This is a genomic window from Flavisolibacter ginsengiterrae DSM 18136, assembly GCF_059568575.1.
Window position 1 is genome coordinate 346,029 of the sequence record NZ_JCANTR010000001.1, and the last position, 57,671, is coordinate 403,699.

Annotated in this window: 56 protein-coding genes, 1 tRNA gene and 1 other RNA gene (1 of these 58 only partly in view); 14 read left to right on the forward strand and 44 right to left on the reverse strand. The window is 42.0% G+C overall.

Translation table 11 applies throughout. From position 1 onward, the window contains the following. Positions 1-187: 187 nt before the first annotated feature. Positions 188-2,443, forward strand: coding sequence for a sodium-translocating pyrophosphatase (locus tag BP74_RS01550; protein ID WP_496370364.1), 2,256 nt, complete (start codon positions 188-190; stop codon positions 2,441-2,443). Between the two features lie 185 nt (positions 2,444-2,628). On the opposite strand, the gene BP74_RS01555 is transcribed toward BP74_RS01550, so the two are convergent. Continuing rightward, positions 2,629-3,570, reverse strand: coding sequence for a 1-phosphofructokinase family hexose kinase (locus BP74_RS01555; RefSeq protein WP_496370366.1), 942 nt, complete (start codon positions 3,568-3,570; stop codon positions 2,629-2,631). A 313-nt stretch (positions 3,571-3,883) separates the two neighbouring features. On the opposite strand from BP74_RS01555, the gene BP74_RS01560 reads away from it, so the two are divergent. Both BP74_RS01560 and BP74_RS01565 read left to right on the forward strand, forming a co-directional pair. Then, positions 3,884-4,270, forward strand: a complete 387-nt coding sequence (locus tag BP74_RS01560; protein WP_496370368.1) for a BlaI/MecI/CopY family transcriptional regulator — start codon at positions 3,884-3,886, stop codon at positions 4,268-4,270. 3 nt (positions 4,271-4,273) lie between these two features. Further along, a complete protein-coding gene (locus BP74_RS01565) occupies positions 4,274-5,974 on the forward strand; it encodes a M56 family metallopeptidase (protein WP_496370370.1) in 1,701 nt (566 codons plus the stop codon). Positions 5,975-6,021: 47 nt separating this feature from the next. On the opposite strand, the gene BP74_RS01570 is transcribed toward BP74_RS01565, so the two are convergent. From BP74_RS01570 to BP74_RS01580, 3 genes are all read right to left on the reverse strand, one after another. Beyond that, positions 6,022-7,038 carry a PorP/SprF family type IX secretion system membrane protein gene (locus tag BP74_RS01570; RefSeq protein ID WP_496370372.1) on the reverse strand — a complete coding sequence of 339 codons (1,017 nt, stop codon included), beginning with the start codon at positions 7,036-7,038 and terminating at the stop codon, positions 6,022-6,024. 4 nt (positions 7,039-7,042) lie between these two features. Next, positions 7,043-9,190, reverse strand: coding sequence for a PKD domain-containing protein (locus BP74_RS01575; RefSeq protein ID WP_496370374.1), 2,148 nt, complete (start codon positions 9,188-9,190; stop codon positions 7,043-7,045). A 74-nt stretch (positions 9,191-9,264) separates the two neighbouring features. After that, the gene (locus BP74_RS01580; RefSeq protein ID WP_496370376.1) at positions 9,265-11,367 is read right to left on the reverse strand and encodes a PKD domain-containing protein; all 2,103 of its coding nucleotides are present in this window, start codon (positions 11,365-11,367) and stop codon (positions 9,265-9,267) included. 664 nt (positions 11,368-12,031) lie between these two features. Between BP74_RS01580 and BP74_RS01585 the strand changes: the two genes are divergently transcribed. Continuing rightward, positions 12,032-12,508, forward strand: coding sequence for an LEA type 2 family protein (locus BP74_RS01585; protein ID WP_496370378.1), 477 nt, complete (start codon positions 12,032-12,034; stop codon positions 12,506-12,508). 32 nt (positions 12,509-12,540) lie between these two features. On the opposite strand, the gene BP74_RS01590 is transcribed toward BP74_RS01585, so the two are convergent. Then, on the reverse strand, positions 12,541-12,903 hold the full coding sequence (locus BP74_RS01590; RefSeq protein ID WP_496370380.1) for a heavy-metal-associated domain-containing protein: 363 nt from the start codon (positions 12,901-12,903) through the stop codon (positions 12,541-12,543). Between the two features lie 22 nt (positions 12,904-12,925). Further along, positions 12,926-13,561: an orotate phosphoribosyltransferase gene (pyrE, locus tag BP74_RS01595; protein ID WP_496370382.1), complete on the reverse strand. Its 636-nt coding sequence runs from the start codon at positions 13,559-13,561 to the stop codon at positions 12,926-12,928. 108 nt (positions 13,562-13,669) lie between these two features. Between pyrE and BP74_RS01600 the strand changes: the two genes are divergently transcribed. Then, complete coding sequence (locus BP74_RS01600) at positions 13,670-14,317, forward strand: NUDIX hydrolase (RefSeq protein ID WP_496370384.1); 648 nt, start codon at positions 13,670-13,672, stop codon at positions 14,315-14,317. Here the strand turns inward: BP74_RS01600 and coaD are convergent. The 11 genes from coaD to BP74_RS01655 all read right to left on the reverse strand — a co-directional run bounded on the left by coaD (position 14,314) and on the right by BP74_RS01655 (position 24,755). After that, positions 14,314-14,805 carry a pantetheine-phosphate adenylyltransferase gene (gene coaD / locus BP74_RS01605; protein ID WP_496370386.1) on the reverse strand — a complete coding sequence of 164 codons (492 nt, stop codon included), beginning with the start codon at positions 14,803-14,805 and terminating at the stop codon, positions 14,314-14,316. The two genes, BP74_RS01600 and coaD, sit on opposite strands and share 4 nt — an antisense overlap. 20 nt (positions 14,806-14,825) lie before the next feature. Further along, complete coding sequence (locus BP74_RS01610) at positions 14,826-15,758, reverse strand: aspartate carbamoyltransferase catalytic subunit (RefSeq protein WP_496370388.1); 933 nt, start codon at positions 15,756-15,758, stop codon at positions 14,826-14,828. 96 nt (positions 15,759-15,854) lie between these two features. Next, complete coding sequence (pyrR, locus tag BP74_RS01615; protein WP_496370390.1) at positions 15,855-16,379, reverse strand: bifunctional pyr operon transcriptional regulator/uracil phosphoribosyltransferase PyrR; 525 nt, start codon at positions 16,377-16,379, stop codon at positions 15,855-15,857. 156 nt (positions 16,380-16,535) lie between these two features. Then, positions 16,536-17,228 carry a porin family protein gene (locus BP74_RS01620; RefSeq protein WP_496370392.1) on the reverse strand — a complete coding sequence of 231 codons (693 nt, stop codon included), beginning with the start codon at positions 17,226-17,228 and terminating at the stop codon, positions 16,536-16,538. 81 nt (positions 17,229-17,309) lie between these two features. Beyond that, complete coding sequence (locus BP74_RS01625) at positions 17,310-17,909, reverse strand: porin family protein (protein WP_496370394.1); 600 nt, start codon at positions 17,907-17,909, stop codon at positions 17,310-17,312. A gap of 79 nt (positions 17,910-17,988) precedes the next feature. Then, entirely contained in the window at positions 17,989-18,690 is a 702-nt protein-coding gene (locus BP74_RS01630) for a porin family protein (protein ID WP_496370396.1), read from the reverse strand. Between the two features lie 211 nt (positions 18,691-18,901). Then, complete coding sequence (locus BP74_RS01635; protein WP_496370398.1) at positions 18,902-19,444, reverse strand: outer membrane beta-barrel protein; 543 nt, start codon at positions 19,442-19,444, stop codon at positions 18,902-18,904. Positions 19,445-19,743: 299 nt separating this feature from the next. Next, positions 19,744-20,286 carry an outer membrane beta-barrel protein gene (locus BP74_RS01640; RefSeq protein WP_496370400.1) on the reverse strand — a complete coding sequence of 181 codons (543 nt, stop codon included), beginning with the start codon at positions 20,284-20,286 and terminating at the stop codon, positions 19,744-19,746. A gap of 276 nt (positions 20,287-20,562) precedes the next feature. After that, complete coding sequence (gene pruA, locus BP74_RS01645; RefSeq protein WP_496370402.1) at positions 20,563-22,206, reverse strand: L-glutamate gamma-semialdehyde dehydrogenase; 1,644 nt, start codon at positions 22,204-22,206, stop codon at positions 20,563-20,565. 82 nt (positions 22,207-22,288) lie between these two features. Then, positions 22,289-23,381, reverse strand: a protein-coding gene (gene prfB / locus BP74_RS01650; RefSeq protein ID WP_496370404.1) for a peptide chain release factor 2 whose coding sequence is annotated in 2 segments (ribosomal slippage) — positions 22,289-23,320 and positions 23,322-23,381 — 1,092 coding nt in all. Because the reading frame shifts where the segments join, the coding sequence is not laid out codon by codon here. A gap of 102 nt (positions 23,382-23,483) precedes the next feature. After that, the gene (locus tag BP74_RS01655) at positions 23,484-24,755 is read right to left on the reverse strand and encodes an alpha-amylase family glycosyl hydrolase (protein ID WP_496370406.1); all 1,272 of its coding nucleotides are present in this window, start codon (positions 24,753-24,755) and stop codon (positions 23,484-23,486) included. A gap of 137 nt (positions 24,756-24,892) precedes the next feature. Here BP74_RS01655 and BP74_RS01660 point away from each other — a divergent pair, with 137 nt between their 5' ends. After that, positions 24,893-26,128, forward strand: a complete 1,236-nt coding sequence (locus BP74_RS01660; RefSeq protein WP_496370407.1) for a 4-hydroxy-3-methylbut-2-enyl diphosphate reductase — start codon at positions 24,893-24,895, stop codon at positions 26,126-26,128. Positions 26,129-26,148: 20 nt separating this feature from the next. Here the strand turns inward: BP74_RS01660 and glgP are convergent, their stop codons facing one another. Together glgP and BP74_RS01670 are read right to left on the reverse strand one after the other, a co-directional pair. Next, complete coding sequence (gene glgP / locus BP74_RS01665; RefSeq protein WP_496370408.1) at positions 26,149-27,855, reverse strand: alpha-glucan family phosphorylase; 1,707 nt, start codon at positions 27,853-27,855, stop codon at positions 26,149-26,151. A 69-nt stretch (positions 27,856-27,924) separates the two neighbouring features. Continuing rightward, positions 27,925-28,893 (reverse strand): hypothetical protein, encoded by a 969-nt coding sequence (locus BP74_RS01670; protein ID WP_496370409.1) that lies wholly within the window; start codon positions 28,891-28,893, stop codon positions 27,925-27,927. 100 nt (positions 28,894-28,993) lie between these two features. On the opposite strand from BP74_RS01670, the gene BP74_RS01675 reads away from it, so the two are divergent. Both BP74_RS01675 and BP74_RS01680 read left to right on the forward strand, forming a co-directional pair. Continuing rightward, positions 28,994-29,659 carry a metal-dependent transcriptional regulator gene (locus BP74_RS01675; protein ID WP_496370410.1) on the forward strand — a complete coding sequence of 222 codons (666 nt, stop codon included), beginning with the start codon at positions 28,994-28,996 and terminating at the stop codon, positions 29,657-29,659. Next, positions 29,643-31,529 carry an Nramp family divalent metal transporter gene (locus tag BP74_RS01680; protein ID WP_496370411.1) on the forward strand — a complete coding sequence of 629 codons (1,887 nt, stop codon included), beginning with the start codon at positions 29,643-29,645 and terminating at the stop codon, positions 31,527-31,529. Before BP74_RS01675 ends, BP74_RS01680 begins: the two co-directional genes overlap by 17 nt. Here BP74_RS01680 and fcl read toward each other — a convergent pair whose 3' ends face one another. Together fcl and gmd are read right to left on the reverse strand one after the other, a co-directional pair. After that, positions 31,530-32,468, reverse strand: coding sequence for a GDP-L-fucose synthase (fcl, locus tag BP74_RS01685; RefSeq protein WP_496370413.1), 939 nt, complete (start codon positions 32,466-32,468; stop codon positions 31,530-31,532). It lies immediately after the preceding gene. Between the two features lie 2 nt (positions 32,469-32,470). After that, positions 32,471-33,580 carry a GDP-mannose 4,6-dehydratase gene (gmd, locus tag BP74_RS01690; RefSeq protein ID WP_496370415.1) on the reverse strand — a complete coding sequence of 370 codons (1,110 nt, stop codon included), beginning with the start codon at positions 33,578-33,580 and terminating at the stop codon, positions 32,471-32,473. Between the two features lie 219 nt (positions 33,581-33,799). Between gmd and BP74_RS01695 the strand changes: the two genes are divergently transcribed. Beyond that, positions 33,800-34,909: a DUF2911 domain-containing protein gene (locus tag BP74_RS01695; protein ID WP_496370417.1), complete on the forward strand. Its 1,110-nt coding sequence runs from the start codon at positions 33,800-33,802 to the stop codon at positions 34,907-34,909. A 511-nt stretch (positions 34,910-35,420) separates the two neighbouring features. Here the strand turns inward: BP74_RS01695 and BP74_RS01700 are convergent. From BP74_RS01700 to hisH, 5 genes are all read right to left on the reverse strand, one after another. After that, complete coding sequence (locus BP74_RS01700) at positions 35,421-36,500, reverse strand: redoxin domain-containing protein (protein WP_496370419.1); 1,080 nt, start codon at positions 36,498-36,500, stop codon at positions 35,421-35,423. Between the two features lie 2 nt (positions 36,501-36,502). After that, positions 36,503-37,102 carry a bifunctional phosphoribosyl-AMP cyclohydrolase/phosphoribosyl-ATP diphosphatase HisIE gene (gene hisIE / locus BP74_RS01705; RefSeq protein ID WP_496370421.1) on the reverse strand — a complete coding sequence of 200 codons (600 nt, stop codon included), beginning with the start codon at positions 37,100-37,102 and terminating at the stop codon, positions 36,503-36,505. Positions 37,103-37,195: 93 nt separating this feature from the next. Next, positions 37,196-37,954, reverse strand: coding sequence for an imidazole glycerol phosphate synthase subunit HisF (gene hisF, locus BP74_RS01710; RefSeq protein ID WP_496370423.1), 759 nt, complete (start codon positions 37,952-37,954; stop codon positions 37,196-37,198). A 2-nt stretch (positions 37,955-37,956) separates the two neighbouring features. Beyond that, on the reverse strand, positions 37,957-38,676 hold the full coding sequence (gene hisA, locus BP74_RS01715; protein ID WP_496370425.1) for a 1-(5-phosphoribosyl)-5-[(5-phosphoribosylamino)methylideneamino]imidazole-4-carboxamide isomerase: 720 nt from the start codon (positions 38,674-38,676) through the stop codon (positions 37,957-37,959). Then, on the reverse strand, positions 38,676-39,263 hold the full coding sequence (hisH, locus tag BP74_RS01720; RefSeq protein ID WP_496370427.1) for an imidazole glycerol phosphate synthase subunit HisH: 588 nt from the start codon (positions 39,261-39,263) through the stop codon (positions 38,676-38,678). The genes hisA and hisH overlap by 1 nt, the downstream gene beginning before the upstream one ends. A 23-nt stretch (positions 39,264-39,286) precedes the next feature. On the opposite strand from hisH, the gene BP74_RS01725 reads away from it, so the two are divergent. Further along, a tRNA-Gly gene (locus BP74_RS01725) sits at positions 39,287-39,359 on the forward strand. On the opposite strand, the gene trpA is transcribed toward BP74_RS01725, so the two are convergent. The 9 genes from trpA to BP74_RS01770 form a co-directional block, all read right to left on the reverse strand. Next, positions 39,359-40,129, reverse strand: coding sequence for a tryptophan synthase subunit alpha (trpA, locus tag BP74_RS01730; RefSeq protein WP_496370429.1), 771 nt, complete (start codon positions 40,127-40,129; stop codon positions 39,359-39,361). The genes BP74_RS01725 and trpA overlap by 1 nt on opposite strands. Continuing rightward, the gene (locus BP74_RS01735) at positions 40,126-40,548 is read right to left on the reverse strand and encodes a DUF695 domain-containing protein (protein ID WP_496370431.1); all 423 of its coding nucleotides are present in this window, start codon (positions 40,546-40,548) and stop codon (positions 40,126-40,128) included. The genes trpA and BP74_RS01735 overlap by 4 nt, the downstream gene beginning before the upstream one ends. A gap of 39 nt (positions 40,549-40,587) precedes the next feature. Beyond that, positions 40,588-41,793, reverse strand: a complete 1,206-nt coding sequence (gene trpB, locus BP74_RS01740) for a tryptophan synthase subunit beta (protein WP_496370433.1) — start codon at positions 41,791-41,793, stop codon at positions 40,588-40,590. Between the two features lie 34 nt (positions 41,794-41,827). Further along, on the reverse strand, positions 41,828-42,187 hold the full coding sequence (locus BP74_RS01745; RefSeq protein ID WP_496370435.1) for a cupin domain-containing protein: 360 nt from the start codon (positions 42,185-42,187) through the stop codon (positions 41,828-41,830). 2 nt (positions 42,188-42,189) lie between these two features. Continuing rightward, on the reverse strand, positions 42,190-42,858 hold the full coding sequence (locus BP74_RS01750) for a phosphoribosylanthranilate isomerase (RefSeq protein WP_496370437.1): 669 nt from the start codon (positions 42,856-42,858) through the stop codon (positions 42,190-42,192). A 95-nt stretch (positions 42,859-42,953) separates the two neighbouring features. Further along, complete coding sequence (trpC, locus tag BP74_RS01755; RefSeq protein ID WP_496370439.1) at positions 42,954-43,730, reverse strand: indole-3-glycerol phosphate synthase TrpC; 777 nt, start codon at positions 43,728-43,730, stop codon at positions 42,954-42,956. Continuing rightward, positions 43,730-44,722, reverse strand: a complete 993-nt coding sequence (gene trpD / locus BP74_RS01760) for an anthranilate phosphoribosyltransferase (RefSeq protein WP_496370441.1) — start codon at positions 44,720-44,722, stop codon at positions 43,730-43,732. The genes trpC and trpD overlap by 1 nt, the downstream gene beginning before the upstream one ends. A gap of 38 nt (positions 44,723-44,760) precedes the next feature. Continuing rightward, positions 44,761-45,339: an anthranilate synthase component II gene (locus tag BP74_RS01765; protein WP_496370443.1), complete on the reverse strand. Its 579-nt coding sequence runs from the start codon at positions 45,337-45,339 to the stop codon at positions 44,761-44,763. Positions 45,340-45,344: 5 nt separating this feature from the next. Then, positions 45,345-46,802, reverse strand: a complete 1,458-nt coding sequence (locus BP74_RS01770) for an anthranilate synthase component I family protein (protein ID WP_496370444.1) — start codon at positions 46,800-46,802, stop codon at positions 45,345-45,347. 221 nt (positions 46,803-47,023) lie between these two features. Here BP74_RS01770 and BP74_RS01775 point away from each other — a divergent pair, with 221 nt between their 5' ends. From BP74_RS01775 to BP74_RS01785, 3 genes are all read left to right on the forward strand, one after another. After that, on the forward strand, positions 47,024-47,320 hold the full coding sequence (locus tag BP74_RS01775; RefSeq protein ID WP_496370446.1) for a GNAT family N-acetyltransferase: 297 nt from the start codon (positions 47,024-47,026) through the stop codon (positions 47,318-47,320). Positions 47,321-47,470: 150 nt separating this feature from the next. Next, positions 47,471-47,902 carry a DUF2147 domain-containing protein gene (locus tag BP74_RS01780; protein WP_496370448.1) on the forward strand — a complete coding sequence of 144 codons (432 nt, stop codon included), beginning with the start codon at positions 47,471-47,473 and terminating at the stop codon, positions 47,900-47,902. An 85-nt stretch (positions 47,903-47,987) separates the two neighbouring features. Further along, positions 47,988-49,244, forward strand: coding sequence for a metal-dependent hydrolase family protein (locus tag BP74_RS01785; RefSeq protein ID WP_496370450.1), 1,257 nt, complete (start codon positions 47,988-47,990; stop codon positions 49,242-49,244). Here the strand turns inward: BP74_RS01785 and BP74_RS01790 are convergent. The 5 genes from BP74_RS01790 to hisG form a co-directional block, all read right to left on the reverse strand. After that, positions 49,241-49,630, reverse strand: coding sequence for a hypothetical protein (locus BP74_RS01790; RefSeq protein WP_496370452.1), 390 nt, complete (start codon positions 49,628-49,630; stop codon positions 49,241-49,243). The two genes, BP74_RS01785 and BP74_RS01790, sit on opposite strands and share 4 nt — an antisense overlap. 110 nt (positions 49,631-49,740) lie before the next feature. Continuing rightward, positions 49,741-50,907, reverse strand: coding sequence for a bifunctional histidinol-phosphatase/imidazoleglycerol-phosphate dehydratase HisB (gene hisB / locus BP74_RS01795; protein WP_496370454.1), 1,167 nt, complete (start codon positions 50,905-50,907; stop codon positions 49,741-49,743). 1 nt (position 50,908) lies between these two features. After that, positions 50,909-51,964, reverse strand: coding sequence for a histidinol-phosphate transaminase (hisC, locus tag BP74_RS01800; protein WP_496370456.1), 1,056 nt, complete (start codon positions 51,962-51,964; stop codon positions 50,909-50,911). A 56-nt stretch (positions 51,965-52,020) separates the two neighbouring features. Next, on the reverse strand, positions 52,021-53,301 hold the full coding sequence (hisD, locus tag BP74_RS01805; protein ID WP_496370458.1) for a histidinol dehydrogenase: 1,281 nt from the start codon (positions 53,299-53,301) through the stop codon (positions 52,021-52,023). Between the two features lie 10 nt (positions 53,302-53,311). Then, positions 53,312-54,166, reverse strand: coding sequence for an ATP phosphoribosyltransferase (hisG, locus tag BP74_RS01810; protein ID WP_496370460.1), 855 nt, complete (start codon positions 54,164-54,166; stop codon positions 53,312-53,314). A 385-nt stretch (positions 54,167-54,551) separates the two neighbouring features. Between hisG and BP74_RS01815 the strand changes: the two genes are divergently transcribed. After that, positions 54,552-54,950, forward strand: a complete 399-nt coding sequence (locus tag BP74_RS01815) for a hypothetical protein (protein ID WP_496370462.1) — start codon at positions 54,552-54,554, stop codon at positions 54,948-54,950. Between the two features lie 12 nt (positions 54,951-54,962). On the opposite strand, the gene fsa is transcribed toward BP74_RS01815, so the two are convergent. From fsa to BP74_RS01835, 4 genes are all read right to left on the reverse strand, one after another. Continuing rightward, positions 54,963-55,613, reverse strand: coding sequence for a fructose-6-phosphate aldolase (gene fsa, locus BP74_RS01820; protein WP_496370464.1), 651 nt, complete (start codon positions 55,611-55,613; stop codon positions 54,963-54,965). A 43-nt stretch (positions 55,614-55,656) separates the two neighbouring features. Beyond that, on the reverse strand, positions 55,657-56,025 hold the full coding sequence (locus tag BP74_RS01825; RefSeq protein ID WP_496370466.1) for a four helix bundle protein: 369 nt from the start codon (positions 56,023-56,025) through the stop codon (positions 55,657-55,659). Between the two features lie 149 nt (positions 56,026-56,174). Further along, positions 56,175-56,274, reverse strand: an RNA gene (gene ffs, locus BP74_RS01830) — signal recognition particle sRNA small type. Positions 56,275-56,428: 154 nt separating this feature from the next. After that, positions 56,429-57,671 carry the 3' portion of a type IX secretion system plug protein gene (locus BP74_RS01835; protein ID WP_496370468.1) on the reverse strand. Its footprint extends 38 nt past the window's final position, so 1,243 of the gene's 1,281 nt are visible here — the last part of the coding sequence; its start codon lies off the right edge, out of view; the stop codon is at positions 56,429-56,431.

Genomic DNA, 57,671 nt, shown 5'->3' on the forward strand with positions numbered 1-57,671 from the left:
ATACATTCACCATCTGCCTTTCTGAATAATTCAGCCTCACCGGGTCATAAAGGATAGGAGAATCCTCAATTTCTATCCATTTCAAAAAATGGCCATAAAATATGGTTCAGACATTTCAACCCCTATCTTTGCCGTCCTCAAATCCGAATCCTTCGGGAGGGGTAAAAAAATAACTTAAGACTGCAATATGAATTCTTACGTTTATCTGGTTCCCATTATGGGATTAATTGGTTTGCTCTACACCTTGTGGAAATTTGCATGGGTAAGTAAACAGGAAGCTGGTACTGACCGCATGAAAGAGATCGCAAATTACATTGCCGAAGGTGCCATGGCATTTCTCAGGGCCGAGTGGAAGATCCTTACTTATTTCGGAATTATTGTGGCCTTATTATTAGGCTATATGGGAAGCAGGAATGCGGAATCACATTGGTTCATCGCTGTAGCTTTCCTTATTGGTGCGTTCTTTAGTGCCCTTGCCGGTTATATTGGTATGCGCGCTGCCACTAAGGCTAATGTAAGAACAGCACATGCTGCCCGCACTTCTTTATCCAAGGCACTAAAGGTATCCTTTACCGGCGGCGCCGTAATGGGTATGGGTGTTGCAGGACTGGCCGTACTGGGGCTGGGTGGATTATTCATTGTATTGATCAAATGGTTTGCTCCTGATGCCTTGTCTACAGGCCATGAAGTAACCCGCGCTATAGAAGTGCTGACAGGATTTTCACTGGGTGCAGAAAGCATTGCCCTTTTTGCCCGCGTGGGTGGAGGTATCTATACAAAGGCTGCCGATGTGGGTGCAGACCTTGTAGGTAAAGTGGAAGCCGGCATACCGGAGGACGATCCCCGCAACCCTGCTACCATTGCAGATAATGTTGGAGATAACGTGGGTGATGTTGCCGGTATGGGTGCTGACCTTTTTGGATCTTATGTGGCTACTGTATTGGCAACAATAGTTTTGGGACACGAGGTGACTGACAATGCCGGTACATCCCTGAATGATACTTTTAATGGATACTCACCTATATTATTGCCAATGCTGATTGCAGGCGTAGGTATTATCTTCTCTATCATCGGAACATTCTTTGTTCGCATATCTGATAAGTCAGGCATTAGCACGGGTGTGGTTCAGAAAGCCCTGAATATGGGTAACTGGGGTTCCATCGTATTATCAGCCATTGCAGCATTTTTCCTGGTAAGTTTCATATTACCTGATGGTGATATGTACCTGCGTGGTTTTGCTTTTACCAAAATGAATGTTTTTGGATCCATTGCAGTTGGCCTTGTTGTAGGTACTTTAATGAGTATCATCACTGAATATTACACAGCTATGGGCAAACGCCCCGTGAACAGTATTGTTAGACAGTCAGGTACGGGTCATGCTACTAACGTTATTGGCGGCCTGGCTATGGGTATGGAATCTACCTTCCTTCCTATCCTGGTATTAGCGGGGGGTATATATGGTTCTTACGCCTTTGCTGGCTTATATGGAGTGGCCATAGCAGCAGCCGGGATGATGTCAACAACTGCTATGCAGTTAGCTATCGATGCCTTTGGACCCATTGCTGACAATGCCGGTGGTATCGCTGAAATGAGTGAGCTGCCTAAAGATGTTCGTGAAAAAACAGATACCCTTGATGCAGTTGGTAACACTACCGCAGCTACCGGGAAAGGATTCGCCATCGCTTCGGCAGCTTTAACTGCACTGGCATTATTTGCGGCCTATGTGGGAGTTATTAATACCAACGGTTTTAAAATGGATGGTATTAATATTTACAATGCGAAAGTACTGGCCAGCCTTTTTGTAGGTGGTATGATACCGTTCATTTTCTCGTCCCTTGCCATCCGTGCCGTTGGAGAAGCTGCCATGGCAATGGTGGAAGAAGTTCGCCGCCAGTTCCGGGATATTCCCGGTATCATGGAAGGAAAGGGCAAACCTGAATATGATAAATGCGTAGCCATTTCTACCCAGGCATCTATTAAGAAAATGATGCTGCCTGGAGCAATTGCCATCGTATCACCACTGATCATTGGATTCCTGCTTGGACCTGAAGCCTTAGGTGGATTCCTGGCAGGGGCAACCGTATGCGGCGTTTTGATGGGTATGTTCCAGAACAATGCCGGTGGCGCATGGGACAATGCCAAGAAAAGCTTTGAAAAAGGCGTAGATATCAATGGCCAGATGTATTATAAAGGTTCTGACCCACATAAAGCTTCAGTGACCGGCGATACAGTAGGAGACCCATTTAAGGACACATCAGGCCCTTCCATGAATATCCTTATTAAGCTGATGTCCATAGTTTCCCTGGTGATAGCACCTACCCTGGCTTCTGTTTTTAAAGAAAAAAATAATTCTGAGACCGGTGCAGCGAATTCAAAGACTGAACAGTCTATACAAGTAACTGCCTCAAAATCAGTATCAGCAAATACAATTCATTTAAGATAGTTCTGCTTTGTGAGAGACAAAAAAAGTTCCCCCGGTCTGCTTCGGGGGGCTTTTATTTTTAGCCCTTCCCTATGGAAAGGGCTTTATTTTTTTATTCCTGGTGCCCTTTTAAGGCCAATTTCCAGGCTTGACCTGCCTTTATAAGAAAATACCATCCATTATAAGCTCAGGCCTGGTGTATAAGCTCAGGCCTGGTGAGTTACGGTAGTACTTATTAATTTATACAGTTTCTCCACATCCTCCAGCTTGCAAAGCTCTGTTCCGGGATTCAGTGTGGCTGCCGTGCCACAGGCTACACCATATTTCATGGCTTCCTTCAGATCCATGCCCCTGGATAAACTTAATATAACGCCAGCCACCATACTGTCACCTGCCCCCACGGTACTCAGCCGTTTCACCACGGGAGGAATTACCTGGATCACTTCATCTTTAGTGATCAACCTTGCCCCCGCGGATCCAAGGGAAACAATAATGGCCTGGCAACAATTCCTGCTAATGATGTCTTTGGCAATCTCATCCACCGATTCGTGGGATACTTCTTCCTTGCCTACGAGTGAACTCAGTTCCCCAAGGTTAGGCTTTAATAGAAATACACCCTTGTCTACAGCCTTTTTAAGGGCTTCGCCGGAAGTATCAACTATTAATTTAGCCTGTATCTTACGGGCTATTTCTGCTATCCATCCAAAAATATCGTCTGGCATTCCCGGTGGCAGGCTACCACTGGCAATGATATATTCAGCTCCCGAATTTTCAATATCTGTCAAAAGCTGGCGCCATTCTTCTTCCAACACCTCAGAACCAGGCATACCAAAGCGGTATTGCAGGCTGGTAGACCTGTCAAACACGATCAGGTTCTCACGGGTATGTGACCTGGTCGGAACAGCATGAACGGTAACTCCTTCCCTGGCCATCAAATCATTTAAAAACCGGCCTGAGTAGCCGCCGGCCGGATAAACTGCTAAAGCTTCACCACCCAGTTTTTTTATGGCCCTTGCCACGTTAATTCCACCACCACCAGGTTCAAACCGGGGAGCAGAGCATTGAAGTTTTTTTTCAGGCATAAGGGCCGCTATTGAGGTGCTCTTATCAATGGTTGGGTTGAAAGTGACCGTAATGATCTTTGGCATTCCTCAAAGCTACCCTACCCCTTTGAGAAAGCAATGAACAGATCTGTTAGTTCGAGTGATAAGTTTTATTCCCGGGTAATCAGTCACAAGATGCATTTTATTCCTACCCTAAAGCTGGCCAAAGCCAACCATTTCCTAAACATATCCTATGGATCAGCCATATGCCTCGGCGACTCACCAGAGGAATAATTGATACCTCCTGCCCTAGGCGTCTTACCGTTCATCCTTAAAAACTGTTAATAAATATTAAATATGATTACCCTATTTCCACTATACGAAAATGGTCGTATATTCGTCAGGTAAATGCTTTTTTATGGCGGCGAAATACATTAAACCTACAGAAAGTGAATTAGAGATCCTGAATATCCTTTGGCATAAGGATATCGCTACTGTGCGTGAAGTACATGAGGAACTGGCTAAATCAAAGGATGTAGGCTATACCACTACGCTTAAGCTCATGCAGATCATGCATGAAAAAGGGCTGGTAAAGAGGGATGAGTCCATGAGAACGCACGTCTATCAACCTGCCGTAAACAGGGAGAAGACCCAAAAACACCTTTTAAATAAAATGATTGATTCCCTTTTTGGAGGATCATCGACTCAATTAGTTTTGCAGGCACTGGGTAGCGGTGAACAAAAAGTTTCCGCTGAGGAGTTGGATAAAATTCAGACTCTCATTGACAACCTGAAAAAACAGTAAACCATGGCCAATTGGAGCCAGTCCCATTTCCTGCAATCGCTGGGATGGGCCACCCTTAATAGTTTTTGGCAAATGGCATTGCTCTGGTGCCTGTTCCTCGGGGCAAGTAATTTATTCCAACTCAGTTCCCACAAAAAATACCAGTTTTCCGTTCTTGCCATCATTGCCGGTTTTATATGGTTCATAGCAAGCTTTGTAATGTTCTATACCAGTAAGCCAGTGTCAACCATAGTATTCTTTAATCAAAGCATTCCTGAGGCAGACGGGATATTAAATATCTTCCTCCTCTCCGCTTCTGTAGCCTACCTCAGCCTGTTGGCCTTTCCCACATGGCGACTTTATAAAAATTACCGCTTCGTTCAACATATTAAGCAAGAAGGACTGCAAAAGGCTGACCTTACCTATCGCCTTTTTGTACAAAAAATCTCTTCTCATTTAAGCATAGGCAAAAAAGTGAAGGTGTATGTTTCCAGCATTGCCCGCTCCCCACTTACCGTTGGATACATTAAACCTATCATTCTATTACCGGTTGCCAGCTTGAATAATCTATCAGTTCAGCAGGTTGAGGCTGTATTGCTTCACGAACTTTCGCATATTAAACGTTATGACTACCTGGTAAACCTTATCATCAGTATTATCCATACGATACTTTATTTTAATCCTTTTGTAAAGCAGTTCATGAAGACCATCGAAGCTGAAAGAGAGACTTGCTGCGATGAACTGGTGTTGCAATTCGGTTATGACAAAGTAAGCTATGCATCAGCGTTGCTTACACTGGAAAAAGTTGCATCTTCCTCAACGCATATATTAGCCATAGGTGCCACAGGCAAGAATTCCTTATTGAACAGAATAGAAAAAATTGTAGGTATGGAAAAGAAAAAAAGATTTCAGTTCAGGCAACTGGCCGGCGTACTGGCAGCCCTGTTCTGTATTATTGCTTTGAATTCCGTACTTATTATTAAGGAGAAGAAAAGGCAGGGTAACTATGCTTTTGCCTACAACACCATGGCCAATCCTTTTGCCTTATTTAGCGCGGAAGATGAAACTGCGTCGGCTGCTGAATCCATATCACCTGTGCCGGTGGTTCATTCCAAAGCAACCGTGGCCATTCACACTCCTAAAAATGAAAAATACATTTACCATAGCCAAATAACATCGGACCAAACTCAAGAACTTTTAAAGGATCGCCAGGCAACCGGATATATACAGGTAGCCCAGGACGATGTTGATGCATCGCTGACACAGGAGCAAAAACAACAGGTTGCCAAAACTGTTGATGCTACCAAAAAGGTTATGAAAACATTGCAATGGAAAGAGGTGGAAACGCAAATTGCAGATGCCATGACCATGAAAGAAAAAGCCGTGGCACAACAGCAATACAACAAGGAACTGGAAAAGATCAACTGGCAGAATATTGAGCAGAACTTAAAAGCACAATACGAAAAAATTGACTGGTCCAGGATCAATACGAATTTGTCCAATGCGCTAACAGAAATTGAACTGGATAGTATGCAGACGAATTGTGACCAGGTACTCTCTCAACTGGAAAAAGTAGAATCACAAATGTCACAGGCACAAATTACTACCTGCAACCCAATACCTGATGGTAGCCTGTCAGCAATCAGAGATGCCAAAATCAGCCTGAAGATCAAGTTGGAAAAGATCAAAGCTTTGAAGTCTGATAAAAAAGTGATCCGCCTGTAATCAGCACCTGTTTTAAGAAACAAGGTTTACTCTGTTTTTCAAAGAATTTACCAGACATTCCTGGGGCAGGTATCACCATACCGGTTGCCAATCAAGAAACCAATGATGATCTCATGCGTGCCCCTGCTTACCGTGTTAAGTGCAGTTCTTGTAAAATCGTAGGCATACCCCATATTAAATGAGTTGGCTACGTTCAATCCCAACATTGCGGCATAACCATCGTTCAACCTATAGCTACCACCCACCCAGAAAAGATCCTGGTATTGCAATTTCAGGTTTACATCAAGCTGCGGATCTAATGGTGAAACATATTTAACCATGACTGATGGAATAGCATTGACATCTTCACTGAGCAGGAACCTGATGCCACCCGTGGCAAACAAATGGGGAACAATCTTAAAGCCCAATGTATCATCAGTAAAGGAAACTTTTTGAGGGATCACCTGCTGTGCACTAAGACCAACAAAATAATCTGCACCATTTATCCAGATGCCTGCTGAAAGATCTGGCCTGACCCGGTAAATATCAGAAGTATTACCCTGTGCCGGATCGGTAGGATCATTGTTGTTGAACGTTGATTTGGTGCCATCGCGGTTGATACTTTGGATGCCTGCAGCAAATCCTGCGGCAATATTGGTCCGGGCAGATAAGCCCAGATGGTAGGCATAAGAAACATTGGCAGAAAAGCGGTTATACAACCCTGTTCTATCATTCATAACAGAAAAGCCGATGCCATGGTGCGGCTCTGAGGCGGTATAGTTAGACCAGTAATTGGTACCCCTGGGGTTTTCCCCGGGAACCGAATATGAGGTTGCAGAAGTTTTATAATCCTTTTTACCGATAGGCATATGTACAGTAAGATACATAGTCCGTGGTGCGCCATCCAATCCCACCCACTGGTCCCTCCCGCTGATCTTTACATCGGTATAGTTCTCTATTCCGGTTAAAGCAGGATTCAGAATATAATTGTTCAGGATATACTGTGTATAATGAGGTCGCTGTTGGGCTTTACCCTGCAAGGAGCCGGTGATGAGTAATGATAATATGAACAGTAATCGACTCATGTTATTAACGGATGATATCTACAAATCCCGACATTGGCTGCCTCCCATTCTTAGGGTCAATAATATAATAATAGGTTCCTGCCGGCAATGGACTTCCTTTAAAGGTGCCATCCCATGGTTTGTTGTAACCAATGGTTTTAAATACCGGTTGTCCATACCGGTTAAATATCTCCACGGTAGCTCCCGGGTAACTATCCAGGTACCGTATCTCCCACCTGTCATGTATTCCATCTCCATTGGGTGAAAATGTATTGGGTATGGTTGGCTTTTTCAACACTTTCACCAATACTTTATCTGAATCGCTGCAAAGTTCTGCTGAAGTTCCTACCAGTGTATATTCCAGGTCTATGGCCGTAGTAGTGGTAGGTTGTGAAAGTGAAGGGTCATTCAATCCCTGCACCGGCGACCAGGAATAACTGATGTTATTGCCAGAGCCAGTCCCCAATAATACCACGCTGCCTCCCTCCAATAGCACCCGGTCAGGCCCGGCATTAATGATGGGAAGGGATGATACCTTAACAGACTGCTCTACATGATTTTCACAACCATTGTCAGCTGAAAAGGTATAGCTTATAATATGCTCTCCTACACCTGCCAGGGAAGGATCAAACAAACCTGCAGGCGTAATTCCCTTTCCTGAAAATGTACCTGAACCCTGTGTCCCATTCAATGCCTGTGCTTCCGAAATGGTAAAGGGTTTTAAATTGGCACAAACAGGGGGTATGGGATCAAAACTTAACTGAGGTGAAGCCTTCAACAGGATGGTTTGGGCATATACATTACTGCAATTTTCTCCTGACCAGGCTACTACCCTTATCTCAGCGGGTTTTGAAGCCGGGCTGAAAAATTCAGGGTATGTATGAGTAAATTTCGCTCCTGCAAGCGGATAGGTAATGGTATCGGCTGCAGCCGGATCATTCTTATAATCCCATTGAATGATAAGCTGAATTAACCTTCCTACATCCACACCTGAATTATTCGTAATAGTCACCACCTTATTGCTACATGCCTCAGTGCCATTATCAATTGTAATGGAAGCCTTAGGCACGGAGCCATTTATAAAAAACGGTTGTGCAATGGCAGCCGTACACCCATCTGCGGATGTCACCATTAACGAAACATCATAAGAACCTACACTTGTATATTTATGTTGCGGATCTTTTACAACCGATGTATTGGCGTTGGCGGGACTGGCATTAGCATCACCAAAATTCCAGGAATAGCTAAATGATCTTTGTGAGCCATCAGTTATAGAACTGCTGTCACGGAATTGGGAATAAGGATCGGCCAGGCAGTTGCCTGGCATGTTGAATGCGACCAGCGGTAATGGGTGCACTGTGATCTCCCGGGTAAACACCGAAGAAGTACATCCCCTATCGGTTTTTACCTGCAGGCTCACCTGGTATTTTTTTTCTGCACCGAATGTATGGGTGATTGTTTCGTTGGTGTTTTTATTGAGTATCGTTCCATCTCCAAGATCCCATTTCCAATCTGTTATAGTGCCTGCATTGGCCTTTGAAGCATCTGCCAAGCTTACTTCTTTGCCCACACAGGCAGGTGAAATAATGTTATAGGCAGCAGTGGGTAAAGGATTCACAACAATATTTTTTATTGCTGTATCGGATTGACAGCCAACAGCAGAAGTGACCACCATTGAAACTTTATAGGTTCCGGCAACTGTGTATACGTGCACAGGCTTTTGTTGTGTAGCAACCGATCCATCACCAAAGTCCCAATTCCACTTCAAAACAGAGCTTCCTGAAGCTGTAGATGCATCCTGTGGGTTAACAGAATCCCCAAGGCAGATTGCAGCAGGAAGGAAAAAGGTCGCTTTAGGCTGGGTATAAATCGTGTTGACTGATTTGGTGATGCTATCCCTGCAACCTGCATTGGAGACCACTTTCAATTCAACAGCAAATGGACCGACAGAACTATAAGAATGAGCTGGTGATGGTTGAATGGCCTTTGTTCCATCACCAAAATTCCATGCATAGCTTAGCGCTGCCTGGGAGCCATCAGTGATAGCGGAATTATTAGTGAATGACATGGTACCGGATGGAAGGCATGCATTACTAAAATCGAATGCCGCAACCGGCCGGGGTGTAACGGATATTGATCTTGTAAATACAGTACTCTGGCAGCCACCTGCCATTTCTACTTTTAAGGATATAGTATAGGCACCTCCGGTAGAGAAACTATGTAATTGAGCCGCATTGGAAGAGGCAATTAATTAGGACTTCCATCACCAAAATTCCAATACCATTTGACAATGGGGGAAGAACTGGTTGTAGAAGAGTCAAGGAAACGAATGGGTTGTCCAATACAATACGGGCTTTCAATACCAAACTTTGCCACTGGCGGATTGGAAAGGATTATTTTATTACTGGTGGTATCAGAAATGCACCCGATATCTGTAATGATGGAATAGTTGACATTATAAGAACCCGGAGAAGTATACAAATGTGCAGGGTTACGAATGCCAGAAACATTCCCGTCGTTAAAATCCCAAAGCCATTTAACCACTGCACGGCCATTGCCGTTGGAAAGATCTGTAAACCGAACGCTGTCTGATAAACAACCATTGGTGTTGAAATTAAAAGAAGCTGAAGGCCGGTCATACACCTGTAGATCGTAATTGATCTCCTGTTCCCCACTGCAACCGTCAGGCGTTGGATTTTGGGCCAATACCTTAATAGGAAAGGTACCGGTTCCCGGAAGGTTGAAAGCTGCAGGCAGCTGGTAACGGAACAATTGCTTTCCATTGATGCTCCAGGTAGAATCATATACCGGCGCATTAATGGTTACGTCAGGTATTATACCATTGAAAACCCATTTGATCTGGGTTGGCTGGTAAGGAAAGGTCATTGCCAGGTAAAAGGGTGAATTCTTACAGGTCCCGGGAAAATTGACAGTACCGAATACATTTTTGATAGTGACAAACTGGTAAAGGTCTTTAACATTAGCCCCCGCAGAATACCCATAGCTTTCTGCATTGGCATAGCCATAGGCTAAAGCATTGAAGCCCGAATCTGAAGAAATACGATGATATCCCTGGTTAACATTACTTAGGTACAGGTACGAATAGGTTGGATCTGAGGGATGGATTGTCCATAAAGAAGGTGATACACTGGCTCCATCCAACTGGAAGGATGAAATGCCGCTTCCTCCATTCTTCATGATCACATGAATATGGTGTTGGTGGGGATATTGGGAAGTGGATGGAGCAAAAAGATTGGAGTTGACAAGCGTAACATTATTGATATTTTGCTCTACCGGGTTTAAAACGATCATGTCCGGATCGTAAGGAACCGTATTACTATTACCATCGCATCCCTGCGTAGTGAAATATTGAGCTACGGAAACCGGCTGGTCAGAAACGATCTCGTTGGGCCTGTTATTAAAAAACTGGTAATAGGTATTATTAATAAAGGACGAAGCCGGGACCAGGCTGCCATTTACATATACCGAAGCGGAAGGGTTATTTTTAATGACCCTGTAATAATTATTGGGATTATTCTTACTGGGAACGGTAAGGTATTTTTTGCCCCAGGTACCTGTAGGATATAGTTGCTGATAAAGATTGTCTGAACTATTTATGTTGCAACCCGTGGCCGGGATGCGGATCTTCCCGCTGCCGGAAAATACAGCTATCCTTTTACACCCTCCTGTACCACTTGCCACAGATCTTATTCTTGACCCGGTCAGGTCAACACCCGAGGCATCAGGTGTAAGCCCCAGCACCTGGTAAATCTGGCCTTTATTTAAATTGACCGAATAAGTAGTATTGGCCTTCCATCCATTTTTTGTATCCGCGGCAGGAGTTATCTCTACGGTTGTATTGTCCTCTACGGCAATGATCGTAAAGTAGGAATTTGATTGTAATTCATTGGACTCCTGGGTAAAATTGAGGGAATAATATTCTTTGCCCAAAACATTAGTGGGGAGGCAAAGTGTTGCGCCGCTGGCCGCACTCCTGGTTATGTAAGAATACACCACGAAGGATTTATCACCTGTTACCCGGACAGCCCGGTTATTAAAAAGACCCTCATCATCAATAAAATAAAAGTTGGGAATGGTTACGCTCACTACTGCACCTGCCTGGATGGTCCCGGTTTGAATCACCGATCCACCATAAACTTCTACTGTAAAGTTGGTGATCACGTCAGAGGTCAGGTAAATGGTCATGGTGGGGCTACCACCCCCATTCATTCCCACATGGTAGGAATAGGATAACCAGAATTCTTTTCCCTTGTTAGAAAAATCCTGTCCCGGTGATATAAACGGAAATACTAATAGGAAAATAAATGAGGTAAATAATTTATATCTCATCAGTTAGTCTTCGGGGAGTAAATAAGAGAGGTAATGCAATGTACGAAAAGACCGGTTTGGTTTCATTGACCAAATTCAGGTACACCTCAGTTTATTTTTTACAACTGCAATTATGTCACCTGTCCTACAACTTCTTTAAAAGGTTACTTAAAAGTTTTCTGACTCCATTTTATGAACCAGGCAAAAATTGAATGTATTGAATTAAGCGCTTGTTTTTGATCTTGGGGCGTATTGCAATGCCGTGGATGATAACCCTTCATTTATTTAAAACAGGCTCTTAAAAGCCAAATTTCACTTTAGCATGATGATGTTAATAGTTATAATACTAGTACTTTATTTAATGTATGTTTCTATACAATATTTTAATCTCATTTTAGTTCATAATAAACTATTTATCAAGTACTTAATAGATTAACCATTTTAATGTATAATTGATGAGCTAATGCACTATGTTCGAATATAAATTTTAAAATAAATTATATTATTTAATGTTACTTAAACATTGTAAAACATTTGTTTTAAGTTGTTTATGTCTTTTTAAACTACTAATATTATTAGACAAGCTACCACTATCTCTTTTGCATACTGATTCTACTATTATTAGTAATCGGGTTATTCACATTTAATGAAAATATAGCTGCATGATTTTTGCCATTATGGAGGTATGCAATGGAAGATTATTTTACCATCCCTCCTGCTCCTGGCTTCAAGCTTTATGAGCTGTAAGGAGGTTAAAGACCCGGAATTCCGTAAAGTAGACGAGTTTGGATTGAAAAATCTGAGCATCCAGGATGCTACGGTTGGGTTCAGTGTCACCTATTTTAACCCTAATGATTTTGGTGTAACTGTCAAGGAGGCAGAAGCAGATATTTATTTGGATAGTACCTATATGGGTAAGTTCACCCAGGATACAGCCATAGATGTAAGGAAACAGTCTGACTTTACTATACCGTTTTCAGGAACTATACCTCTTCGTAAAGCCATGGAGCTGAACCTGGAATCTTTGTCCCAAAAGGATATATTACTTAAAGCAGAAGGAAATGTAAAGGTGGGAAAGGCCGGAATTTATGTTAGCAGGCCCATACATTACCAGGGATTGCACCGGCTGAGCGAGATACAATTAAATAAAAAAACCCCTTAAAAAGGGGTTTAAAATCGATTTAAACGGGTTGGTTAATGCTTAGGCATTCCCCCACCATCCTCAGGTTTCTTACAACATTTCGGAAGTGCCTTATACGATTCAGGATTGGCTTTTACCTCGTTGGCATCATAGCCTGCATTGGCAATGGCAGCTTTCAATACCTCCTCATTCGTCCTGTCCGTAAGGTATTTGACCGTGGTTTCTTTTCTTTTATAATTGACATTAACGTAGGTCACTCCATCATACCTTTTCAGATATTCTTCGATCTTTTTCTTGCACATATCGCATTGAACAGTGGGGGTACTCAGTTTCACTGTTTGTGCAGCCTTTGTCTGGGCTGATGCGCCGACACTTAGCATCATCCCTGCAAAAGCCATTACCAGCAGTTTTTTCATAAATAATTATTTGAATACCAATTTAGGAAACTCCTTTCCAGTTTGCAGGATCAGACCTCCATTTTAACAAAATCTCTTCTTCAGAGGGCTCTATCAATCCCTTTTTAAGCGCCAATTGTATAAGGTTGGGATAATCTGTCAAGGAGATCAGGGGTACTCCTGCCTGTTCAAAAGCTTCTGCCGCCTGTTGAAACCTGTAATTAAATATGGAAACCATACCCATTACCTCTACTTCATTCTTCCTCAGAACATCCACCACCTGCAGGCTGCTTTTGCCCGTAGAAACAAGATCTTCCAGCACCACTATCTTCTGGCCGGGCGCATATTGTCCTTCTATCTGGTTACCTAATCCATGTTCTTTAGGCTTGGGACGAACATAAATAAATGGCAGCTTCAGCTGGTCCGCCACCATTGCTCCCCATGCTATGCCGGCTGTTGCCACACCAGCTATTACTTCAGCATCCGCAAATTTTTCAAATATTACATTACATAGTTCGCTTTTGATGTAATCCCTGATATAGGGAAGCGATAAAACCTTCCTGTTATCGCAATAGATAGGGCTTTTCCAGCCACTAGCCCATGTAAACGGGATCTTTGCATTGAGCCGGACTGCGTCTGCCTGTAATAGTTTTTCAGCTGTTACAATCGAATCTGTCATGCGGCGAAGATAGAAAACAAGGACTTAGTCCCTGTTCCAAATTGCATGCTTTCCATTTTATTTGAACGATGGCTTTCTCCTGCACATTGTTACTGCTTAACTTAGCTTATGCAGCAGATCATTTATTTTAACAATAAACCGCTCTACCTGGTTAATAAGATCAACCCTGAAATAGAAGAATTCTTACACCACGAGGAGACTGTTTTTATTGACGAATTCAACCTGCATACTGTTAAGGCCATGATCCATGAAATGGAACAACCCAGGATCATGAGAGGTGTTTTCCTGCACAATGATGCGGAGGCTGTTCTACATGCATTTAAAAAGAAATTGCACCTGGTAAAGGCTGCCGGAGGATTTGTTTATACAAAGGATCATGAGGTACTAATGATATTCAGAAGAGGGAAATGGGACCTCCCTAAAGGTAAACTAGATGAGGGCGAAGACCTGGAAACCTGTGCCCTGCGGGAGGTGAAAGAAGAAACGGGATTAGAAAAAATAGAAATGGACAGGCCCCTGGCAGTAACCTACCATACTTATCACCAGTATGGTGAACATATCATCAAGGAATCGCACTGGTATCTTGTCAAAAGCTTCAAGCAAAAGGAATTAAAACCCCAAACTGAAGAAGATATTGAAAAGTGTGAATGGGTGCCGTTAACAACATTAGGTCCTTACCTGGACAACACGCATGCATCCATCAGGGATGTGATCCATGCGGGAGTGCAGCTATTGAACCCCTCCGCTATCGCTTAGGCAAAAAGGATCTTGGGATCAGACTGCCGGATAGTTTTTAAAACTACATCCGGAACAAATTGCGATACGTCGCCTCCATACCGAAGTACATCCCTGACCAGGGTGGAAGCTACAGATGTATATTTTGGCAGGCAGGTAAGGAATACCGTTTCTATATTTTCATCAAGGCTACGGTTCATATCTGCGATGGCTTTCTCGTATTCAAAATCGTTGACATAGCGTATGCCCCGTAAAATATAATTAGCCTGGATTCTCCGGCAACAATCCACGGTCAGTCCTTCATAGATCACTGACTCGATCTTTGGCTCATTTTTAAATATATCCTCCAGCCAGTGCACACGCTGCTCGGCAGAGAACATGGGTTTTTTATTGGAGTTGATACCAATGCCAATATATAGTTTATCAAATAAGGGTATAGACCGCTCTATGATATCCAAGTGGCCAAAAGTAACAGGATCGAATGTTCCTGGAAATAAAGCTATACGCATGTAATAAAATTATAGGCAAGTTAAGATGAATTGCGATCTCCGGCCAGCAAGTACAAGACCGCCATACGGACAGCCACTCCATTTTCCACCTGTTGCAGGATAATGGATTGGTCACTATCAGCCACATCGCTATCCAGCTCCACACCCCTGTTAATAGGCCCTGGATGCATGATCGTTATTCTTTTCTCCAGGCTGTCAAGTATTTTTTTATTGATTCCATAGGCAAGGTTATACTCTCTTAAAGAAGAAAACAATACCTGGTTCTGCCTTTCCAGCTGGATGCGCAACACATTGGCCACATCACACCATTCCAATGCCTTCCTGAGATTGTATTCAACCCGCACATTAAAAGCCTGGTCAATATATTTTGGAATCAATGTAGGCGGTCCGCAAACCACCACTTCCGCTCCCATTTTAGTAAGCAGGTATATATTACTCTGAGCCACCCGGCTATGCATGATGTCACCAATGATGGCCACCCTGGTTCCTTTTAGTGTATCATACTTCTCTAAAATGGAAAAAGCATCCAGTAATGCCTGCGTAGGATGTTCATTGATGCCATCACCGGCATTGATGATGGAAGCAGGAATATGTTTGGCCAAAAAATGCGGCGCCCCGCTGGCACTATGTCTCATAACCACCATATCTACTTTCATAGACAGGATGTTATTCACAGTGTCCAGTAATGTTTCTCCTTTGGAGACAGAAGATCCTGAAGCGCTGAAATTGATGGTATCGGCTGATAGTCTTTTCTCGGCCAGTTCAAACGAGATCCTTGTGCGGGTTGAATTCTCATAAAAAAGGTTTACGATGGTCACATCTCTTAAGGAAGGAACCTTCTTGATAGGTCTTTGTAAAACTTCTTTAAACTGCTTTGCGGTATCGAGTAACAGGGAAATATCTGCCGGGGTGAGATCTTTTATTCCTAGAAGATGTCGGGTAGAAAGCGCCATTAAAAATCAAAGATAGAGTATTTCGAGTTTTTGAAACCAGATTCCGGGATTGCACCTTTACCCCGGTACAAATTCCGATAAAACGTTTACACGGACCTAATCCATCAACACTACTTCATCGCTACCATCTCTTTCCTGCCACAATACTTTTACTTTCTGGGTAACAATGGAATCAATTGATTTTCCCGTATAATCAGGCTGAATGGGAAGTTCACGGCTATACCTGCGATCTATGAGCACCATCAATTCCACTTTTTTCGGACGTCCAAAATCCATCAATGCATCAAGGGCAGCCCTAATGGTCCTCCCAGTATACAATACATCATCTATCAGGATCACCTTTTTCCCCTCTATCGAAAATAAAATATCAGTTTTATTAGGTACGTGAAGTTCTTTTCCAAAATCATCACGATAGAATGTGATATCCAGTTTTCCATAAGGAAATACGGATGCACCTTTTTCCAATTGTATCTCCCTGGCTATGCGATCAGATAAAAAAATACCGCGTGGCTGGATACCGATAAGGACAGTCTGCGAGGGATCGATATGGTTTTCAAGGATCTGGTTTGCCAAACGCTTTATGGTCAATTGAATATGCTGTGCGTTTAATAATGACTTCAAGGGAGCAATATTTTTATAAAAATAGCAATTAAGATCAGTAGAAATGCTTTGATGCAGGGAAGCAGTTAAAAGTTGTTGCAGCGGAATAAAACAGAAGGTATAAAAACAGGAAAGCCGGAAACAATTCCGGCTTTCGATTCATTACTATTGAAATAACTATTTGGCAGCACCAAACTGGTAAAATAATCCAACCTGGTACACCCTGTTCTTTAATTTTTGACCACTTACATAATTAGCTTTGCTGTCATCCAGAACATTGGTAAAACCGTAATTGTAACGTGCATTGATACCAAGGCCGATCCGGGAAAGATAACCGATACCACCAGATGCACCAATATCCAGTTTATTCAACTGGTCTTTAATATCCATTTCGCTGTTGCTTGTACCCGCACCGCTGCTATTGCTTTTGTTCTTTGCGTTGATCAGGTAACCAAACTGCGGCCCTAATTCTACAAACACACCAGTTGTGCTTTGCAATTGCAACATCAGGGGAACATTAATATAATTCAGATCCATCTCGTAATTGGAAGTGATATTTCCTGTAGGCGTTTGAACCACCTGTGTATTTTTTCCTCCCTGGCTGCTATACACTACTTCGGGTTGAAATCTGAAATTTGTTCCAACAGGAATGTTGATGAATAAGCCGCCATTGTATGAAGTTTTGGATTTGGATTCAAACTCTGAAGCGCTGGAAAAACCTTCATGGTTCATCTTGGCCAAATTCACACCGCCCTTAATACCTAACCGGGGTGTCACTTCCATTTCGGTTCTGAGCGTTGGCTTGTTGCTTTGTGCATTTGCAAACACTGTTGCAGTTAGAGCTAAGGCAAAAAAACTGATCTTTTTCATAAGTTAATATTTAGGTTGTCCTCTTTAAGCAAAAAGAAGGCCGCAATTGCGACCTCCTGAATTTTTTTTATGAATGGTGAATTATCTTGATTGTGCTTTATGGCTGTTATCAAGCATGTAGAATAAGCCAACCTGGAATACATTATTCTTTAAAGAATTGGTTCCTGCTTTATTAATATTGGTCAATCCCAAATTATAGCGGCCATCTATACCTAAACCAGAATAGGTTAAATACCCCAGGCCAAATGTCCATGAAACATCTGTGCTTTTAAAATCATCAGATGTGAAAAACTGCGTGTCCTGTCCATTCACTTTATCTTTTGTATTGATCAAAAAACCTAATTGGGGACCTGTTTGTAAACGGAAGCCATTATCAAACATGTATTGCAACTGCAGCGGAATGTTTATATAATCCAGGTTCAATGTATGCTCCTCACCATTAATGGTGTATTTGGCACCCTGGCCTGAATAAACTACTTCAGGCTGCAAAGCCAACTGGGGGGAAATATGAATATGCGCTAATGCGCCTGCATTCAAACCAAGGCGATTATTCCAGTTTAATCCAGGTACATTGGATAACTTGGAAACATTCAATCCTGCTTTTAATCCAAACTTAGGTGACTGCGCAAAAACTACAGCGCTGGTTGCTAAAATCAATACTACTAAACTGATCTTTTTCATAGATAAATATTTATACCGGGCTCATTGCAAAAAAAAGGCCGCAAACTTAATTACGGCCAAAATATCAGGTTCAATGACATTATTTAAAAAAATACCCCAGGCTGAGGCCTAAATACATAGTATGTGTTGTACCGTTATCCGCTTTATCCACATTAATGTTGGTAAGTCCCTGGTTAAAATTGGCAGCAATGAATATTTTATTGTGTAACTGAAAACCTGTGAGGAAATTGATCCCGAATTCCACAGCTTTATAATGCTGGTCATCATCATTGGGATTTTCTTTCCCATCAAACTTAACATTGGCTGTCTGATTGATTTCCTGCCTGTCACCATCGGCTATTTCAATCACATGTGCCGTTGCCTTCCCGCCAAGACCTAAACTAACCGACGGCCCTGCACCAATAAAAAAAGCAGCACCCCTTTGTGAAGGTTGCATATATACAAAATTCAGGGGCAATTCAATGTAAGAGAGTTTCATTGAACCCTTGGCTGAAAAGCTGTAATTAGACCCGCCCATTGACAACGAATAGGATTCATCTATCTTGACACCTTTACTGACAAAGTTCAATTCAGGGCGAAAGCTGATGCCGGAAGCAACCGGCAATACTGCACCTACCCCTATCCTTTCTGACAAACGGAATTTGCCATTGAATCCTTCCTGGTTATCATAACGCTCACTCAAATTTGCTAATATGGCCCCACCATGCACTTCATATGCAACTTGTGCATGTGCCCATGTACAGGTAAGAATTATACCGGCTAATAAAATTAATTTTTTCATAAACAGTTATTTACAATTAGAAAGTTTGGTTTAAATCAGACCTAAATGTAATATCAAAAGATGTAATTATTAAGTCAGTATAGTTGCTATAAGTAAAAACCTTTTATCATTTTATTCAAAACACGGATTATTATCATGAAAGATTTACAATCAAATACTATTTAATAAAAAGGGCTGATTTTATCAGCCCCTTACACACTGTTGTAATTTATTATTTGGAAGCAGTAGTTCCTCCCAGTGAAAAGTTATACCCTATATGCAAACCGATTAAAGAAGTGGTAGCACTATTTTTTGAAGCGCTCTGGTATCGTGCACCAATATCTAAACCCTGCTCCATAGCATAACCTAAACCTATAGCCCATGTGAAGGCGCCATCGGAATTACTTTCGTCAACACCACCACCTTTGAATTTAGATCCATAGATGCCATAACCTACTTGTGGCTCAACATAGGCACCACTGAAATTATGACGGTAACCTAACAAAATTGGAATGATAGATGCCTTAACAGTGTAGCCGCTAGGAACATCCTTTGCATTGAAGACAGTATAACCGGAAGTTAAAGACACCTGTCCGGCAGTTCCTACTCCATGTAAATATTTAAGTGAACCTCCAAAACCAGTTTTAAATCCGTCTTTAAAATCACCTGTTGGTAACCCAACTTCAAAAGCAATACCAACCTGATTCTTTCCTGATTGTGCTTTTGCAGAACATATTGCAAAAACTGAGGCAAGTACTAAAATTACCTTTCTCATAAAAATCATTTTTTGGTTTGAAATTCAATTGTCGATTTCAAAGTTAGTTTGATAATGACATATTTTATATGATCATGGTAACCTAAATATCTCTGCAATATTGTATTTGTAGTATAAAGCATATAGCTCAACAATTAAAAGGCTTAAAGATCAGGGCGCATTCTAATACATAGTCCATTCAAGTATTAAGAATAAAGATACCGGACTAGAACATCCACTTTTATTCAGTTATAAATCTACCAGGCAATAAAAAAAGGGCTGAATAACTTTCAGCCCTTTACACAAAATATTTGATAATCTTATTTAGAAGAAGAAGCTCCTCCTAATGAAAAATTATAACCAATATGAAGGCCAACTAAAGAAGTTGTGGAACCATCCTTAGAAGCACTCTGGTAGCGGGCACCAAGGTCAAGGCCTTGCTCCATTGCATAACCTAAACCAATAGCCCATGTGAAAGCACCATCAGAAGAACTTTCATCGAAGCCGCCGCCTTTTACTTTGGATCCATAAATGCCATAACCAACTTGTGGCTCAACATATGCACCGCTGAAGTTGTGACGATAACCTAATAAAATTGGAATGATAGAAGCTTTAACACTATAACCTGCAGGCATGTCTTTAGCACTGAAAGTTGTGTAACCTGAAGTTAAGCTTACCTGGCCGGCAGAACCAACACCATGTAAATACTTCAAAGAACCGCCAAAACCAGTTTTGAAAGCGTCACCAAAATCACCCATTGGCAACCCAGCTTCAAATGCAACTCCTACCTGGTTTTTACCGGTTTGTGCATGCACAGAACTTAATGCAATAACGGAGGCAAATACTAAAATTAATTTTCTCATAAAGGCTTTTTTGAGTTTTTGTATAGTTTAAATTTCGATGGCAAAACAATAAAATTAATTGTACAAATCAAAATTTCTACATGGCAATTTTCAGTTATCGAGGTTAAATACGCTTGTTGTTCATCCGTAAAAAACCTAAGTATTAAAAGTATAAATACGCTCCATTTTGTATGGAATGACAGAAAAGATGCATGAACTGTAATTAACCCGGATAGGTTGCAACAAAAAAATAAGCCACAATCGTGGCTTATTTATAAAGGTTGATATGTATTGTAATTATAAGCCTTCGCTCTCTCCTTTCATGAATGCATAACGGTAATCTGTAGCCGGTACAAATGTTTCTTTGATAGTGCGGGCACTTAACCAACGGTAGAGGTTGAGTATTGAGCCGGCCTTATCATTCGTGCCACTGGCTCTTGCTCCTCCAAATGGTTGCTGGCCAACTACTGCGCCTGTAGGTTTATCGTTGATATAAAAGTTACCTGCTGCGTTTCTTAACACGTTTGTTGCAAGATCGACTGCGTACCTGTCCTGTGCTATGATAGATCCTGTTAATGCATAAGGAGATGTAGAATCAACAAGGTGCAGGGTTTCTTCAAATTTGTCAGCATCATAAACATGAATGGTAAGTACGGGTCCAAATATCTCTTCGCACATGGTAACATATTTGGGATCCAGCGCTTCAATTATTGTAGGGTAAATAAAATAGCCTTTTGATTTATCTACTTTACCACCTACCAGTATGTTGGCATTTTTATGATCTTTTGCATCAGTAATATATGATGCGATCTTATCAAAACTTTTTTCATCAATAACAGCATTGACAAAATTGCCAAAATCATCTACAGCTCCTACCTGGAAACTGTTTACGCCTTCTACTAACAGCTTTTTAACTTCATCTGCAATATTCGAGGGGATATAGGCCCTGGATGCAGCAGAACATTTTTGACCCTGGTACTCAAAGGCACCGCGCAATAAAGCTGTCGCCACTACCTGCGGTTCTGCCGTTTTATGTGCAACAACAAAGTCCTTACCTCCCGTCTCCCCAACGATGCGTGGATAGCTTTTATAATTGCCTACATTTTCACCAATAGTCTTCCACATCTGGTTAAAGACACCTGTCGATCCTGTGAAGTGAACGCCTGCAAAATCCCTGTGGGAAAAACAAACCTTACCAATAGTAGGGCCATCAACATATATCAGGTTGATCACTCCATCAGGTAGCCCGGCTTCCTTTAACACCTGCATGATCATTTGGGCCGAGTACACCTGCGTATTGGCAGGCTTCCATACAACCACGTTACCACACATAGCGGCACTTGTGGGAAGGTTACCGGAAATAGCAGTAAAATTAAAAGGTGTGACCGCTAAGACAAATCCTTCCAGCGGACGGTACTCCATGCGGTTGTGCATGCCCGGGGCACTGATCGGTTGCTGCTTGTATATCTCGCTTAAAAAATGAACATTGAACCTAAGAAAATCGATGAGTTCACAGGCGCTATCGATCTCCGCCTGGAAAGCATTCTTACTTTGTCCCAGCATAGTAGTACCATTCATCAGGTAACGATACTTGGTTGCAATAAGATCTGCTGCTCTCAGGAAAATATTGGCCCTGTTCTCCCAGCTGGTGGCACTCCATGCTTCACGGGCAGCAAGGGCTGCGTCAATAGCTTGTTGAACATGGCTTGCATCACCGGCATGAAAATGTCCCAGCAGGTGAGCCGTTTCATGCGGAGGATGTATGGCTATTGTTTTCCCGGTTCTTACTTCTTTACCCCCGATATACATAGGAATATCGGCCTGGCTGCTTTTTAAATCAGCTAATGTTTTTTTCAAAGCTGCTCTTTCAGCACTTCCTGGTGCATAAGCATATACAGGCTCATTGACAGGCATTGGGTAAGAAAAATATCCTAAGCTCATTGTATTGAATTGAAGTATTTAGTATTTAAAAATATTTTCATCATGCAACCTGGGTATAAATAGTAAACATCACACCAGTTCATCAGGATTCAGCTTCTTTCTCACTCATCAGGTAAGCTTTTATAAATCCGTCCAGTTCTCCATCCATTACAGGGCCCACATTACCTACTTCATAATCTGTACGGTGGTCCTTGATCATTTTGTAGGGGTGGAAAACATAACTTCTTATCTGGCTTCCCCACTCTATTTTTTTCTTGCTGGCATTCGTTGCATCTTTTGCAGCTTCACGCCTGCGCAACTCTTCTTCATAGAGCCGGCTTTTCAGCATTTGCATAGCCTTTTCCCTGTTCCCCAGTTGTGAGCGTTCTGTCTGGCAAACCACTACAATACCTGTTGGAAGGTGGGTTAACATTACCTTGGTCTCCACCTTGTTCACATTCTGACCACCGGCACCACCACTGCGTGCCGTTTCCATTTTTACTTCACTGTCCTTTACCTCGATATTAATAGTATCATCTACCAGTGGATAAACAAACACGGATGCAAAAGAAGTATGCCTTCGCGCATTACTGTCAAAGGGAGATATGCGCACCAACCGGTGCACACCACTTTCAGCTTTCAGAAAGCCATAGGCAAATTCACCCTCAAACTGCAAGGTGCAGGTCTTGATACCAGCGCCATCACCATCTACCCAGTCAAGAATGGTCACTTTCCATCCCTGGCGTTCACCATACATACGGTACATGCGGGAAAGCATTTCAGCCCAGTCCTGGCTTTCTGTGCCACCGGCTCCTGAATTGATCTGTAAAACTGCGGGTAATTCGTCTTCGGGTTGGTTGAGCGTGCTTTTGAATTCCGTGTCTTCTATTGCATTTTTAGCCTTATCAAAGGCCATCTTCACATCTTCTTCAGATCCCTCACCTTCTTTCCAAAACTCAAACAGTATGGCAAAATCCTCCACAGCAGTATCTACCTGCTCGTAAAGGTTGATCCAATATTCATTGAGCTTAATTTCTTTTAAGATAGAAGTAGCACGGGCATTATCATCCCAAAATCCAGGCGCCAGTGATAATTGCTTATCCTGGTTTATTTTGTCTCTTCGGTTATCGACGTCAAAGAAACCTCCTCAGGACAACTACACGGTCCCTCATAACTTTCAATTGTTCTTGTGTCATAGCGGGGGCGAAGATAGGTGTTTCTTCTTTTTTCAAATGGTAATACTAAGTGAACGTGGCGTAAAGATTAAAAACAGGGATGTGAATTATATCACACTAAGTTTATTCATTTGTCCTGATGCAAACCATGAAGCCCCAGCCAGGTAAGGCTATAACCCTTTGCCTATCAAAATCAACAGGCTCCTGTGAAAACAGTTCCCTAAAATTTCCTGTTATCCTGTTATCAAGCAATTCAAGCCGTACCGGGTTGGATGAAAAGTTTAATAGCACCAACACTTCTTCCCTATCCTTTATGCGCAGATAAGAAAGTACCTTTTCGTCTCCAGAGCTATGCACCCTGGATAATTTACTATCACACCTCAATGCCGGATTGAAGCGTTGCAAATGTAACAATGCCTTGTAAAAAGAATGTAATGCCGGTTGCTCATTCCATTCAATAACATCCTTTTCAAAGAATAATAATCTTTTATGGTTAGGCAGTTCCTGCCCGCTATAGATCAACGGAATTCCCTGCCAGGTACAACTAAATACAGCCAGCATTTTCGCCGCATCCCCATATTTATCGTATTCCGTACCATTCCAGGTGTTCTCATCATGATTGGATGTGAACCAGGCATTGATGCCGGGTGCCTGCTGGTAACGATCCAGCACCTGCAGAAGCTCATATAAAGAGAAGGATCTTTTATAAAATTCTTCTGTTCGATGCATCCATGTCCATGTGTAGGCAGCATCAAAAACTTGCATGTATTCCGGGTGATCAAGCGGGTCAGATTCTGCCAGCCAGAATAAGGCTTTTATTGTATCAAGTACAGTTTTCGCCTCCACCCAAAAATCCAGTCGAACCCAAAATGCAAGGTCACAGCGAAATCCATCTATATTAGCTTCATTGACCCAAAAACTCATGGCCTCAATCATTGCCTTTCTCATTGCCCTGTGGCTGTAGTCCAGTTCAATGATATCATCCATCCCCGACGCACGTTTGAAGTCCCCTGTCATTTCATCCTTCTTATACCAATCAGGATGATTCCTTGTCCATATATGATCCCAGCCTGTATGATTGGCCACCCAGTCCATAATGACGCGGAAACCCATTTCATGCGCTTCATTCACTAATGCCCTGAAGTCCTCAAGTGTTCCAAATTCAGGATTAACAGAAGTGTAATCAGAACAGGCATAATAACTACCCATACTGCCTTTCCGGTTCAACAATGAAATAGGTGTAATTGGCATGAACCAAAGCGTTTCCACACCCATATCCTTCAGTCTTGGCAAATGACTGGCAAATGCCGAAAAACTTCCGCTTTCACTGTATTGCCGCAGGTTTACTTCATAAACGTTGGTAGAGCAGATCCAGTCTTTATTTGAAGTTTCCATTGTCTTAAATTGTGAAGATAAGGCCGGAAGCATAAAGGCGAAAATGAAAAGCTGTATACTCCCCGACCCTGTTAAAAAATCAGCAATTCCATTTATATAAAGGCCCTCTTTTCCCCTTAGCCTTAATTTTGCCTACGATGAAAAGTTTTGATGTCCCCATTGTTTATCGCAGTCCGCTTATTTCCGCCGTTAAAAAAAAGCGTAAGGAAAAGGACAGGATGAAAAAAGACTTCTCTCCCACATTGCTGGATTTTGGGCCTGTAAGGATATTCCTTGCCCGTCATTTTGGTTTTTGCTATGGGGTAGAGAATGCTATAGATATTGCTTTCAGGACCATAGAAGAAAACCCCGGCAAACGCATATACCTGCTAAGTGAAATGATCCACAACCCCCAGGTAAACGCAGACCTGGAAGCTAGTGGCGTTCAATTCCTCCAGGATAACGCAGGCAAACAATTAATACCTTTCGATTCATTGACATCCGAAGACATTGTATTGATCCCCGCCTTTGGCACCACACTCAAAATAGAAAAGCAACTTAAAGACCTGGGTATTCCCATCGAAAAATATAATACCACCTGTCCCTTTGTTGAAAAAGTATGGAATCGCAGCGAAGTGATTGCCAAAAACAATTATACCATTGTCATTCATGGCAAACCCACCCATGAAGAAACAAGGGCTACCTTTTCCCATGCCGCCTCCAATGCTCCATCTATTGTAGTCAAGGATATGGTGCAGGCCATTGAACTGGGGAAATATATAACAGGTGAAAAACCAGCAGCGCAATTTTATACAGATTTCAAACAACAGGTCTCCGCAGGTTTTGACCTGGAAAAAGACCTTCAGCGCATAGGCGTGGTAAACCAGACCACCATGCTGGCCAGCGATACGCAGGCTATTGCTGACTACCTGAAAGAAATCATGATGTCTCATTACGGGCTTGATGAAAACAATATTAAAGAACGCTTTGCAGACACCAGGGATACGCTTTGTTATGCTACCAATGATAACCAGACTTCAGTAACTGGCATGTTGCAAACCGAAGCTGACCTGGCCATTGTAGTTGGAGGATATAATTCTTCCAACACCTCTCACCTTGTAGAATTATGTGAAGAAAAATTGCCAACCTACTATATCAATAACGAAGAAAAGATCCTTTCCAGGGACGCTATCAGGCATTATAATTTTCACACAGCCATAGAACTGGTGAGCGAAAATTATTTGCCTGTAAAAGAACCAGTAAATATTCTTGTAACCAGTGGCGCTTCCTGTCCGGATGCATTGGTGGAAGGTGTCATAAAAAAACTGGCCGGGTTTTACCCAGCCAGCAGATCAATTGAAGACCTTGTAGATATATTAAACAACCAGGAATAGCCTGGAGTTTAATGTGTCATTTAATGAGCCATGTCATCTGCCACTACTCCTTTACGGACAGGTACATATTCTTTTTTATACAACAGGTCATAATATTCTTCAGCCATGCGGTTGCTGTCAAATTGTATTTGCACATCACGCATACCATTTTTCACTATCTGCCTCCATGTATTATGGTTGTCATAATAAAGGGGAAGCATTTCTTTATTTAATATTTCGTACAACTGGTCAAGATCATATTGATCCTGGTCCTGTACTGTCATCCCTGTATAATCTACCGGCGGAACGACAAATCCATTGTTTCCATGATGCACAAATTCAGGAATCCATCCATCATTGGTTGAAAAGTTCACGGCTCCATTCATAGCAGCAGTCATACCGCTGGTTCCTGACGCTTCGCGGGGCACCCTGGGATTATTCAGCCAGCAATCTGCGGCCTGCTTCAATCTCTTAGACAATCCCAATTCATAGCCTATCAGCACCGCCACATTTTTATAACTCTTGCTTAAATGCACCAGGTGGTTGAATTCAGATATGGCAGGATAATCAACAGGATACGGTTTACCCGCCCAGATGATCTGCACAGGATATTTTGTATTGCTTAATAATGCTTCAAAACGCTCTTTATCAGTCGAGATCAAACCAGCTCTTTTATAACCTGCAAAACGTCTTGCCCATACTATGGTAAATACATTTGGATTGAAGATCTTTCCTGTCTGGTCAGCCACGATCTCGAAGGCCCTTTTCTTCATCCATTTTTTGCGGTCGTCAAACACAAGGTCATGTCCTTCTTCTCCTGAGCGGTATAAAAGTTTATCAGACCAGTAACGCCAGTTCTGCGCGTTGGTAATAGCGATGATAGGACATATATCCTGGTACTTCTCCCACATATGCCTTGAAACCACTCCATGCAATTGAGACACTCCATTGGCAATGCGCGCAAAACGCAGTGCGGCCAATGAGTGGTTGAACTGGTCATCAGGCATGCCTGTAAGCTCTTTCACTTCATCTACTGAAAGACCACAGAAATAGCTCATTTTATGACAGAGGTATATATCATGCTTTTCATTGCCGGCTTCCTCAGGAGTATGCGTTGTAAATACCAGCCTCTTTTTAACTTCTTCCTTCTTCCTGCCAAATTTCTGGTACAGGTAAAAAGCTGCAGAAAGACCGTGTGCTTCATTAAGATGATATACATCAGGGTTGTAACCAATTTCGTCAAGCAGTTTGGCACCACCAACACCTAATAAAATGAACTGCGCCACTTTTGTGGCTACATTGGCATCATATAAACGGTGCGTAATGGTTTGCGATATATAATCATTCTCCGGTATGTCTGTTGTCATCAGGAACAACGGTGCGGAATTAAATGTATTCGGCGGCAGGTACATGACCTTTACCCATACGGGATGTTCATGAATGGTTACTTCAAATTTGATCCCGGTATCTTCAAGGAAGCTGTATTGTTTTTCCATCCAGGTCACCTGCAGGGTTTGATCCTGGTTGCGTGCCTGGTCGTAGTATCCATATTTCCATAAAATACCTACGGCAATAAGATTTTGACGCAGTTCATAAGCACTACGTAAATGTGAACCTGATAAAAAACCTAAACCACCACTATATATTTTTAATGGCTGGTGTATAGCAAATTCCATAGAGAAATAAGCTACTCGTTTAGAATAGCGGTCATCAACCGGATAAGGAACTTTAAATGATCTGAAATCCATTTTTTGTTATTTATAGCTGGGCAAAGTAATGAAATTACTGATAATGTGTATCAATTACACAATACAGTACTATTTTTTTGTTGTTTTTTTAGTGGTTGTTTTAGTTTTGGCTTCTTTCTTTTTGGTGAAAATACCATTAAGCGTACAGTCCAATCCTCTATGGTTTCCACAACCTTCTTCTTCCTTTAAAGTGACCGAAGAAGAGGTAAAGATAAATTGTAAAATACAAGGATCGCCACCCTGCCGGTATATAGCAGTATTGGAAGAAGTAAATAAGATCTCACCTTTCAGTTCACCCACGCATTCACTCTCATTTTTTTCAATATGTATAAAGGCCAGTGCCTGGTTGGGTGTACGACCGTTTCGAATAGAAACCAGGCTTCGTTTTCCCTGCAGATAATCACCAGAAAATTTTCGGGTTTTAGGCATCGTATCGATCGGGTTGATAAGATCACGTTTACTTTCATCCAAAAGGTCCGTCATGATCAAAATAAATTGCTTTGTGTCAGCACTATATACATACACGTTTTTCCCTTCGCCAGTCAACTCGCCCCCTTTTTTTTGAACGATGTTTTTGGAAATGGTTAGGGATTTATCAATTGAACTTGATTGCGATGTAGTTGGATCATCATCAGGTACTAAAAATGGAAAGCTCGTAGCATATTTTCCCTGGTTATCGAAGCTGATCAAAAGAGCTGCCTTTTTAGAGCCACTTACTGCTTTTACTATAAAGTAGGTTTCAGCTTTAGGCACGCCTATCCTGGCAAGGGCATAATATTTAGGCTTTGTTCCCCTGGCAAATATTTGGTTCTTAACAGAATCTGCGATGAAACCAGCAAATTCGGATGACCTTATCTGAATAGTATCTTTTGATTTTTGAAAACCCGTATCAGTTAATTGGTAAGGCAGTTTGGTGTTTGGAAATAAATTGGAAAAACCTTCGTATGTAAATCCATTTTCTTCTGTACTGGTCTTTACCTTTTTTGAATTACATGCCAACAGAACCAGGCAACAGAAAACATAGCCAAGCTTATACATAGGTAGTATTTGGTGTAAAATAACAGAAATACCACCATTATTCCTTTATACTATCTGGAAGGATTTTTTTAGATTTGTCTAAATTTTAAATTAGACAGATTTGAATTATACTACCAGCGAGGAGAATTATTTAAAGACGATCTTTCTGTTGCAGGAAACAGAAGGCACTGTTTCAACCAATATCCTGGCTGAGAAATTACAGACCAAGCCAGCATCTGTAACGGATATGATGAAAAAGCTGGATGCCAAAAAATTATTGAATTACAAGCCTTATTATGGCTTTACGCTAAGTTCGGAAGGGAAGAAAATAGCTTTGGGAATTATTAGAAGGCACCGTTTGTGGGAATACTTTCTCTGTAATAAATTGAACTTTGGCTGGGAAGAAGTGCACCACCTGGCAGAAGAACTGGAACATGTCAGTAATAAAAAACTGGTGGATCGACTTGATGCCTACTTAGGCTTTCCATCTTACGATCCTCATGGTGATCCCATTCCGGACAGCAAAGGAAGAATCCGGAGCATCCGCAAAATACCCCTGCACCAACTTCCGGTTCTTAGGCCTGCTGAAGTATGCCAGGTAACTAATCAATCCTCTGAAATGCTGGAGCTCCTGCACCACAAGAACATAGGTATAGGAACAAAGCTGGAGATCAAAAGATTCTTTGATTTTGATCATTCCCTTGAAATAAAGATGAAGAACAGCACCATAACCATCAGTGAACAACTGGCCCAAAATATTTTTGTTACATATGAGCAAGACCTTTAGTCACGAATCCTTAAGCGAGGTTCACCAAAGCGTAGATACAACCTCTGTTTCCATGCCGGTGTGGAAACGCATGTTCTCGTTTTTTGGACCTGCTTACCTGGTCAGTGTAGGATATATGGATCCCGGCAACTGGGCCACAGACCTGGCAGGTGGAAGTCATTTTGGGTATAAACTGATATGGGTATTGCTCATGAGTAATCTTATGGCCTTACTGCTGCAAAGCCTGGCAGCCCGCCTGGGCATTGTGCGGGGAAGAGATTTGGCACAAGCCAACCGGGAAACCTATCCGAAATCATTAAATTATTGTCTATATGGGCTGGCAGAAATAGCTATTGCGGCCACTGACCTGGCTGAAGTGCTGGGTATGGCTATCGGTATCCAGCTTTTGACAGGCATCCCTCTTATATGGGCTGTGCTGATCACAGTATTTGATACATTCCTGTTGCTTTTATTACAGCGCCTGGGCATGCGGAAAATGGAAGCCTTTATCATTGCATTGGTAGCCATCATTGGTGTTTCTTTTTTGATCCAGATCATTATGGCCAAACCTGACCTGGGCGAAGTAGCGAAAGGTTTTATTCCCAGCATACCCAGTGATGCAGCCTTGTACATTGCCATTGGAATTATTGGAGCTACAGTGATGCCCCATAATCTCTACCTGCATTCTGCGCTTGTGCAGACCCGTAAGTTCAAAAGAGATGAAGAAGGTATCAGGAGAGCCATAAAACTAAATTTCATTGACAGTGCCATTGCTTTAAACCTTGCCTTCTTTGTCAACGCTGCCATTTTGATATTGGCAGCCTCGGTTTTCTTTTACCGGGGCCTCACCGATGTGGCAGAGATCAAAACAGCGCATTTGTTATTGAATAAAATGCTTGGGTCTGAATTAGCACCGATACTATTTGCAGTAGCCCTGATAGCAGCAGGCCAAAGTTCCACCGTGACTGGCACACTGGCCGGTCAGATCGTTATGGAAGGCTACCTGCATATACGCATCAACCCCTGGATGCGCAGGCTGTTAACCAGGCTGATAGCTATCATCCCGGCTGTGATCGTCATAATGATCAATGGCGAATCAAATATTGACAGCCTGCTCGTACTAAGCCAGGTGATATTGAGCATGCAGCTGGGCTTTGCCATTATCCCCCTTATCCATTTTGTAAGTGATAAAAAAGAAATGGGAATCTTTGCCATCAAACCACTGGTGCAAGGACTGGCCTGGTTGATTACGGCTGTACTGGTCTATTTGAATATCCGGATGGTTATAGAACAGGCCTCCAATTATTTTACCACCAGTGATAATACTTTCTGGAAAATGGTCATTGTTTTGTTAGGGATATTATTCGTTGCCTTATTAGTGCTGATCATTATTTTTCCAAAGCTTAAGCGCAGGCCAAAAGATGTGTCACTGGAGTTGCATAAGAAAACACCGGTTGTATTGAGCGATAAGGAATTACCTGTATATAAAAGGATCGCCGTTGCGCTTGACTTTAGCGATAAAGATGAATTATTGCTCGCTTCAGCCCTTGGACAAGCGAGTAGCATTTCACATATCATTTTCATTCATATCGTAGAAAGCGCACCTGCCCGTATCTGGGGAGAAGAAGCAGATGATTATGAAACACGGCATGACCAGGAAAAACTGGATCGCTATGTTGCTTACGTTACAAGTAAAGGGCTGATAGCAGAAAGCAAACTGGGATTTAAAAACAGGAATAAGGACATTCCACGACTGGTAAAAGAAGCCAATGCCGATATGCTGATCATTGGAGCCCATGGACATAAAGGCATGAAAGACTGGTTATACGGAGAAACCATTGATGCTGTGAGACACCAGTTAAAGATCCCGGTGTTGATCGTAAGTAATTAATCAGGCTATTTTACTTTGGGCCTCTTTGTATTGGTCATAGATCTTTTCTAAACCCTGGTCAAGTGAAATAGATGCTTTCCATCCAAGAGCGTTTATTTTAGTTACATCCATTAATTTCCTGGGTGTTCCGTCAGGTTTGGAAGTATCAAATTCAAGTTGTCCTGTATAACCCACTTTATTACCTATCATCTCTGCCAGTTCCTTTATGGTTACATCTGTGCCGGTACCAATATTGACAAAACCCTGCTCATTGAAATGCTGCATCAGGAAATAACAGGCATCTGCCAGGTCATCGACATATAGGAACTCACGTCTTGGGCTACCCGAACCCCAAACAGTAACCTTATCCAATCCGGATTGCTTAGCTTCAAAAAATTTCCTTAATAAGGCTGGCAACACATGGCTGTTATTAAGGTCGTAGTTGTCATTAGGACCATAAAGATTTGTTGGCATCGCTGAAATAAAATTGCAACCATATTGCGACCTGTAGGCGTCACACATTTTGATCCCTGCAATTTTGGCTATCGCATAAGGTTCATTGGTAGTTTCCAGCGTGCCAGTCAATAAATATTCTTCCCTTAAAGGCTGAGGTGCCAGTTTGGGATATATACAGGAAGAGCCAAGGAACAATAACTTTTTCACGCCATGTTTATAGGATTGGTGAATGACATTGTTCTGGATCATCAGGTTATCATAAAGGAATTCGGCCCTGTATATATTATTAGCCTGTATGCCACCCACTTTGGCAGCAGCTAAAAAAACATATTCAGGCTGTTCCCGTTCAAAAAAATCAATAACAGCCTGTTGGTTTCGAAGGTCTGTTTCTGCTGATGTTGCAAGGCAAAAATTATGATATCCTTCCTTTTGAAGCTTTCTTACTATTGCGCTGCCCACCATGCCCTTATGGCCCGCTACATAGATCTTATTGCTCTTTTCCATATTTATTCGTACTGACGGCTAATATTAAATCCTGAATCCAGGAGCACCTTTTCCTGCCTGAAGGCATGCAGGTCTGCTTCCACCATTTCTGTTATCAATTCGTCCAGGCTGGTCTTTGGCTCCCAACCCAGTTTCCGGGCTTTGCTGGCATCTCCAATCAGCAGGTCCACTTCCGTGGGCCTGAAATAGGCAGGGTCTATCCTTACTACTTCCTGGCCCGGTTTGAGCGCCCACTGGCCGGTACAGGAACGCACAATACCTTTTTCCTCCAGCCCTGTACCTGTGAACTCCACCTCCACTCCGATTTTCTCAAAAGCAATCCTGATAAATTCGCGGACAGAAGTAGTGATACCTGTTGCTATCACATAATCTTCGGCTTTTTCCTGTTGCAGTATCAGCCACATGGCCTCTACATAATCTCTTGCATGACCCCAATCCCTCTTCGCATCCAGGTTACCCATATAGAGTTTATCGGTAAGCCCGAGAGCCAGTTGTGCCACGGCACGGGTGATCTTGCGCGTAACGAAAGTTTCCCCACGTAATGGACTCTCATGGTTGAATAGTATGCCATTACAGGCATAAATATTATAAGCCTCCCGGTAGTTCACGGTAATCCAATAGGCATAAAGTTTGGCAACTGCATACGGCGACCTGGGGTAAAAAGGAGTTGTTTCAGTTTGAGGTATCTCCTGCACCTTACCATACAATTCGGATGTGGAAGCCTGGTAGATCCTTGTCTTTTTTTCAAGCCTAAGCAGGCGAACTGCTTCCAATATACGAAGGGTACCAATTCCATCTGTGTTGGCAGTGTACTCAGGTGTATCAAAGCTCACCTTAACATGGCTCATAGCGCCAAGATTGTATATTTCATCAGGCTGCACTTCCTGGATGATGCGGATCAGGTTAGTGCTATCTGTAAGATCTCCATAATGAAGAATAAAATTGCGTTTCTTCTGGTGAGGATCCTGGTACAGGTGGTCTATCCGGTCCGTATTAAACAGAGAACTTCTCCTTTTGATACCATGGACTACATATCCCTTATTGATCAGGAATTCTGAAAGGTATGCTCCATCCTGCCCAGTCACACCAGTTATCAAAGCTACTTTGGCCATTTCGATTGATTATTGAACTTTATTCTTTTGAATAAAGAATAAGGATCAAAAATATTAAATAGTTACCCAACTAAATATTCGTCTCAAGGAACATACATTATAAGGCCTTTTCCCTGCCATTTATCCATTTACATTACCATTCCTTTTCCATGAATGGCTTCCGTCAAATTAATGAGTGGTATGGTAATAATCAGAATTAGATTTAAGAAAAACTTTGCTATGAGAAAGATCCTTTCATTATGCTTATTCATGGGATTATGCCTTGTTTCTGTGGCACAAATAACCTTAACAAGTTTGCCAAGTGGTGGCAATAAAAAAGCAGTTGTTGGAGAAAGAGTGGGTCTGACAGACATTACCATACATTATGACCGCCCGGGTGTGAAGGGCAGGGAAGGCAAGATATGGGGTCAGCTTATACCAGCAGGATATATAGATCCCGGATTTGGTTCCAGCAAATCTTCTCCCTGGCGTGCAGGGGCCAATGAGAACACCACCATTGAATTTTCCAATGATGTAACCATTGAAGGTCAACCCATCAAGGCTGGCCGTTATGGATTCTTTATAGCTTATGATCCCAATGAAAGCACCTTGATCTTTTCAAAAAACTCAAGTTCCTGGGGAAGCTATTACTACGACCCTAAAGAAGATGTATTGCAGGTGAAAGTAAAACCTGTAAAGCTGAATGAAAAAGTAGAATGGTTGAAATATGAATTCCTTGACCAGACAGAAAATACAGCAACAGTGGCATTGGAATGGGAAAATACAATGATACCATTCAAAGTCTCCACTAATTATATAGAGGACCAGTTAACATCATTCAGAAACGAGCTCCGAAGCGAAAGAGGGTTTTTCTGGCTGGCCTGGGACCAGGCAGCACAATGGTGCCTGCAGCATAATGTCAATTTGGAACAGGCATTACTCTGGTCTGATTCTGCCTCAGGACCATCTTTTGGAGGTAATGCGCTTTTTGGACCCAAGGCCACGAAAGCCCAGATCCTGGAGAAACTGGGCAGAACAGCTGAAGCACAGGCATTGATGAAATCTGCACTTCCATTAGCCAACATGCAGGAAGTGCATCAATATGCCCGGTCTTTACTGGCAGAAAAGAAAACCAGGGAAGCACTGGAAGTATTCCAGTTGAACTACAAAAAGAATCCCGGCCAATTCACTACATTAATGGGATTGACAAGAGGATATGCTGCAAATGGAGATTATAAAAATGCTTTAAAATATGCTACCATGGCCCAACCTATGGCGCCCAATGATGCTAACAGAAAATTCCTTGCTGATGCCATTGAAAAATTAAAGAAAGGCCAGGATATCAACTGACCATTTTACTATCAATTCTTTTAAATTATAGTAACCCTGGGAAATGTCCCCATAAAGGCAATGACCTGGTTACTTGCAGGGAAACTGCTACCTGCTTCCCTTATACACCAAACCATCCCCGAACGTTCTCCATACTTTCCCCGTACTATACGCGTTCGCATACGGGGACAGTACGGGTTTAGTACGGGGATACTACGGGGAAAGTATGGGATAAGCATATTGCAGGTAGGAAGAAAGTATTAATGTAATTATGCTCAAATTGATTCAATCAATATGCAGAATAGCTTACTGGTAATTAAATTTTTAGTAGGTCGTTTACCGTTATATTCTTTGTTTGAAGTTTGACTTTTAAACAAACGAATAATTGCCCTCCGGCAATTTACATTTTGATACAATCGATAGTATTATGATGTAATGTTCAAAACAAGATTGTTTGAAACCGTTACCAATAAAAAAACCGCCACGATCAATAGAAAGTGGCGGTTAAAGTATTTTTTGTAAAGTATCTGGATCAATTACATCCCAGTAGTTCGCAAAGCTTTTTTTCAAGGTCTTCACCCCGAAGGTCTTTGGCTACAATATTTCCATGGGGATCGATGAGAAAATTCTGAGGTATGCTTTGTACGCGGTACAATTGGGCCACCGCATTATTCCATTGCTGAAGATCGCTTACATGCGTCCAGGTTAGTTTGTCCTTTTCAATTGCTTTTACCCAGGCTGCCTTTTCCTGGTCAAGGGATACGCCCAGTACTGTAAAATTCTTATTCTTGAATTTGTTGTACACTTTTACCACGTTAGGGTTTTCTGCACGGCAGGGACGGCACCAGCTGGCCCAGAAATCTACCAGCACATATTTTCCTTTGAAAGAGGAAAGGGAAACAGCATGTCCGGCTGTATCATTTTGGGTGAACTCAATAGCAGGAGTTCCGATAGAACCTACTTTGCTGTAAGCAATGAATTCCGATAAGCTTTTACCAATATTAGAGTTACGAATAGGAGCATCCAGCGAATTATAATATTGTTCCAGCTGGGCAGGATTGGGATTCAATTGTGCTGTTACAAACAATACAAATGGCGCTACATAAGAGCTCTTTCTGTTGGCTACAAACTTTCCTACTTCCTTATTGATCTGCGATACGACAGAATCATACTGCACCATTAACTTTTCCTTTTTGCTTTCTCCTGCCTGTTGAAGTTGTGCAGCAAAAGCATTTAATTCTCCAATTAGCGGATTAAACGTTGTTTGAAATTCATCAAAATCCTTTTGCGATGATGAGCCTTCTATTTTGACCTTTTTGATGTCTTGCTTAATGCCCGTAACTTTCATTTCCGTGTTTTCCACATAGATATAAATAGGCTGCTCAGCACCTATTACCAGCCAAAGCAAGCTTGGTTCAGGGACCGTTCCCTGTAAGGTAAATTCTCCTGCTTTAGCCTGGCCCGTAGCCAGGACCTGGTGCGCATCCTGCGTGGAGGTAAGCTTTACCTCACCATCAGCGATTCCACTCACTTTCCCTTTTATAGTAAAGCCTTTTGTCTGCGCAAAAACAAAAGCAGGTAAAAGAAGAAGCGCAATTAGTATCTTTTTCATGTTTATTTTGATTGGTGTCTTTGTTCCAAAACCTTCACAACGTCAGCTAAAGAACAGTCCTTCGCTTGCAATAATATCAAATAATGAAATAATAAGTCAGCGGCTTCATTTAAAAATAACGCTTGGTTAACGTCTTTTGATTCTATGATCAGTTCCACCGCTTCTTCCCCTACTTTCTGGGCTATTTTATTGATTCCTTTGTTAAACAATTGCCTTACATATGATTTTTCGTCGATACCTGTTCTCCGCAATTCAATGATATGTTCCAGGTAATTGAGAAAGTCTTCCTTATGATTCTTTTCACTCCAGCAGGTGTCAGCTCCCGTGTGGCAAACAGGACCTTTAGGATCTGCCTTTATCAACAGGGTATCTTTATCGCAATCAAGCAGTATTTGCCTTAATTGCAATTGGTTACCACTTTCCTCTCCCTTAGTCCACAGTCTTTTTTTGGAACGGCTGTAAAAGGTCACCAGTCCTGTTTCTTCTGTTTTCTTCAGTGATTCCTCATTCATAAACCCAAGCATCAATACTTTTTGGGTAGTATAATCCTGGACGATGGCAGGTGCCAACCCATCAGCGTATTTCTTAAAATCGACTTTCATTATTGCGAAGGTATTTTATTATTGAAGCATCTGCAATTGGGTATAAGGAACAATATCCGGAGAAAGGATATGAGTTGTTTCTGAAATCAATTGTTAAATTCTTACAGGAATGTTTTGTTCCCTTAAATATCCTTTCAGCTCTGGTATCTCTATTTCCTTGAAATGAAAAACACTGGCTGCAAGAGCGGCATCTGCTTTGGCTTTAATAAATACATCCGCAAAATGTTCCATACTACCCCCACCACCAGACGCGATGACCGGCACAGGTAAGCTTTCCGAAAGTCTTTTAGTAATATCCAGGGCAAATCCCTGCTTGGTCCCATCATGATTCATGGATGTGAGCAGGATCTCGCCCGCACCAAGGTCCACCGCTTTACGCGCCCAGTCATAACAATGCATATCGGTTTTGGTTCTGCCCCCATCCAGGTACACGTACCACTCGCCATCCTCCTCCTGCCTGGTATCAATGGCCAGCACCACACATTGGCTTCCCGCCATATTTGCAATACCTGAAATAATACCGGGGTTATGAAAAGCTGCCGTATTGATAGATATTTTATCAGCGCCCGATTGCAGCAGCACCTTCACATCTTCCACCGTTTTGATGCCACCGCCTACCGTGAATGGGATATTGATGGTATGCGCAATGCGTTTTACCAGTTCTGCAAGGGTCTTTCTTTTTTCAACAGTTGCTGTAATATCCAGGAATACCAGTTCATCTGCACCCTGGAGCGCATAATTAGCCGCCAGTTCAACCGGGTCACCGGCATCTCTCAGATTTATAAAGTTGGTACCCTTAACTGTTCTGCCATCTTTAATATCGAGGCAGGGTATGATCCTCCTGGTTAGCATATTTATTGTTTCAATTTCACAAGATCCTTTAATAATATTTTCCCTTCATAGATTGCCTTGCCTATAATAACGCCACTGCATCCGGCTTCTTCCAAAGCATACACATCATCCATATTACTGACACCTCCACTGGCTATAAAATGGAGTGTAGGGAATTTCTCCACAATGTTTTTATATAAAACCAGTGAAGGACCTTCCATTGCGCCGTCTTTGGAAACATCGGTACAAAATACTTGTGTAATGCCTTTGGCCTGGTAGTTTTCAATAAAATCATAGATCCAAATATCTGTTTGCTCCAGCCACCCGCCTACCGTGATCTTTTCATCCTTTACATCTGCACCCAGCAGAAACTTTTCAGCACCTATGGCACTTAACCAGGAAGAAAACAATGGTTCATCTTTTACCGCTATACTGCCCACTGTAACAAAAACAGCACCTGAATCAAGCACTATCCGAACATCTTTCTCTGTTTTTACACCCCCACCAAAATCAATTACCAGCGAAGTTTTGCCAGCAATGGATTCAAGTACTTTCCAGTTCTTTACCACTCCTGCTTTGGCACCATCCAGGTCAACAAGATGCAGCCGCCGGATTCCGGCATCTTCAAATTCTTTTGCCACTTTCAGCGGGTTCTCATTATAGACCTTTTTCTGGTTGAAATCTCCATGCGTCAGCCTTACACATTTGCCATCTATTATATCTATTGCCGGTATGATCTCCATTATAAATTCAAAAAGTTTTGTATGATCTTATCGCCTGTCCGGGCGCTTTTCTCGGTATGAAACTGTACCCCGTAAAAGTTATCTTTCTGTACGGCGGCGGCATAAGTTATTCCATAATCGCAGCTGGCAATAGTCCAGGCACTATCCTCAGCATAATAACTGTGTACGTTATAAATAAAACTATTGTTCTCTACATCTTTAAACAATGCAGACTTAAGATTATAAATGTTGTTCCACCCTACCTGCGGCACCTTCAAACCTTCCTGCGACTGGAATTTTCTGACCTTTACCGGAACTATCCCCAGGCAGTCTATATCATTTTCTTCGGAATGCTGACAAAGCAATTGCATGCCCACACAAATGCCCAAAACAGGTTGTTTTAATTCTTTGATGATGGAATCCAGGCCATTGTCCTGCAAACTTTTCATGGCACTGCTGGCCTCCCCCACACCAGGAAATATGATTTTGTCTGCACCCAGTATTTTATCTCTTTCATCAGTAACAATCGCATTGTAACCCAAACGCTCCAACGCATTCAGTACTGATTGAATATTTCCTGCATTGTATTTTATAATTGCGAGATTCATTGTAACTTTCTTGCGTTATCAAAGCGGAAGTAGCTCACCTGGTAGAGCGACAGCTTCCCAAGCTGTAGGTAGCGGGTTCGAGTCCCGTCTTCCGCTCAATTCAATATTCCTTTTAAAAAATTCTCAGTCGCCACTTCAACATTTTCATTTGATTCCAGAGCTTTTATATAAGCACTGCCAATAATAGCACCGTTGGCATATTTGCAAGCCGTTTCAAATGTTGCCTTATCCTTTATTCCAAATCCCACCAGCACTGGATTTTTCAGCTTCAATGTCTGTAGCTTGTGCAGGTAAGTTTCTACAGGAGAAAAGTCTTTATCAGATCCTGTAATAGAAGAAGAAGATACAGCATATAAAAAACCACTGCTTAACTGGTCCAGATTCTTGATCCTTTCATCTGATGTTTCAGGAGTGACCAAAAAAATGAAATCCAGTCCATACTTTTCAATAATAGCCCTATACTCTTGTTCAAATTCATACATGGGAATATCAGGAATGATGATCCCGTCTATTCCTACTTCGGCTGCTTTGGCACAGAACTTTTCAAAACCATATTGCAACAAAGGATTTAAATATCCCATTAAAATCACCGGGACAGTAATATCCTTCCTGAAGTCTTTCAATTGCCCGAAAAGGGTTGAGATCGTCATGCCGTTTTGCAAGGCCTTTGAACTGCTGGCCTGTATCACAGGCCCGTCGGCTAAAGGATCACTATAAGGCATTCCTAATTCTATCAGGTCTGCACCATTTTCCTGCAATGATCTCATAATGTGTATGGTGCTTTGCAAGGTTGGAAACCCCGCAGTGCAATACACATTTAAGATCCTTTTGTTCTTTTGTTGAAATAAATTATGTAATCTGCTCATAGTAATTCGTAAAAAGCTGAAACATTTTCCCAGCTGCTGTCTTCTTCAATATCAAAGCTACTTTCCCTCTCGATTGTCTCCAGGAAGCTTTCCAAAAAATTAGATACCGCTTCCCTGTCCTTAGTATAAAATATAATTTCCCTGGTGCGGTAAAGCGTGGTATGACCCACATGAACCGTCTGGGTCTGACCTTCCAGGTATTCAATGATCTTTTTCTCCACATCATTTAAATAATCATACTCTTCGTCTTCCGGGTGTCCATTCTCATTAAAGCTGTCCGGTACCAACTCGATAAATACAGAATAAGGGTATTGCGATTTATTTTCCAGGTTTTTCAGATCACTGTTAATGATGGCAAGCGCAGGATATCCATCTACCTCAAACTCAAAACCACTATATGTTGCATTATTACTTTTCATTTTCAAATCTATTTTTTGATAACTGTTATTTCTACTGATTTAACCCTTTTGCTCTTCCATCACCTTCATATATGTTGCCAGGTCTTTATCGCCCCTCCCGCTCAGGCAAAGCACCACCCTGTCTTCCATTGTCAATGACAATTGATCTAGAGCTGCAAAAGCATGACCCGTTTCCAGGGCGGGAATAATACCTTCCAGTTTAGCTACTTCAAAAGAAGCCTTTAATGCTTCTTCATCTGTTGCTGAAAGGAACTGTCCGCGGCCGCTTTCAAACAGGTGGGCGTGCATGGGGCCTATACCAGGATAGTCCAGGCCGGCAGAGATGCTATGTGGTTCTGTTACCTGACCATCTTCAGTTTGCATGACCAGGCTACGGCTACCATGCAATACACCTTCTCTTCCCAGGCGGGTAGTGGCTGCACTCATTCCCGAATCAATACCATATCCTGCAGCTTCAACTGCAACGATCTTTACAGAAGGTTCATCAAGGAAATGATAGAAAGCTCCTGCTGCATTAGATCCTCCACCTACACAGGCTACTACATGCGTTGGTAATTCAGTACCTGTTTTTTCCTTCAACTGCCAGCGTGTTTCTTTTGAAATGATACTTTGAAAGCGTGCTACCATGTCGGGATAAGGATGAGGACCTACCACACTGCCAATAATATAATGCGTGTCTGATGGGTTATTGATCCAGTCCCTGATGGCTTCGTTGGTAGCATCTTTGAGGGTTTTGCTGCCACTGACTGCAGGTATCACTTTGGCTCCCAGCATTTTCATTCGGGCAACGTTGGGGGCCTGCCTTTCAATGTCCTTTTCCCCCATATAAACAATGCACTCCACTCCTTTCAAAGCGCATACAGTTGCTGTGGCCACGCCATGCTGCCCTGCTCCTGTTTCAGCAATGATACGTTTCTTGCCAAGGCGCAACGCCAGCAATATCTGTCCTACAGTGTTATTGATCTTATGCGCTCCGGTATGGCAAAGATCTTCCCTTTTCAAAAACAGGTTTGTATTGTACTTACGACTTAATCGGCCTGCAAAGTATAAGGGTGTCGGCCTGCCCACATAATCCTGCAGTAATTGCTGGTATTCCCGTTGAAACGCTGCTTCATGCATGATCTCCAGGTAGCGCGTTTTTAATTCTTCCACATTCCTGTGCAACATTTCAGGAATGTAAGCACCGCCAAAACGACCATAGTATCCCTGCGGAGACGGTGTTATATAAGTTTGAGTTTCGTTCATCATTAAAGTATTTCTAGACTTGTAGTATAAAAGATTAAATCCTGTCCAATTGATGTTTTGTTTTTTCATCAACAACATTACCTGTATTCAGGGTAGCTACCGGTTCAAATAATAATATCCATACTTCCTCATTCGCTACAGGTCTGTGCTCCACTCCCCTGGGAACAATTAAGAATTCCCCTGGCTCCAATACGATAGTTTTATCCCTGAACTCCATATTTAATGTTCCTTTCACTATTAAAAACAATTCATCTTCGTTTTCATGCTTGTGCCAAACGAAAGCTCCTGCGGATTTTACAAGCTTAATATGCTGGCCATTTAATTCTCCAACGATCTTTGGGTCCCATTGATCCTTAAACAAGGAAAACTTCTCCAACAGGTTTACTTTTTCCATATTCAGGAATTGAGTTCGTTTTTAAATTGCTTTACTTTTTCCATGTCCTTTATGCCAGGCGCCAGTTCAAAACGGCTATTAATATCCACTACAAAAAGATCCTTCGCTACCGGCTCCTGCATAAAATCCTTAACCAATTGCGCATCACCTGGTTCAATTCCGCCACTCAGGAAAAACGGTTTTCGTATGGAAAGACCTTTTAACCGGTTCCAGTTAAATTTTCTGCCAGTGCCACCATATAGCATTACGTTTCCGCTCTCCTCTCTGGATACTGGAACACCGGTATCAAACAGGAACATATCAGCATCACTATAGTAATCCTTTATCATCCATTCCACATGATCATTTTCCATAAACCGGAAAGCCTTTATAACATGAATGTAGTCAGCGATCTTTGAACATTCGAAAGGTGTTTCCCTTCCATGAAGTTGAACCATATCAAGCCCAAACTCATCCACTTGCCGCATGACCTCCCCGTACGAAGCATCTACAAAAACACCCACCTTGTACAATTTAAGTTTTGCTTTTTTCACCTCGGATCCGGTTAATCCCTGTTTGCCTACGAACCTGGGACTTTTAGGATAAAAAATAAATCCTGCGAAATCAATCCCGATATCCTCCAACTGGTGTAACTGGTCCATGGTGGTCATCCCACATACTTTAACTTTCATGTGCTGCTTTTAACCGGTTTAAAATATCAGCTAAAGCAATCGTTACGATGCACCCTGAGAACTTTTTACTATCGTTGAAACAGGTATACATGAATTTATAAACTGTAACTAAAATTCTTGAATGCTTCCATCGGGCTTTTCTGCTTCATGAAATACTCCCCGATCAAAAATCCCCGGAAGCCATGGGCTTTCAAATACTTTATATTATTCACATCATTGATACCGCTTTCAGCCACCTTCACAAATTCATTCCCAATTTTTTCAGCCAACCTGGTGGAATGTTCCAGGTTCACTTCAAATGTTTTAAGGTTCCGATTATTTACACCTACAAGATCAACAAGTTCACAAACATGATCCAATTCGCTTTCACCATGCAGCTCCAATAATACCTCCAGTCCAAGGTCTTTTGCTTTTTGGGCTAATTGTTTAACACGCAAGGGTGATAAACAAGCCGCGATCAAAAGAATGACGTCTGCCCCATACGCTTTGGCTTCTGTAATTTGATATTCATCTATCATAAAATCCTTACGCAAAAGCGGAATGCCATTATCCCTTGCGCTGATGAGATCATCCAAAGATCCTCCAAAGAATTCATGGTCCGTTAATATTGAAATGCCAGAAGCGCCATAAGCCGTATAGGCCATTGTCACTGCTTCTACACTATCCCTGTCGTTGATAATGCCTTTAGAAGGAGATCTTCTTTTATATTCCGCAATAATGCCAGTTTTATTCTCATCAAGCAGGCTCTTCCGAAGTGATAAAGTGTGCCTGGAAAAATAGCGTCCTTTCTCCAACTCCTGTTCAGGCACATCATTTTTCCTTGCTGCTATTTCAATTGCTTTCTGAGCAATGATCTTTTCCAGGATATTCATTACTGCAATGAAATTAAAGTTTGAAATGACTGGTAGGCCTTGCCACTTTCCAGGCTATCTACAGCTGTATCATAGGCTTCATTATAATTTTTAAATTCACCTGTACAGTCAAGAGCCATGGCGGCATTGGCCAAAACCACAGCGTTTTGAGCCCAGCTTCCTTCTCCTTTCAATACACGGGAAAATATTTTCGCCGCTTCATCAACGGTAGATCCCCCATAAATATCAAGCGGAGATACTGTACGCTTTCCTAATTCTTCTGCTGAAAATACCTTTTCTCCTTTGTTGGTGATCACCTTTGTGTCATTGGTCAGGGAGATCTCATCGTATCCATCCAGGCTATGAATGATGGTAAAGGGGTTGCCAGTTTCCTGCAACAGGTAGTTGTATATCCTTGCCATTTCACGGTTATATACGCCCACCAACTGGAAGGCAGGATTTGCTGGATTCACCATTGGACCAAGCATATTAAAAAAAGTGCGAAAACCTATATTCTTACGTATGGCAGCTACTGCCTTTAATGCAGGGTGAAACAGGGGAGCGTGAAGAAATGTAAAATTAGCAGCATCCATTTCCTTCTTTAACTGGTCACTATTGTTTTTGAATTTATAGCCCAGCGTTTCCATAACATTCGATGCTCCACTGACAGAAGTAGCCCCATAGTTACCATGCTTGGCCACTTTTTGACCGGTACCTGCCACCACAAAACAGGCCAGGGTGGATATATTAAAGGTATTCTTTCCATCTCCGCCTGTACCAACAATATCCATCACTTTCTGTCCATCCAGGTTTACAGGTACTGCCAGTTCCAGCAGCCCATCCCTGAATCCCTGCAGTTCGGCAATGGTAATGCTGCGCATGAGGTAAACAGTTATAAACGCAGTTAGTTCCGTGTCATTATAGCTGCCTTTTGCTATCTGCAGCATCACTTCTTTTGCCTCATCCCTGGAAAGGGTTTTATGTTCAAATAATCGTTGTAAGATTTTTTTCATTGAATTCGCTTTATCTGTAATAACACTCCATCCGAAAACTATTTAGCAACAACATTTAGCCAGTTTCTCATGATCGTTTCCCCTTCAGGTGTAAGTACGCTTTCCGGATGAAACTGCACACCCTGAACATCATAGGTCTTGTGCTGTAAACCCATTATATACCCATTCTCATCAATTGCCGTCACCTCCAGTTCTTCCGGAAAAGATATATCACTTACTATCCAGCTATGGTACCTGCCTACTTTAATATTTTGAGGCAAACCATTTAATACCTGCGAATGATTATTCGTGATCCGGATAGGGGTAGCCACGCCGTGAAATACTGTTGATAAATTAACAAGCGTTCCTCCAAAAGCTTCTGCAATGGCCTGGTGACCCAGGCAGACGCCGAGTATGGATTTGGTTTTTGCATATTGCTTTATCAACGGCAGTAACAGGCCGGCTTCCGAAGGTATGCCCGGGCCCGGAGACAATATGATCTTATCATACTCCTGCACTTTCTCCAATGCGATTTCATCATTGCGAAATACGTCTACCCTATCGGTAACTATTTTCTTTACCAAATGAACCAGGTTGTAGGTAAACGAATCGTAATTATCAAAGACCAGGATCTTCATATGCTTTAATTAATAGTATTGGCCATGGTAATAGCCTTTTTTAATGCACCTAATTTATTATTGACCTCCTGTAATTCACTTTCTGGATCACTCGCAGCAACAATGCCTGCACCTGCCTGGTATATCAATGTGTTTTCTTTACTGAGCATGGTCCTTATCATAATGGCATGATTGCAGGTTCCATCAAAACCTACATAGCCAATGGCACCACCATAAAAGCTCCTGGGGGTGGTTTCATATTCATTGATCAATTGCATTGCTCTATACTTGGGTGCACCACTTAAAGTACCTGCAGGGAAGGTTTTGAACAACACCTCAAAAGGATTGGTACCCTGTGAAACAGAACCAGTAACCTCGCTTACCAGGTGTATGACATGAGAATAATATTGCACTTCCCTGAAATGTTCTACCCTTACATTAGTGCAAACGGTACTGAGATCATTTCTTGCCAGGTCAACCAACATCACATGCTCGGCATTTTCCTTGGCATCGGCCAACAGTTCATCTGCCCGTTGCTGATCCACTATATCATCTCCAGACCTGCGAAAGGTTCCAGCTATAGGATGCACTACTGCCTTCCCGTTTTTGATGACCAACTGCGATTCAGGCGAGGAACCCAATAATTTGTAATCACCATAATCAAAAAAGAACAGGTATGGAGAAGGATTGATATGCCGTAAAGCCCTGTACACATTGAATTCATCACCCTTAAAGGATTGCTGGAAACGGCGGCTTAAAACGATCTGGAAAACATCACCCCTAAGGCAGCTTTTGATTCCTTTGGAAACCATCTGGCGGTATGTCTCATCATCTATATTGGAAGTTTCAGCCTCAACAGATGAAAAAGGATAGGTAGGCACATCTTTACTATTAATCAGTGATTGCACCACATCAGCCTCACTTTCCAGTCCATCCACTTTATTTTCCAGCAACATCAGTTCATCCTTGAAATGATTGATGGCAATGACATACTGGTACAATCTATACCGTGCCAGGGGGATCTTATTCACCGGTTCTCCCTGTTTGAAATCTATATGTTCGAAAAAGCCTGCAGCTTCGAAATTAAAATAACCAAATACCCCTTGTGCCAACTGGGCTGTTTTGGGATCATCGCTTTCTGTTTCAAAACGGTTCATGAACTCCCAGAGGATCTCTTTCAGATCATCTGTTTTTTTAAAGCCCTGCTTTTCAGGATTATGTCCCGGGAATTTAAAAGCCACATTATCCTTATCCCTGATCTCTATACCTGCAATTGCATTGATGCCTATAAAGGAATAGCTGTTTTCCGCCACATGACTATCTGTACTTTCCAGCAATACCGTATCCCTGAACCTATCCCTGAGACGCAGATATATGCCAACAGGTGTGTATACATCGGCCAGTTTCCTGCTGATAGTAGTTGTGATCTTTATTTTCTTACCCCTGATCCTGGATTCATTTACTGTTGTAGCCTCTGTTTGCATACTTATTTCTTCTTTATACTACTTATTGAAAAGTACAGGCAATAAAAAAGCCCCTTATAGGGGCTCTGAATATGATGAATAAACTATGGCAATAGCTTACAGAACCCCAATTGAGTTTGTATGCCACCACCACTGTTTGTTAATTAACTGTACCATTTCTATGCAAATATGCAAAGGGCACGGCATTTGGACAAAAATATTTTAAGCTTTAACAGATAACTATGGTGGTACAACATAAACAAAACGGGTCAGGAGGTAAATTTTTTATACAGGATGGCCATGAAGATACTTTGGCAGCATTGATCTATGACCAAACATCCCCCGGAACCATGGTTATTGAACATACGGAAGTTGACAAGACTTTAAGAGGGAGGGATATAGGTGATCAGTTGATCTCTAAGGCTGTTGAATTTGCCCGTTCCCAAAACCTGAAAATACTCCCGGTTTGCTCTTTTGCCAGGGCGGTATTTGAAATGAAAAAAGAATACAGGGATGTATATGCAGAGGTTGAGAATTAGTATTTTATATATTGTATATGCATCCTTTCCATTAATTTTTGCATCCTTTTTCTTTTCCCTGTTAAAACTAAGCAGTAAGTTTAAACTGGAACAATCTTAGACATAAAGGTGATGAGCCTTTCTATTTGCGAACTCATCAAAATATAACTTATGAAGGCACTGTTATTTTTACTTCCCTTATTAGGTCTGCATTCTTTTACAACAAAAGATAATGCGGATGCTATTGTAGGAGTATGGAAGAATGGTACAGGAAAAGGCCATATACAGATATACAAACAGAACAGCCGTTTTTATGGTAAGATCATATGGTTAAAAGACGCGCTGGATGCTACCGGAAAACCCAAAGTAGACCGTAAAAATGCAGACCCTGATAAACGCAGTCATCCTCTTATCGGGCTTGTCATGTTGAAAGACTTTATTTATGATGATGGCGAATGGACTGATGGTCGTATTTATAATCCTTCCGATGGCAAGGAATATAGCGCCTATATGCGACTGAAAGATCATAAGACCCTTAGTGTCCGTGGATATATTGGATTTTCCCTGTTGGGAAAGACTGACACATGGACCAGGGTAAAATAATCAGCTGCCTTTCTTTCACAACTCTTTATCCTTCATGTAAGCATTAAAAACGTGTTTATAGTATGCTTATCTTTCGATGATGAAAATGGCATTACTTCTTTCTTTTCTTTTAAGCTTTTCTAATTCTTTTGCACAAACCGACAGCTTTTACCTGCTAAAACCAGATCGTGTTTTTGACGGGGAGCAAATGCATACTGACTGGATCGTTTTGGTTAAAGGCAATACAATAGAAGCATGTGGCCCCATGACCTTTAAACTACCTGCCAACACAAGGATAATCAATTTGGCAGGCACCACGCTTCTCCCGGGATTGATTGAGGGGCATTCTCATCTTTTCCTGCATCCCTATAATGAAGTAAGCTGGAATGACCAGGTATTAAAAGAAAGCAGGGCAGAACGTACTGCCAGGGCAGTAGAACATGCCAGGGCCACTTTACTGGCAGGCTTTACCACTGTACGTGACCTAGGAACAGAAGGAGCTGCCTATGATGATGCAGGTTTAAAAAAAGCGATTGAAAAAAACATAGTTCCCGGTCCGCATATGATCATAGCCACCAAGGCCATTGTAGCCAGGGGGGCCTATGGTCCCAATTATGCTAACTCAGACCTGGAACTTCCGCAAGGTGCAGCGGAAGTAGGCAATAAGGAAGAAATGAGTAATGAAGCCAGGAACCAGATATCAAAAGGGGCTGACCTCATAAAGGTCTATGCCGATTACCGCTGGGGTCGTGATGGACTGGCTGCACCAACATTCAGTGTGGAAGAAATCACTGCAGCCACAGCGATTGCCAATAGCAGTGGAAGACAAACCGTTGCACATGCATCCACCAAGGAAGGCATGCGCAGGGCCATCCTGGGCGGCGTCAGTACTATTGAACACGGTGATGATGGTGATGAGGAGATATTTCGTTTAATGAAAGAAAAGCATGTGGCACTCTGCCCAACATTGGCAGCGGGGGAAGCCATATTGCAATATAATGGCTGGAAGAAAAATATTGATCCTGAGCCAGCACGGATCACGGCGAAAAAGAAAAGCTTTCAGTCAGCCCTTAAAAATGGGGTTACCATTTGCATGGGTGGAGATGTGGGGGTTTTCACACATGGTGATAATGCCAGGGAAATGGAATTAATGGTGGAATATGGCATGAAGCCGTTAGACGTATTACGCTCTTCCACTTCTGTCAATGCAGATGTATTTGGATACGGAGAAAAAACAGGCCGTATAAAGAAAGGATTGCTTGCCGATATTATTGCCGTAAAAGGTGATCCTTCGAAAACCATATCGGATGTTCGTAACTTGATTTTAGTAATGAAGGAAGGAAAGATCTATGTCAATCCTTAGGGCTGAACAAACATTTCTTCTATCTTTTCTTTTTTCAGGTAAAAGCTACCCGTTAATTTATCACTTGCTTCCCAGGTACCATCCACATAATTTCTTTTCTTATTAACGGTACCGTGCATACTAAAATGTTTTCCATCCGGGGTCTGGTAGGAAAATTTCAAAAGGGTATCGCCTACCAGTTCGTAGGTCCCGGTGAATTTATTGCTATCCTCCACCTCACCATTGTACAACTCTACACTATTTTGATCATCAAATCGAACCAGCACACGTTCTCTTACATTATCCGCACGGTAAACACCTGTCCAGATGCCATCAAGAACATCAACTTTTTTTCCTGAAAAACTGGTAAGAAGTACAAATCCCAGAACACTTAGAATCGCTTTCATAACACACAATTTTTATTCCCCATTTAAAAAGAAATAACAATTGTGCCAAATAAAAACAGGTATAAACAACAGGTTTCTATTTAATATTGAACGCAACGGTAATCAATGTCTTATAACACACCCTTGGTTGAAGGCAGGTAGTGTTTGAGTGGATCTCTTTTCACAGCCATTTTGATTGCTTTGGCAAAAGCCTTGAATATCGCCTCAATTTTATGATGCTCATTTTCCCCTTTACATTCAATATTCAAATTGCACCGTGCTGCATCGGAAAAGGATTTGAAGAAATGAAAGAACATTTCAGTAGGTACATCCCCTACTTTTTCCCTGCTGAAATCTGTATTCCAGACGATCCAGTTACGCCCACCAAAATCAAGTAATACTTTGGCTTCTACCTCATCCATTGGTAAAGCAAACCCATATCTTTCAATGCCTCTTTTATCCCCAAGCGCTTTGATAAAAGCTTCACCAAGAGCTATGCCTGTATCTTCCATTGTGTGGTGTTCATCTATCTCCAGATCACCCTTCACCTGTATGTCAAGGTCAAGCATGCCATGACGGGCGATCTGGTCAAGCATATGATCAAAAAAACCTAATCCGGTATGGATATTTGACCTGCCAGATCCATCAAGATTCAGCTCAATCTCAACGGATGTTTCAGCAGTTTTGCGGTGATGATGGAATACCCTTCTGCCCAGCTTTAAAAATTCATAGATATCCTTCCAGTCTTTCGTAGACAAAGCCACCACTTTCTCTAATTCATCCATGCTATCTTTTACTTCAGCACCACCCAGGTCGGGATTATTTCTTATCCAGATGGCTTTGCATTGAAGATTCTTGGCCAGCTGTACATCGGTGATGCGGTCACCAATAACAAATGAATGAGCGATATCATATTCAGGATTATCCAGGTATTTGGTAAACATGCCTATACCAGGTTTGCGGGTGGGTAAATTTTCTGCAGGCATGCTGCGGTCAATCAATTCTTCAGAAAAGATGATACCTTCATTGGCCAATGAACTCATGACAAGGTTATGCGGTGGCCAGAATTGTTCCTCGGGGAATTTATCTGTACCCAGTCCGTCCTGGTTAGAAACAAGCACCAGTTCATAATCCAGTTCCTCTGCTATCTTTCCCAGGTATTTAAATACATAGGGATAGAAGGATACTTTATCAAATGAATCTATCTGGTAAAATGGTGGAACTTCCTGGATCATTGTTCCGTCACGGTCAACAAATAATACCCGTTTTCCCCTGCCTGCTGTATGTCCGCTTGCCATCTTAATTAGTTTTATATTCCTTTAATGTTTTCAGTAACTGCTTGTCCTGTTCAGGCGTACCAACTGTGATACGTAAGCAATCTTCACACAGGATCACATTGCTCCTGTTGCGCACAATAATACCTTTCTCTTTTAAATAATCGTATACCTGGGTGGCATGGTCCATTTTTGCCAAAACAAAATTGGCATCAGATGGGTACACTTTCTGTACCATGGGTATCTGCACCAGTTCTTTTACCAGTTCCTCCCTTTCCTTCACAGTTTCCCTGATCATGGCGTTTACATCCTCCAGGTGATCCAGTGCCTTTAAAGCCAGTTCCTGGGTGGCCTGGTTGATGTTGTATGGAGGTTTAATCTTATTTAGGATACTAATGATTTCACCGGATGCGAAATTGATTCCCAAACGAAGGGCTGCCAGTCCCCAAGCCTTTGAAAAAGTTTGCATGACCACAAGATTGGGATATTCATTTAATTCGGCAACAAAGGACCGATGCCTGCTGAAATTGATATAGGCTTCATCAAGTACAACTATTCCTTCAAAATTATTCAGGACTATTTCAATATCCTCCCTTTCCATACTATTGCCGGTAGGGTTATTGGGAGAACATATAAAGATCAACTTAGTGTTTTCATCGATCGCTGCTTCAATGGCCTCCAGGTTTAACTGAAAGCCGGGTAATAACGGCACTTCCCTCACCTCCACATTGTTGATGTTGCCGTAAACTTCGTACATGCCATAGGTAGGTGGACAAATGATGAGGTTATCCTTTTGAGGCTCACAGAATGCACGTATCAACAGGTCAATGCATTCATCACTGCCATTACCCAGGAGCATATTTTCTGCCGGCACATTTTTAATGGCAGCAATTTTCTTTTTCAATTCCCATTGCAATGGATCGGGATAGCGGTTGTACCATTTAGTTAATGGCGAACCATAACTATTCTCATTGGCATCCAGGAACACATTGGCTGTGCCACTATACTCGCTGCGAGCCGATGAATATGGTTTCAGATCCCTGATATTTTGCCTAACCAGTTTATTCAAATCAAAGTTCATTGTCGTTATTGGGCTTTAATATTGGTCATATATTGATTGCTGCAGCTTCTTACCATTTAATTCTGTTGCATTCTTACCCGAACTGCCTGTGCATGCGCTTCCAATCCTTCTGCTTCAGCCATTTGCACCACGGTCTTTGAAATAGTTTCCAGACCTTCCCTGGTTAATTTCTGGAAACTGATCTTTTTCACAAAACTGTCAACACTGACTCCACTATACGCCCTGGCAAAGCCATTGGTAGGCAGGGTATGATTGGTACCGCTGGCATAATCACCCACACTTTCAGGTGAGTAATGACCTATGAACACAGACCCGGCATTAGTGACCTTTTCTGCTACCTGATCAGCGTTATTGCAACTCAGGATTAAATGCTCGGGGGCATAGCTGTTGATCATTTCAATTGCAGTATCAATACTTTCTACTATGACTGCTTTACTGTTTTCCAGTGCTTTTAATGCTGTGTCCTTGCGTGGCAACAACTTCACCTGCCTGTTTACTTCTTCTATTACCTTTTCAACAACAGATGCCTCAGTGCTTACCAGCAGCACCTGGCTATCGGGCCCATGCTCTGCCTGCGATAAAAGGTCAGCTGCAACAAAGGAAGCATTTGCAGTTTCATCCGCCCAAACGCAAACCTCACTGGGACCTGCAGGCATATCAATGGCAATGCCCTGCATTTGTACCAGTTGTTTGGCAGTTGTCACATATTGATTACCCGGGCCGAAAATTTTATACACCGCAGGAATACTCTCCGTTCCATAGGCCATAGCTGCTATTGCCTGTGCGCCCCCAACCTTGAATATCTTTTTTATGCCAACCAGTTTTGCGGTATATAAAATGGCGGGGTGGACTTCTCCCTTCTGATTACCAGGTGTACATAGAATGATCTCTTTACAGCCTGCAATTATGGCTGGTATGGCCAACATCAGAACAGTAGAAAACAAAGGCGCAGTTCCCCCTGGAATATATAACCCAACCTTTTCAATGCCTACCGACTTCCTCCAGCATTCCACCCCGAGCATGGTCTCGATCCTGCCTTCCTCTTTCACCTGCGACTGATGAAACCTGCTAATGTTTTCCCTTGCCTGCTGAATGGCCAATTTTAGTTCAGTAGTGATCATCTTTTCAGCATCTGCCAATTCATCTTCATTCACTGACAGGCTGGAGAGAACAGCACCTTCAAATTTTTCGGCCAGCTCTTTAAGCGTTTTATCTCCACCCTTTTGTACACTATTCAGAATTTCCCGCACAGTATTCAATACGATTGTATTATCAACATAAGGCCGTTCAAGCACCTGTTTCCAATTGCTTTTTAAGGGATTATTGATTACCTGCATAGTTTCTTATTTATACGATCATTTTTTCAATGGGTACAACCAGGATCCCCTGGGCTCCTGCATTTTTCAAAGCTTCTATCTTCTCCCAGAATTCATCTTCATTCAATACACTGTGAACGGAACTCCAGCCACTCTCCGCCAATGGCAGTACAGTTGGACTTTTCATTCCAGGCAGCAATGAAATGATCTTTTCCAGGGAATCATTAGGTGCATTCAGCAAAACATATTTATTGTTCTTGGCTTTCTTTACAGCTCTTATGCGAAACAATAGCTGGTCAAGCAAAGCCTGTTGGCCACTTCCCAGTTCTTTTGACCTTACCAACACTGCCTGGCTTTTCAGTATGGTCTGAACTTCTTTCAATCCATTCATGAATAAAGTAGATCCGCTGCTCACCAGGTCGCAAACTGCATCAGCCAGGCCTATACTTGGGGCCAGTTCAACAGAACCACTGATCTCATGTATCTCCGCCTGTATATTATTGACATTCAGAAACTGCCTTGTCAACTCAGGATAACTGGTGGCAATTTTCTTTCCCTGCAGGTATGAGGCATCGGCATACTGCTCATTTTTTTGAACGGCAATAGATAACCTGCATTTCCCAAATCCAAGTTGCTCTACCACATCTACCGATTTGTTTTTTTCAAAAAGCACATTCTCTCCTACAATTCCAATGTGGGCTACATTATCTTCTACATACTGAGGTATATCATCGTCCCGTAAGAAATAAGCTTCCAGCGGAAAATTATCTGCAACCGTTTTCAACTGGTTGTGACCATTCTTTACGGCTATACCACAATCTTTTAATAACTGGATACTATCGTCGTGTAAACGACCTGATTTTTGAATTGCAATTTTTAAAACCATCTTTCAATTTTTACGGAGAACTGGTAGTACCTTCTTCTCCTAAGCTTTAAAACAAAAAGGCTCACCTCACGGTAAGCCTTAGTTATTTGTAGTACAATACATCAACGGCTCACCCCAGGGCAAGAATATGATGATGGATATGTACAAATATTTTTTTCACTGAGGCGCAAAAATAAGTCGCATTTATTACAGGGCAAAAAAAGATTCGGGGAAACCTTATGTTAAAAATGCTTAAATGACTTGAGAGGGGGCCCAGGAAGGTTATTTCAATATGTCGCCTTAACGAAGTATTAAGACCATATTGACCTTAATTTCTGTTAAGACACCAACCCTTATTGTGATCCTTGCGTCTATTGATGGAACTTTGTTACTTTATCCCTTAAGCATGAGAAGCACATTTTTGATCATATTTTCCCTTACTATCTACGCTACTTCCCATGCCCAAAAAGTAGATAGCATTTATTTTAACCTATATACCGACAGCCTGAAAAAAGGTTTTTATAACTATATCAATATAGACGGAAAAATGTCTGATGGTACCTGGATGCCACTCGATTCGACACAGGTTAGGCTGGAAAGCAATACAGGCTTCTTTAAAGGCAATGACCTGTTTATTGATAGCAGCTATAAGGCAGAAACCGTAACTATAAAAGCTATATTAAGACACGATCCTAAGGTTTGCAGGCAAACAACCATCTATATAAGAAAAAGGGGCTTCAATGAGCCCCTGAAATCAAAAGATGAGATACTTGAAGAAATGCAGCAAAAAAGGAAAGGAAAATAATTCCGTCTCTACTTACATTTTCTTAGCATCTTCTAAAAACTTAGCCAGTCCAATATCGGTCAATGGATGTTTTAACAAGCCCAGGATAGATTCCAGTGGTGATGTAATCACATCTGCACCTAATTCAGCGGCTTTTACAATATGGTTGGAGCTCCTGATAGAAGCAGCGAGAATCTCTGTTTTATATCCCTGGATTGCAAAAATATTAGCGATCTGTTCAATGAGGATCATCCCATCCCAGCCACTGTCATCTATGCGGCCAATGAATGGCGACACGTATGCAGCTCCCGCCTTAGCCGCAAGGATGGCCTGGCCAGCAGAAAATATCAGGGTGCAGTTGGTGCGTATACCATTATCGGAAAACCATTTAATAGCCTTAACACCCTCTTTGATCATAGGCACTTTAACCACGATATTCGGGTGAATAGCTGCCAGTTTCTTGCCTTCTTCCACGATGCCATTAAAATCAGTGGCGATCACTTCTGCACTTATATCACCATCCACCATTTCGCAAATGGTCTTGTAGTGCTGGTTAATAGCTTCCTGGCCCCTGATGCCTTCCTTCGCCATCAGAGAAGGGTTGGTAGTAACCCCATCTAAAATTCCCAATTCGTTTGCTTCCTTTATCTGGTTGAGGTTGGCTGTATCAATGAAAAACTTCATAGCTTATTTAATATTTAAGATGTAATATTTAATATTTGAGAGCTCAGGTATTAGGAGTGCGTTTTTTATTTTCCAGTTTTATACGGGTTGCCGCAAGAATCCTGGTCAATTCATCCGCTTCCTTTACCAGCAAAGCTATTTTTTCTTGCGGTATTAATTGTAAATCATTAATCGCCTCCAGCCAAAACAGCGCTTCATCTATTTCTTCAAAGGCAATACTAAGTTTTGATTTAAAAGCTTTCGCTGACTGCGCCTTGCATGCTGCCCTGTAATTGGCTGCAGCTGAAAAAGCCGATCTTAATAATTGGTCTTCTATTATCCTTGAAACTTTATTATTTGGAAATAGTGCACATAAGGGAACCATCTGATAAGCGAAGGTTTTCAACCGGGTTTGCAGTTCCTGCGAGGTCATATTAATAATTTGAAAGAGATCAAAAATATCAAATATTAGCTCTATTGGAACAATTAATGATAATCAGAAAATGCCAGTGAAGAAAGAAGGGTGATAGAAGAAAAGACTGGCCGAAATATTAAATCTTAAATATTCAATATTAAATAAAAAAATGGCAGGCTACTTACATCGCACCGCTACAACCGCCTACCCTTGCTACCTTCCGGTCCTGGGGGAGTTCAGCAGGAGCTGGCCGTATAAGACCTGCCGCTGCAAATATAAATGATTTAAGATGCCAGCATTATTATTTAATGATTTTTTTAACCGGCTGCCGGATTTTCTCAATCCAAACACCAGCTAAAATCATTACCTGTCTACAGGAGGCATCATAAAAATTAAATATTACATCTTACATATTACATCTCTAAAACCCCTGTCTCTGGAAAGTTGAATTGAGCGTAGTATATCCTATCAGTTCATCGGCCCTGGCACCAAAAGGACGGTAATAGACCAATACGGTATAGGCATTTTCAGTGCCCCAGTAATCGCCCTCTGTCTGGCTGAAATCGGGATAGCCCTGGCCATTAAAAGGTTTGGTCATATAAGCATAATTATAATATCCCTGCTTCAGGAATAATGTCCTTTCATAAGCTCCCTTATCCTTGTTGTAATCCATTTTTGCCGAAGCATCAGCACCATAATTGGTCAATTCACCAAACAGGTACACATCCCTGCCTTCATAGGGCCTGTTGGCCGGAGGGAAATAACTAAAATGAACAAAGGCATAATCTCCCTGCCAGAATGGATTGATGCTTTCCATTGTTTCAATGGTGTAACTGCCATTCAGGTCCCTGTAATATATATAGGGCATTCCTGTGCGGGATGGATCTGGTTTTACATAGATGTGTGAAGAGTCATTGATCACGTCCATGCGCTGCACCCTGTCACTCAACAAGCGAAGGCTCCTGAGATCCAGCCAGCGGAACTCCCTGGATGATGGCATGGCGGTAATACTTTCATCACTGTATTCATAGTAATTGCCCCTGGTAATAGTTGGCCGGTCCATATAGATGGATGTCTTCCAGTTATTATTCTGAAGCACCACCACCTTCAGATCAGAAGGGCTAAATAACTGGATGCGGGGGTCTGTTTTTACTGCTATTGAAAGTTTCTGGAAGCTTTTAAAATATTGCGCATTATAGGGCTGCTGCACCTGGGCGGCCACAGTGGCCTGGTTGTTCACCACCACAAATCTTTTCGTAAAAGCAAGTTTGGAGGTATCACTATCCAGAAACACTTTCAATAAATAATTCCCCGCCTTTGATGGATAACAATTTTTGTCGGGTACCTGTGCCTGGTAGTTAATATACCTTGTCATGGCTATCGAAGAATTGCGGTAAGTGGTGATCCGCACATTCTGGAAACCCTTGATGTATTCAAAAGGGTGTAATATGCTTGGAGACCAGTCAGCATTGCACAATTGAAAAGTGTAGTAATAATTTTTCACCCGGTTGTCCAGGTCATCAAACACCAGTTGCAATGCATCATTGCCATTGATATCGATCACAGGAAAAGATGTCTGGTCGCCAAGGCGGTATAATTTGGCGGATCTTATCGGTGATGCATAATCATTACCTCCCTGCGCCATAGAGCACCGGGCGGAAATG

Coding starts and splice junctions, on each gene's coding strand:
- trpC (WP_496370439.1), bottom strand. CDS start 43,730: ATGAATATCCTGGAAAAGATCATTGCTCAGAAAGCAATTGAAATAGCA.
- BP74_RS01790 (WP_496370452.1), bottom strand. CDS start 49,630: ATGAAAGCGATTCTAAGTGTTCTGGGATTTGTACTTCTTACCAGTTTT.
- fcl (WP_496370413.1), bottom strand. CDS start 32,468: ATGGAAAAGAGCAATAAGATCTATGTAGCGGGCCATAAGGGCATGGTG.
- BP74_RS01620 (WP_496370392.1), bottom strand. CDS start 17,228: ATGAAAAAGATCAGTTTTTTTGCCTTAGCTCTAACTGCAACAGTGTTT.
- BP74_RS01585 (WP_496370378.1), top strand. CDS start 12,032: ATGCAATGGAAGATTATTTTACCATCCCTCCTGCTCCTGGCTTCAAGC.
- BP74_RS01775 (WP_496370446.1), top strand. CDS start 47,024: ATGGTGGTACAACATAAACAAAACGGGTCAGGAGGTAAATTTTTTATA.
- hisIE (WP_496370421.1), bottom strand. CDS start 37,102: ATGAAAGTCGATTTTAAGAAATACGCTGATGGGTTGGCACCTGCCATC.
- BP74_RS01785 (WP_496370450.1), top strand. CDS start 47,988: ATGGCATTACTTCTTTCTTTTCTTTTAAGCTTTTCTAATTCTTTTGCA.
- BP74_RS01590 (WP_496370380.1), bottom strand. CDS start 12,903: ATGAAAAAACTGCTGGTAATGGCTTTTGCAGGGATGATGCTAAGTGTC.
- BP74_RS01625 (WP_496370394.1), bottom strand. CDS start 17,909: ATGAAAAAGATCAGTTTAGTAGTATTGATTTTAGCAACCAGCGCTGTA.
- BP74_RS01745 (WP_496370435.1), bottom strand. CDS start 42,187: ATGGAAAAAGTAAACCTGTTGGAGAAGTTTTCCTTGTTTAAGGATCAA.
- BP74_RS01635 (WP_496370398.1), bottom strand. CDS start 19,444: ATGAGAAAGGTAATTTTAGTACTTGCCTCAGTTTTTGCAATATGTTCT.
- hisC (WP_496370456.1), bottom strand. CDS start 51,964: ATGAACTTTGATTTGAATAAACTGGTTAGGCAAAATATCAGGGATCTG.
- pyrE (WP_496370382.1), bottom strand. CDS start 13,561: ATGACAGATTCGATTGTAACAGCTGAAAAACTATTACAGGCAGACGCA.
- BP74_RS01555 (WP_496370366.1), bottom strand. CDS start 3,570: ATGCCAAAGATCATTACGGTCACTTTCAACCCAACCATTGATAAGAGC.
- BP74_RS01700 (WP_496370419.1), bottom strand. CDS start 36,500: ATGAAAAAGATACTAATTGCGCTTCTTCTTTTACCTGCTTTTGTTTTT.
- BP74_RS01565 (WP_496370370.1), top strand. CDS start 4,274: ATGGCCAATTGGAGCCAGTCCCATTTCCTGCAATCGCTGGGATGGGCC.
- BP74_RS01560 (WP_496370368.1), top strand. CDS start 3,884: ATGGCGGCGAAATACATTAAACCTACAGAAAGTGAATTAGAGATCCTG.
- trpA (WP_496370429.1), bottom strand. CDS start 40,129: ATGAGCAGATTACATAATTTATTTCAACAAAAGAACAAAAGGATCTTA.
- fsa (WP_496370464.1), bottom strand. CDS start 55,613: ATGAAGTTTTTCATTGATACAGCCAACCTCAACCAGATAAAGGAAGCA.
- BP74_RS01610 (WP_496370388.1), bottom strand. CDS start 15,758: ATGGCGCTTTCTACCCGACATCTTCTAGGAATAAAAGATCTCACCCCG.
- BP74_RS01655 (WP_496370406.1), bottom strand. CDS start 24,755: ATGGAAACTTCAAATAAAGACTGGATCTGCTCTACCAACGTTTATGAA.
- pruA (WP_496370402.1), bottom strand. CDS start 22,206: ATGAGCTTAGGATATTTTTCTTACCCAATGCCTGTCAATGAGCCTGTA.
- coaD (WP_496370386.1), bottom strand. CDS start 14,805: ATGCGTATAGCTTTATTTCCAGGAACATTCGATCCTGTTACTTTTGGC.
- hisA (WP_496370425.1), bottom strand. CDS start 38,676: ATGGAGATCATACCGGCAATAGATATAATAGATGGCAAATGTGTAAGG.
- BP74_RS01580 (WP_496370376.1), bottom strand. CDS start 11,367: ATGAGATATAAATTATTTACCTCATTTATTTTCCTATTAGTATTTCCG.
- trpD (WP_496370441.1), bottom strand. CDS start 44,722: ATGAAAAAAATCTTACAACGATTATTTGAACATAAAACCCTTTCCAGG.
- hisG (WP_496370460.1), bottom strand. CDS start 54,166: ATGGTTTTAAAAATTGCAATTCAAAAATCAGGTCGTTTACACGACGAT.
- BP74_RS01670 (WP_496370409.1), bottom strand. CDS start 28,893: ATGTATAAGCTTGGCTATGTTTTCTGTTGCCTGGTTCTGTTGGCATGT.
- BP74_RS01765 (WP_496370443.1), bottom strand. CDS start 45,339: ATGAAGATCCTGGTCTTTGATAATTACGATTCGTTTACCTACAACCTG.
- BP74_RS01640 (WP_496370400.1), bottom strand. CDS start 20,286: ATGAGAAAATTAATTTTAGTATTTGCCTCCGTTATTGCATTAAGTTCT.
- BP74_RS01695 (WP_496370417.1), top strand. CDS start 33,800: ATGAGAAAGATCCTTTCATTATGCTTATTCATGGGATTATGCCTTGTT.
- BP74_RS01750 (WP_496370437.1), bottom strand. CDS start 42,858: ATGAAAGTTAAAGTATGTGGGATGACCACCATGGACCAGTTACACCAG.
- BP74_RS01770 (WP_496370444.1), bottom strand. CDS start 46,802: ATGCAAACAGAGGCTACAACAGTAAATGAATCCAGGATCAGGGGTAAG.
- BP74_RS01780 (WP_496370448.1), top strand. CDS start 47,471: ATGAAGGCACTGTTATTTTTACTTCCCTTATTAGGTCTGCATTCTTTT.
- BP74_RS01575 (WP_496370374.1), bottom strand. CDS start 9,190: ATGGCAGGTGGCTGCCAGAGTACTGTATTTACAAGATCAATATCCGTT.
- BP74_RS01630 (WP_496370396.1), bottom strand. CDS start 18,690: ATGAAAAAATTAATTTTATTAGCCGGTATAATTCTTACCTGTACATGG.
- trpB (WP_496370433.1), bottom strand. CDS start 41,793: ATGAACGAAACTCAAACTTATATAACACCGTCTCCGCAGGGATACTAT.
- BP74_RS01600 (WP_496370384.1), top strand. CDS start 13,670: ATGCAGCAGATCATTTATTTTAACAATAAACCGCTCTACCTGGTTAAT.
- hisH (WP_496370427.1), bottom strand. CDS start 39,263: ATGAATCTCGCAATTATAAAATACAATGCAGGAAATATTCAATCAGTA.
- glgP (WP_496370408.1), bottom strand. CDS start 27,855: ATGGATTTCAGATCATTTAAAGTTCCTTATCCGGTTGATGACCGCTAT.
- BP74_RS01825 (WP_496370466.1), bottom strand. CDS start 56,025: ATGACCTCGCAGGAACTGCAAACCCGGTTGAAAACCTTCGCTTATCAG.
- BP74_RS01570 (WP_496370372.1), bottom strand. CDS start 7,038: ATGAGTCGATTACTGTTCATATTATCATTACTCATCACCGGCTCCTTG.
- gmd (WP_496370415.1), bottom strand. CDS start 33,580: ATGGCCAAAGTAGCTTTGATAACTGGTGTGACTGGGCAGGATGGAGCA.
- BP74_RS01550 (WP_496370364.1), top strand. CDS start 188: ATGAATTCTTACGTTTATCTGGTTCCCATTATGGGATTAATTGGTTTG.
- BP74_RS01735 (WP_496370431.1), bottom strand. CDS start 40,548: ATGAAAAGTAATAATGCAACATATAGTGGTTTTGAGTTTGAGGTAGAT.
- BP74_RS01660 (WP_496370407.1), top strand. CDS start 24,893: ATGAAAAGTTTTGATGTCCCCATTGTTTATCGCAGTCCGCTTATTTCC.
- BP74_RS01680 (WP_496370411.1), top strand. CDS start 29,643: ATGAGCAAGACCTTTAGTCACGAATCCTTAAGCGAGGTTCACCAAAGC.
- hisB (WP_496370454.1), bottom strand. CDS start 50,907: ATGGCAAGCGGACATACAGCAGGCAGGGGAAAACGGGTATTATTTGTT.
- BP74_RS01815 (WP_496370462.1), top strand. CDS start 54,552: ATGAGAAGCACATTTTTGATCATATTTTCCCTTACTATCTACGCTACT.
- hisF (WP_496370423.1), bottom strand. CDS start 37,954: ATGCTAACCAGGAGGATCATACCCTGCCTCGATATTAAAGATGGCAGA.
- hisD (WP_496370458.1), bottom strand. CDS start 53,301: ATGCAGGTAATCAATAATCCCTTAAAAAGCAATTGGAAACAGGTGCTT.